We start from the raw sequence: 57,671 nt of genomic DNA on the forward strand, positions 1-57,671 counted from the left end.
TCGATTCTGTCTCGAGCCACTCTAAAAAACATCCTTTATAAGGGTGTTTTTATTTTGAATAAATAATGGCTTGGTTGGAAAAAATTATGTTGTTATGTAAAATTTTGAGGTTTTAAATTTGAAAAAGTGTGGAATAAGTGTTAATGTAAGAGCGAAAGATACTTTTGAAACAAAAAAGTATAAAAATCCAAAAATTAACATCTACATAATTAACTAGGAGGAGATTTTATTATGGCTAAATTTGAATTACCACAATTACCTTATGCATATGATGCATTAGAACCACATGTTGATGCTAGAACTATGGAAATCCATCATACGAAACACCACAATACTTATGTAACAAACTTAAATAACGCACTTGAAGGAAATGACGAGCTTTTAAGCAAATCTGTTGAAGAAGTTATTTCAAACCTTGATGCTGTTCCTGAAGCAGCACGTACTGCAGTTCGCAATAACGGTGGTGGTCATGCTAACCATTCATTATTCTGGACTGTTATGAGTCCAAATGGTGGTGGCGCACCAACTGGTGAACTTGCTGACGCAATCGCTCAAAAATTTGGTAGCTTTGATGCTTTTAAAGAAGAGTTCGCTAAAGCAGCTACAACTCGTTTTGGTTCAGGTTGGGCTTGGTTAGCAGTTAACAATGGACAGCTTGAAGTGACTAGCACACCAAACCAGGATTCTCCATTAATGGAAGGCAAAACGCCAATTCTTGGTCTAGATGTTTGGGAGCATGCTTATTACTTAAACTACCAAAACCGTCGTCCCGACTACGTAAGTGCATTCTGGAACGTAATAAATTGGGAAGAAGTTACAAAACGCTATAACGCTGCAAAATAATAATAAAAATACACAAAACAAAAGGTATGCAAATTCGAATATGAATTCGCATACCTTCTTTTTTTGGCAAGACCAGATTTTATATTTTTTTTATCGACATTATTGAATATGATTGGAGAATACTGAAAATACTTTTAATGCCATAAATAATAAGTAGTTTATTGGGAGGGATTTCTGAAACATGCTGATGGAGTGTTTGATCCTTGTAGCAATGTGGCTGTTCGGTTTTCTTGGCTTTATTTTGTTTATTCCACACAAAGAATGGCGCAAGGGATTCTTAGCATTCTTAATGTTTCAAGCAATCGTCTGGCTTTGCGATATGCCCTCTTTTCAATTTGGCTTATTAAGTGCACCTGTGCGGGTGTTGCCGAAAGCGACAGATCTCCCCCTAACAATTAATTATTTTTTCTATCCAGTATTGTTTTCAATATTTTACGTCAATAAGAGAGCAAAGGGCAGTCTATGGTCTAGAATTACATACTTTTTTGTTTGGGTCTCTATTATCACGTTGTTTGATGTTGTTATCGAGAGATTTACAGATTTATTAGAATATGGATTACTGTCATGGTGGGGGATGTGGATTTACATTTGGCTTCTCTTTTTCGTGAGTCAAGTCTGCTGTAATTGGTTCTTTAAGGACAAAGCCCTGTTTCGAGCAGAGATATGGAGTACAAAATGAGAATTGAATGGTGGATCTTGCTATCGGTGTACGCAGTGGCAACAGGAATTGTTTTCTTCATACCCAAAAATAAACTTCGACTTGCGGTAGTGGCGTTTTTGTTCACACAGATTATTACCTTTCTTATAGGTTTGGTGGTTGTAGAGTTGGGTCTTCTTAAATATCCTATTCGTTTGTTTACTACTATCAATCGGACGAGTTTCACGTTTGAATATTATGCTTTTCCAGTCGTATGTTCCGCCTTTAATGTATGGTATCCCAATGATCGAAGTGCTCTTATTCAATTGGGTTATTATGTTGGAGTAGGCTCTTTGTTGACTTTGGTTGAAGTCATTATCGAAAAATATACCGATCTCATTGAATACATACACTGGGAATGGTATATTACTTTGCTAACAATATGTCTTTCGTTTTTCGTAACTCGTTTATTTTGCGTCTGGTTTTTCGAAAAGGGACGTTCAAATACATAATATGTAATCTTAATTAATTCGAAGCGGGAAAAACTCCATAAACTATGGTATAGTGAAATCTAATTAATGGTAGAAAGGGGATGTTTTTTTATGCGTAGCAAGCAAGAGCTTGAGATTGTAGCAATTGGGGAGGTATGTGCACAATAATTCAGGCATACACCTCCCAAAGGTTATAATCAAAACTTTAGGAGGCAATCAAGTTGAATAAAATTGATATGAAAAATATAGGGCTAACTGAAAGGTTTATACTGGAAGCCAATCAATATAAAGGTTTTTATATTGGCCGAATTTCATCCCAATCTAAACATCTGTATAAGGTTTTAACGGAAAAAGGTGAGATTAAAGCTAATATTTCTGGAAAGCTTCACCACAGTGTAATTGAACTGTCTGAATATCCTGCTGTTGGAGATTTTGTAATGGTTGACCGAGTGGACAACTCAGATGGCAACGGTATTATTCACCATGTACTAACACGTAAAAGTGTTTTTGCACGTAAAGTAGCAGGTTCTACAAATGATACCCAAGTTGTTGCTGCTAACATTGATACAGTTTTTATTTGTATGTCACTGAACAATGATTTTAATCTTCGAAGGTTAGAGCGCTACCTTTCTATCGCTTGGGATAGCGGTGCAACACCAGTTATTGTGCTTACAAAATCCGATCTATGTCAGGAAGTAGAGGTAAGACTTAACGAAATATCATCTATCGCATTTGGTATAGATGTGCTTGTTACAACAAGTATTTCTGATGATGGATATCAACCATTAAAAAGCTATCTTTTTAGTGGTCGAACAATAGCCCTTATTGGCTCATCTGGAGTTGGGAAATCATCCTTAATTAATCGTCTTCTCGGTCAAACTATATTAGAAACAAAAGAGATAAGAAATGATGATAAGGGCAGACATACTACTACAAGACGTGAACTGATTATGTTGCCGAATTTAGGTGTTGTTATAGACACTCCGGGAATGAGGGAGCTTGGAATTATTAGCGCTGATTTAACGAAATCGTTTGCTGATATTACCGAGCTTGCTTCTAATTGCCGTTTTAACGATTGTACCCATCAAAGTGAGCCCAACTGTGCTGTGCAAAAAGCGATTAAAGATGGTATTTTGTCGGCAGAAAGGCTAGAGAGTTACAGAAAACTTGGCAGGGAAACTAAGTATGATGGCTTGAATTCTAAAATGATTGAAAAAGAAAAGATAAATGAAATGTTTAGTGGCATGGGTGGCATGAAAAATGCTAGAAAATTCCTAAAAGAACAAAATAGGAAAAAAAGAAGATAAAACTTTAGAACAAAAAAGCCTAATTTCTCAATTTTAACTGAGAAATTAGGCTTTTTTACAAAAACTCAAATCCGAATGATTGCATGATATGACTTGCAGAAAGAATCTAATTTTCAATCAGTGTATCGAGGGAAAATGTCCTAAAAAATATAGAAATGATTTTGCCCTTCACTACCAATGGATTGATAAGGAAAGCTTAGATATTCTTATGAAAAGTACTTATCACAGACAATAATAAGTATTAAGAAGTGCCATTAAGATTTTATATATAAGTGCTTGCTTTTATTTACTCTTTAGTTTCCATTTGTTCAACTTCATTGATATAGCGATAAATAGTTGCTTCACTACTATCTAATAGCTTTGCGACTTCAGTTACAGCACCTTTTAGTAATCGGTATACACCTGCTTTTTTGCCTACACAAAGAATTATTTTTGTCAATCGAATGACGTATGTCAACTCTTTTTGGAATTGGTTTGTTTTGAAGTATCATTGACAATTGTTTGCTATCATTATAGAATTGTTTTTTTGGAAGAAAAAGAGGTGAGTAATTTTGAATGTAGAACAGCGGAAAAAGATAATAGTATTGATGATTAATATGTTCATCGCCATTGGAAGCTTCGGGATTATTATCCCTATTTTGCCAGCGTATTTAGAGTCCATCAACCAAGGTGGTACTGCCGCGGGATTAATGATTGCTCTATTTGCAGGAGCGCAATTAATCTTTTCTCCGATTGCGGGAAAATGGGCTGATCAATATGGGCGTAGGAAGATGATTATTTATGGATTGATAGGTTTGACGATTTCCATGTTTGTGTTTTACGGCTTTAATTCAATTTGGTGGCTTTATGTATCACGTGTCATTGGCGGTATTGGAGCTGCATTGCTCATACCTGCTATTTTTGCCTATATAGCAGATATTACTACGGTGGATCAACGAGCAAAAGGTAATAGCTTAATATCAGCAGCTATGTCTCTAGGAATTGTCATTGGACCAGGGATAGGTGGCTTTTTAGCGGATTTTGGATTGAAGATGCCGTTATTAATATCTGCACTTGTATCACTAGTTGCTGTATTATTTTCTATCTTTATCCTTAAGGAAAGTAGCACAACTGAATCAAAGGATTTATCTACAGATGATGAATCAATGGGTAGAAAGATGGTTCGCTCCGTGAAAATGCCTTATTTTATCCCTCTTATTATTACGCTTGTAATGAGTTTCGGTTTAATGGCATACGAATCCGTTCTTGGTCTTTTTGTCGATAATCAATTTGGTGCAACTCCACAAGAAATTGCGATAATGGTTACATCTACGGGAATTGTAAGCGTCATAGCTCAGCTTTTTGTCGTTGATCGTATCGTTAGCCGCTTTGGAGAAGTAGTTGTCTTAAATATCTTTATAGGAGTAACAACAATTGGGTTTCTTCTTTCACTCTTTGCATCTAGCTATATACTTTTCTTTGGAATTACACTTTTAATTTTTCTTGCTACTTCCATTCTTCGTCCTGTTCTAAATACACTTATCTCTAAAATGGCTGGTAATGAACAAGGCTTTGCTATGGGCATGAATAATGCTTACATGAGTATCGGGAATATTTTAGGACCCACCCTTGCTGGGCTGTTATATGATGTCAATATTATTTATCCATTTATTATGGGCCTTATTTTTCTAGTCCTGACAATGTTAGTGACGATAATGTGGCAGAAACGCTTAGATAATAAAAGTAAGCAGATAAAACTTGGTGAACTATAAAAATAATGAGAAAGCTGTCCCTAAAAAATGGGGCAGCTTTTTCAATTGAATTAATACAAACTTTCAATTGGAACATTATCTGGTAGTTTAAATGGATTTTCTTTATTTATCCTGTCATAAAACATGATGCCATCTAAATGATCGATTTCATGTTGGATAACGATGGAATAATATCCTTTAAATTTCAAAATCACTTCTTGCCCAGTTATGTCATATGCTTTTACTTTAATTCTCTCATATCTCGGAACTAATCCCTCCACTTCCCTATCAACCGAAAGGCAACCTTCTCCTTCAGGTAGATAAATCATATTAAGAGAATGACTAATAATTTTTGGATTAATTAACATATATTCTTTATCTTTATCATCAAAAAGTGCTGCAAACATACGTTTATCAAGCCCAATTTGATTTGCAGATAACCCTACTCCAGGGCGAAGTTTATATTTTTTTGAGATATTTGGATCTTGGCTGTTTTTTAAATATTGAAGCATGCATAGCAAAGCATCTTTATCTTCACTTGAAACAGGAAGGTCAACTTCTTGGGTTTTTTTACGTAATATTGCAGCACCTTCTCTAACTATATCATTCATTGTAATTATGTATTCCACGCCAAACTTACTCATATATAAACACCTCGTCCACTTTTCTATTTAGAACTTTTGCAATTTTAAATGCTACTTCAAGAGTAGGATCATACTTATCATTTTCAATACAATTAATCGTTTGCCTCACGACTCCACATTCTTTAGCAAGAGTTTCTTGGGTAATTCCTAATTTTTTTCTCAACACTTTAATAATATTTTTCAAATTCATTACCTCGTTTGTCAAAAACTTTAGACATTTATCATACCGTACCATGGCAGGAATGTCCAATATTACTGGCCAAATAAATTATTTGCATATCTCTATCCTAACTAAGGAACAATAATTGCTAGTACATAAAGGGGAGTCAGCAATGAACCGATTTTTACAAAAGATTACAGGACATGAAGAAGTAAATAAGGAAATAGTTTTCTTGCTATTAATTGGTGGGTTGTATTCATTAAGTATTGCTTTGTCAAACACATTTGTGAATATTTACATATGGAAGCAATCGGGTGAATTTACGGATATTGCTCTATACAATTTGGCTGTAGTTGTAATGCAGCCGCTTACATTTATTCTTGCTGGAAAATGGGCAAAAAAAATTGACCGGATTATCGTATTGAGATTAGGTGTTATATTTTTATCATTTTTTTATTTAACTGTTCTTGTAAGTGGAGATAATGCAGCTGGCTTTTTACTTTTACTGGGTGGTCTCTTAGGAATTGGCTATGGTTTTTATTGGCTGGCATTTAATGTTTTAACATTTGAGATTACAGAACCAGAAACGCGGGATTTTTTTAATGGCTTTTTTGGAGTGTTAACTTCTTTAACAGGTATGATTGGTCCTATTTTAGCAGGTTGGATTATCTCTAGCTTACAAGCATTCACAGGTTATACGACTATTTTTAGTATTTCATTAGGTTTATTTGTTGGTGCCGTTCTTCTAAGCTTGCTCATTAAAAGACGGCCCGCGCATGGAACCTATTCATTCAAGCGCATATTACAAGAACGAAAAAATAATCCTAACTGGCAACGAATTTTACATGCAAGTTTTTTTCAAGGTTTGCGTGAAGGTTCCTTTTTGTTTGTCATCTCTCTTTGGGTTTATATTACGACTAACAGTGAGCTTGCCATTGGAACATTTGGGCTTGTAAACTCCGGGATTGCGTTCGTCTTTTATTTTCTTGCTACTAAATTCATAAAACCTGCCCATCGCTTAAAAACAATTCTTATAGGAGGTTTGATGTTGTATGGCAGTGTATTTCTCATTATTTTTGATCTTTCCTTCCAGCGCTTGATTATGTACGCTGTTGTAATTGCCATAGCTTATCCGATATTGTTAGTGCCCTATATGTCAATCACTTATGATGTTATCGGTAAGGCCTGGAAAGCAGCTGATATGAGGATTGAGTATATCGTTGTTCGTGAATTATATTTAAATAGCGGTCGAGTAGTATCAATATTACTATTTTTAGTTTTCGTTACATTTATTAATGAAGAAAGTGGAATTCCGATAGTACTGGCTATTACTGGGGCAGGACATTTAATTATTTACTTTTTCTTCAAAGGGATTGATGTGAAAAGTGAAAATCCTAATGAAATGAAAGAAAAGGTATACTCCCGCATGCCGTCTAGAAGGTTGACGGATGGAGAGGGGGGATCACCTATTTAAGAACACAGATATTGTGTTCTATTTTTTTTTGCCTGTCTAGCTTCAGTTTATACGTTGATGAACGGGCGCTTTTGCTTTCCTTGACTTTACATTGTTTAACATTGTTTTACAATACCTTTACATTCTGTTTAAACAAGATTAATACAAAAACATTAAAGTAAATATTGTATGAGAGATCCACAGGTATTATGTAAGAGAGGAGCAGTTTTCATGCAAAAAACTGTTAATGTTAAAGAACTGATAGAAAATAGCAAAAGTAGGGGGAAGAACAGGCTAATTGAAAAGTCTGTACCTATTATATTGTTTTTAATTGCATCTATTTCTATACTTACGACAATTGGGATTGTGTTTACATTAATTGTTGAAGCCGTTCTTTTCTTTAAAGAAGTATCTTTGATCGAGTTTTTTACAAGTACGAAATTAGCACCACTGGCTAAAGATCCATCGTTTGGTATTCTTCCATTAATTAATGGAACGCTGATTACAACCTTGATCGCGATGTTAGTTGCAATCCCGATCGGATTAACAGCTGCCATTTATTTAAGTGAGTATGCTTCCGAAAAAGTAAGAAGGCAGCTTAAACCATTGATTGAAATATTGGCAGGCATCCCAACTATTGTTTATGGTTTTTTTGCCTTTACATTTGTTACTCCTCTTCTAAGGCAAGTAATTCCTACATTAGAGCCTGTTAACGCATTGAGTCCAGGCATTGTCATGGGAATCATGATTATACCATTAGTTGCTTCTCTTTCCGAAGATGCGATGAGTGCCGTTCCGAATGCAATGAGAGAGGGGGCGCTTGCATTAGGTGCTACGAAATTTGAAGTAACAATGAAAGTTGTTATTCCAGCGGCTATTTCCGGGATCATTGCATCATTTGTTTTAGCCATTTCACGAGCAATTGGCGAAACGATGATTGTCGCGATTGCGAGTGGATCAAATAAGGTTTTCACATTTGATATTACACAACCTATGCAAACCATGACTGCTTATATTGTGGAATTTACAAGCGGTGACGCGGGTAGTGGAACAGTCGGCTATCATAGCTTATATGCGGTTGGGATCACTTTGTTTGCCTTTACGTTGTTAATGAATTTATTAGCACAGTTTATTTCCCGTAAGTTCAGGGAGGAATATTAAGATGAAATATCGGATTTTAAAAAATAAATTGATTAAAAATATCTTTTTACTTTCTACATTATTTTCTCTGTTTGTTTTAGGAATATTAATCTACCGGGTTGCAGTCGATAGTATCGGCTGGTTAGACTGGCAGTTTCTTACGAGTAAATTATCAATGTCTGCAGACAGAGCTGGGATTAAGGGGGTCATTGCCGGAACGTTATGGTTAATGGCTGTCGTTGCGCCAATTACGATGTTTTTAGGTATTGGTACGGCGATCTATTTAGAGGAGTATGCAAAGCGTGGTAAATTTCAAGCTTTTATTCAAATGAATATATCTAACTTAGCTGGTGTTCCGTCTGTTATCTTTGGTCTTTTAGGGTTAACGGTATTTGGCAGAATGTTTAATTTAGGATCTAGTATTTTAGCAGGAGGACTTACAATGTCCCTTCTAGTGCTCCCCATTGTCGTTGTTGCCAGCCAGGAGGCCATCCGCGCAGTGCCCGGGTTTTTACGGGAAGCGTCTTACGGGATGGGTGCGACAAAATGGCAAACAACAAAAAATATTGTTTTGCCTGCCGCACTTCCTGGGATATTGACAGGCGTGATTCTAGCCCTTTCAAGAGCGATTGGCGAAACGGCTCCATTAGTAGTTTTAGGGATTCCGGCTTTAATTATGCCGGTACCAGATCATATTATGGACGACTTTACAGCACTTCCGATGCAAATCTATTATTGGACAGTTGATTCAGTTTTAACAGCCGAATATGCTAATCTAGCTGCAGCAACAATTGTTGTTCTGTTGCTCGTACTGTTTGTAATGAATTCAATTGCGATCATTATCCGAAATAAATTCCAAAAAAGATATTAGGAGGAGCAACAAAATGAGTTCCGTTAAAAATCTTGTTTTTGAAACAAAGGACTTAAATCTTTGGTATGGTGATGACCATGCGTTAAAAGAAATAAATTTGCCGATCTATGAAAATGAAGTAACTGCGATTATCGGTCCATCAGGGTGTGGTAAATCAACTTATATAAAAACCTTAAACCGCATGGTTGAAATGATTCCTATCGTGAGAACCTCTGGAGAAATTTTATATCGAGGCAAAAATATTTTCGATAAATCATATGAAGTTGAAGAACTAAGGACAAGGGTTGGAATGGTATTTCAAAAGCCAAACCCATTTCCAAAATCCATATACGACAACATTGCATACGGCCCAAGAATCCATGGAATTCGTGACCGACGAATAATCGATGAAATAGTTGAAAAAAGCTTACGCGGTGCAGCAATATGGGATGAAGTAAAGGACAGACTTCATGAAAATGCTTACGGACTATCAGGAGGACAGCAGCAGCGGATTTGTATTGCAAGATGCCTAGCAATTGAACCGGATGTTATTTTAATGGATGAACCAACATCAGCTTTGGACCCGATTTCTACATTAAAAGTGGAAGAGTTATGTCAGGAATTAAAACAAAACTACAGCATAGTTATTGTAACACACAACATGCAACAAGCTGCTCGTATTTCCGATCGGACTGCATTTTTCCTTAGCGGGGAAGTCATCGAATATGAACCAACAGACCAGATTTTCTCAAAACCAAAGGATAAACGAACAGAAGACTACATTACGGGTCGTTTTGGCTAAGGCAAAAAAATAAAGAGAAAAGAGGGGAAATATATGTCCTTAAGAGAAAATTTTGATTTGAAATTAAAACAGCTAAATGAAAAAGTGCTTGAACTTGGAGGTCTTGCTGAGAATGCATTTGTAAAGTCAATAACTGCCATGGAAAATAAGGATATAGAAAGTGCCATTCAAGTTATCGATGAAGATTCTTACATTGACCATATAGAAGAGGAAATTAATGATTTAGCTATTATTTTAATTGCAAGGGAAGCCCCAGTCGCTGTTGATTTACGACGAATTATCGTTGCCATTAAGATTGCATCTGATTTGGAAAGAGTCGCTGATTATGCTGTAAACATTGCCAAATCAGTCATTAGAATCGGCGAGACTGATCATAAAGTACCCGTTGACTCCTTGCTTAAAATGTCTAGAATAGCAAAAGAAATGTTGTCCCTTTCATTTAAAGCCTTTATCGAAGAGGACGTTGTACTCGCTAAAAAGATAGCTGATATGGATGACGAAATCGATAAATTATACGGTGAAACGATCAAAACATATTTACAATTATCAGACGAAACGAAACAGGATTTCATGCAAATTACCCAATTATCATTTATTGCTAGATATATCGAGCGCATTGGCGACTATGCAACCAATATATCTGAAGGTGTGTTTTATATCGTAAAAGGGATTCGATATGAATTAAATAATTAATGGTGGGGCTGTCCAAAAAGTCACTTTTTAATGACTTTTTGGACAGCCCTTTTACTATTTATTGAAACCGCAGCATCTGGCCGACCATTCGGTCTCGAACAAATGGTATTTTCATAAAAGATCTTACGGCAAATTTTCTAAGCCCTGGCTGGCCCATAAGTATATTCATTAAATTAAAGCGGTAACGATAAACAAAAAGCGAGGCTATTCCCAAAATAAGTATTCGCAACAAGGAATTTTGCATGTATTATCCCTCCTGCTAATTAGAATTCCAAGAATTAAAGGCCGATATACCTTGAATATAATGTTTTTGCTCTGACCTGGTCTTCTGTACCTTGAACGAGCGTACGTCCATCCGGAAATAAGACAAGACGTTCTCCTTCCGGCAGCTCTACTTTTAATAAAAATGGGGTTTTCTGAACTTTTCCGATAGGTTTAAGACGGTCTGCCCAAACATCTAAATTAAATCCCTGCTTCGCCTGGATTTGTACAGTCTCTCTACCGCACAACACTGTTATTATATCCTTCTCGGCTAAATTTAAGGCAGGATATTCTTTCTTCTGACATGTCGGACAGTCTGTTTTAGGTGTTGAAAATTTCATATCGTAATGATAGTTGTTCCAAATATCGAGCGTTAAAAGACTTTTCCTGCGATTTTTTACATCGCCGACTAGGAACTTTATCACTTCAACTACTTGCAGGGAGGCGACAATATCAACGATTGGTGAAATAACTCCAATCGTATCACAAGTTTGGCCACCTTGATCAGTGGATGTGATAAAGCAGCGCAAGCATGGTGTTTCATTTGGTACAAAGATCGCCGACATTCCTCTTGAACTTACTGCTCCACCATAAACAAAAGGAATCCCATACTTAAAACAGGCGTCATTTAATAAAAATCTTGTTTGAAAATTGTCTGTACCATCTAGAACTATATCCATTCCGTTGATTAATTCATCAATATTTTTAGGGGAAGCATCACCCACGATGGCTTCGATTTTTATGTCTGAATTTATCTTTGTTAGCTTATTTTTAGCTGCGATTGCTTTTGGAAGAGCACCAGTAACATCATCTTCATCAAACAGCATTTGCCGTTGAAGATTGCTTCTTTCCACATAGTCGCGGTCAATAAAGCGTATATGACCAATACCAGCCCTAACTAGATGATTGGCTAGCGCTGTACCTAGTGCCCCCATTCCGACTATTAAAACTGAACTGTTAGTAAGTTTTTTTTGTCCATCTTCACCAATTGGCGAAAATAACATTTGCCTTGAATATCTTGTAAAATCGGTCATTATCAACACTCCATTACATGGTAAAAAGTAGTATGAGTAGCGAACCTAACGCAATAGATAAAAAGTTTACCGTATCATTATTTAAAAAACGATATCCACTTTTATACATCGTACTTTGCCCACAATGGTTCGTTTTTTCTGTGTTTAATCCGCAATTCGGACAGGTATATGTAACTTGGACGGTTGCTCCTAATAAAGTATCGATTAAGTTGCCAATAAATCCAACAATACCGATAGCTAATCCTAATTGAAATGTTACCTCATTCCATAAATAATGGCTAATGATTCCTATTAAAAATGCACCACATAACGCTGATATGGTACCTAAGAAAGACATGGCACCGGATGTACCGGCATCAACCTTGCTAAACGATAAAATATGGACAGGTTTACTTTTGCTGATTGAACCAATTTCAGATGCCCATGTATCTGAATTTGCTGTTGCCAATGAACTAATAAACATATACAATAAGAAATTTTCTTGAAAAAGAAGAAAAAGCAAACTTATTATACCCGGAACACCACCGTTAGCAATAACTTGAACAGCATCACGGGCACCGCTTTTTTTTATTTTATCCTCTACGGATTTTTTCTTATCTGCTTTAAACTTGCTCCAAAAATTCGAGGTTACGAAAAAAGTACCCATTAACAATAAACCTTGGGCACCGAATGCTAGCAAGGTTGCCAGACCAACGATGATTGTTGCAATGGCCCCTGATAATGTCAGCGCTCTTAACTTGTAACCCGATATTGCTGCAATCACAACAAGTATAAATAAGACAATACCATTGGAAATTATCGACATAAGATAACCTGCTTATTTGTAACTATGAGATTAACTGGAACATCATGTTCCTCTATCGGAAGTTCATCAACTAATTGGACTTCTTGAAAGGCAAGAGCTGCTTTTCTTCCGTTATATTCGCTTAAAAAACGGTCATAATACCCTCCGCCAAAACCTACCCGATATCCATTTTGATTAAAGCCAAGGCCTGGTACTACTATTAATTTAATTTTACTAGGTGAAACGGCTTTCGTTTCGTTTTCCTTCGGTTCCAATAGACCATAGTATACAACCTCTAATTGATCAAAGCTTTCCAATACACGAAATGTCATTCCTTTCGTGGCTGGTTCACATTTGGGGACGACCATCTGTTTTCTTTCTTCCCAACCCTTTTCAATGATTGCTTTTGTATCTACCTCTGTACCCCGTGAAATTGTAATGGCGATGGTATCAGCCTGTTTCCAATCATCTGTATTGAATAGGTTAGCTGCTATATTAGAAGACCATTTTTTTAAAACATCCGGTGGAACGGCTTGTAACTTTTCTTTAATGTCTTTTCTTATTTGTCTTTTATCCATAACATATCACCTCTTAACACTGGATAGTATAAAAAAAACAGTAGGAATAATATCCCTACTGTTTTATTTTGTTTCACGGTGAACTGTGTGAGTTTTGCAAGATGGACAATATTTTTTTAGCTCAATACGTTCAGTATTGTTACGCTTGTTTTTTGTTGTAATATAGTTACGATGTCCGCTTTCTGTGCAAGCTAAAGTTACGTTAACGCGCATGTATATCCCTCCAAACTTTCATTACATAAGTTCATATACTATTATTATCTTTCGTCGATTACTCAGACTCAAATATAATAACAAATATAAACAAAATGTTCAACCCTTATTTGCTTAGAGGGATAATTCTTTCATCGCTAAAGCCATTTTCAATAAATTCCCTTATGAGCCATTCAGGATTGCTTTTAACGAGATTATTTAAATAATTGATTTCATTTAAATTGTCTCCAAAGACCATCCAATAATACCCTTGCTTTATTTCATATGGCAACACTGTTGTTTCTAGAGCAAAGGCACTGTTAACTCTGCCTGAAGAAATCGGATTGTAAAAAAGGCTACCGTTTACGAAATTAACGATGTCTTTATTTTGGAAATCATTTTTTTGCCATGTTGTATATTGTGAAATGCCTTTATTATCAACAAGACCATTAAACAACATATAGCTTCCATCATATTCATGATAAAGAGTACGGTTACTTAAGCTAAAAAAAGCTGTTCCATTCTGATGTTCAAAATCCTGATGGAAAAATAAAGTTAAATCCTGTTTTTCTTTCGATTCATTGGATAAAGTTACTTTTTTTAATAAAATACTACGGCTTGGATGAATAAAATCCTCGAATTCCAATTGTAATGAATGCTTATTGCTTAAAGCATGTGCATAACTCGGGATTTGGTATTGATTTGTTTTGGAGTTAACGTTCCAAAATAACTCTGTTCCCCACTCAATCCCATTCGCTTTACTCCATATCCCAACATTGTTCCTATTCATAAATTTTGATTTTATCATATATAACATCCTTAAGTTTATTTTTGTCTAAAAAAAATCATTGCTAAATCTTTGAAATCGCTTACTCATGCAGTCCACAATCTATCTTTTTTATTATTACTGTAATGATATCACCGTTGTGATAACGACTACAACGAGGTGATTTTGTCGAAAACTTCGAACGGTTGATATAACAATATAAAAAAATAAAGAAAAATTTTAATTTTTTGAGTTTCGACAATAGCGTTTAATTTTTTTATCGTATATTTAGCAAATTACTACAAAAAAAGCTATAATGTATTAGGTATATAAAAGCAATCTTGAATTGGGGTGACCAGTTAATGATATCTGTAGAGTCGGCCATCATAGGGCTTTTCTCTTTTTCAATTGTTTTATTGGCCCTATCTTTTTTCAAAAAGGACAAATATAAAGAACTCGAAAATCAGGTTGAGAATTTAACAATGATCGTTATGCAGGAAAACTATCAATTGAAGAAAAAAATGAAAGTGCTAGAGGAAGAATTATTAGGAAATGAAAGCTATACGGTCCCTTTAAACGAAAGGTATGAAACGAATGGCAAATAATTCTTTAAAAAGCTTTGCTTCGGGAATGATTATCGCTACTTCGATTTTTACAGCTGTCTATTATTTTCAACCATTTAATAAACGGGAACAAAAAATAGTAGAGAACGATACGCTAACAAGCGAAGAGGTACAGGCATACTTGAATAATAATGGGTATATTTCAATTTCAGAGCAAACCTATGACGAATTGGTAGCTAAAAGTAAAGAATTCGAAGCGATAAAAAATCAAACTCAAAAAGCATCGGAACCAAAACTGCCTGAGCAAAAGGAAACAGTGCCTATCCCGCCATCGCCAGAAGTAGAAAAGAAAATCTTTACTTTGACAGTGAAAAGCGGCATGGACAGTATTCAGATTGCGAATTTGCTGGAGAATGCCGGAATCGTTGATAGCGGTAGGGAATTCGAACAATTTTTAACAAAGAAAGATTGGACAAGGTCAATACAAGTTGGAACGTACAAACTTAACAGTTCGATGTCATATGAGGAAATCGGTAAGATCATTACGAAGAAGAAGTAAATATTTAATTGAATTAATCGAAAGAAGGTGGGGGATTGCATAATATTAATAGTCAGGATTATTTATATTGGCGTTTGGTTTACGAACTTGTCACCAAGCATCGTTTTCGTATTATAAACCTCTATGATCATGGAGAAGTTTGGCTGCAACGCATGGAGTGGCGAGAAAAGAATATTCTCCGACTGGTACGGGATGACATCAACTGGGGAAATTATTTAGTACGGGATATGGCAAATGTAACAAGAGTGATCGATCTGTATAAACAACAATCCTATAGTAAAAAGGCAGATTTTTATAATATTTTTGTTTCAACCTATCCACCTGTTGATGACTGGGAGTATCGAGTCGACAACCGAAATAATGTTCGTATTGTTTTAATAGAGCAGACCAATTGGGAACAAGAAATAGAAAGGCTTTTTAAACTTCTGAATCTGCCTTCTCCAGAAGTTAAAAGCTGGTTTTCAGATATGGTAGACCCGACAGAATTAATTAACAGATTACGACAAACAGAAAAGAATAGAAAGAAGGCAGAGAACGATCTTTTATTCGCTAAAAAACCTTTTTTAACCTATGTTTTAGTAGTGATTAATTTAATCATGTTTTTGCTTCTTGAATTAGTTGGTTCAGGCAGTACGGATCTTTCTACTTTAATTAAGTTTGGTGCAAAATACAATCCTGCTATTTTAGAAGGAGATTGGTGGCGTTTTATCACACCAATGTTTTTACATATAGGTTTCTTGCACTTATTAATGAATACGCTTGCTTTATATTATTTAGGGATTTCTGTTGAAAGAATTTATGGGACATGGCGCTTTCTAATCCTTTATTTTGCCGCAGGCATCACTGGCGGTGTAGCAAGCTTTGCCTTTACAACACAAGTATCTGCGGGTGCATCTGGTGCCATTTTCGGTTGTTTCGGTGCATTATTATATTTTGGGGTTGTCCATCCCTCTCTATTTCTACGCTCGATGGGATGGAATATTATTGTAGTGTTAGGCATAAACCTTGCGTTTGGTTTCCTTGTTCCAATGGTCGATAACAGTGCTCATATTGGCGGTCTTATCGGTGGATTTTTAGCCTCAGCCATTGTCCATTTACCGAATCATAAAAAGTCGCTTCATCAAGTAGCGGCATTCTTGCTTTTTTCGGTAATCTTGGGGGCTTCATTGGCTTATGGATTTTATTATAGCGATCAAAAAGAGGATCCGTTGGTCGTTGGCCAATTATCGCAACAGCTTATAGAAGATGGCAACTATGAAAAAGCAAATCAATTATTATCTGAAGTCGTACAAGCTAATGGGGAAGTTCCACCGGAAATTCTATTTTTGCTGTCCTACACTGAGATCAAGCTGGGACAGAACGAAAAAGCCATCCCTTTACTTGAGACCGTCGTGGAAGAAAAAAATGATTTTCATGAAGCTTATTATAATCTAGCTTTACTCTATTTAGACAAGGGAGATTACGAAAAAGCCAAAGACTCAATCAACAAAGCATTGGAAATCAAGCCATATGAAGGGGATTATAAGTCTTTGGCAACGGAAATTGAAAAAATAAAATAATGTATGTTTCCTCATTATTTGGTTAATGATGGAATCTAGAAGATTGCCAGTTTGAGGAGGACATACATTGTCTAAGGAGAAAGAAGTAAAGCACCCCGTCCAGTCAAAAATTGAACCCAATATTGAATATTTAAGGGAGCAATTGGGCGCTGGTAAAAGCTTTGATGTGATTCATATTGATCTCGAATATGCTGGCCGAAAGATGGCAATGTTTCTTATTGATGGTTTTGCAAAGGATGATCTTTTGCATTTATTGCAAAAATTCCTTGCAAAACTAAAGCCGGAAGACCTTGAGCCAGAGCCGTTACATAAATTGTTGAAAACCTATATTCCCTATGTAGAAGTTGATAAAAACAAAGATTTGGATGTTGTTGTCGACACTGTATTGGCGGGTCCTACAGCGCTCGTCGTAGATGGTATTGCTGAAGTAATCATCATCGATGCTAGAACGTATCCAGTTCGAGGACCTGAAGAGCCTGATACAGAACGGGTTGTTCGCGGTTCACGGGATGGTTTTGTTGAAACGATTGTCTTTAACATGTCCTTAACTAGGAGAAGAGTTCGTGATCGGTCATTAAGGATGGAATATATGCAGGTTGGTAGACGATCAAAAACCGATGTTTGTATATGCTATCTGGAAGACATTGCGGATCCTGACTTAGTGAAGGAGATTAAAGAATCTATATCAAACATAGATACAGATGGAGTGCCGATGGCAGAAAAAACAATCGAAGAATTCATCGGTGGCAGACATTGGAACCCATATCCAATTGTTCGCTATACAGAGCGCCCTGACACGGCAGCTTCCCATATTTTTGAGGGTCATGTCATCATTATTATTGATGGATCTCCAAGCGTTATGATTGCACCGACTACTTTTTGGCATCATCTCCAGCATGCCGAGGAATATAGACAAAAGCCGATTGTTGGCGCCTATTTACGGTTAATTCGTTTCTTGGCAATATGGTCTTCATTATTTTTACTGCCTTTATGGTATTTATTCGCTGTTCATCCTGAATACCTCCCAGATCAATTGAGTTTTATTGGAGTGAAGGAACCGGGAGAGATCCCTTTACTTATCCAAATTTTTCTGGCTGAGCTCGGAATTGATATTTTGCGGATGGCGGCTGTTCATACACCAACATCACTTGCAACAGCACTCGGTTTAGTAGCGGCTTTAATGATCGGCCAAGTTGCTGTTGAAGTTGGTTTGTTTACAAATGAAACGGTGCTCTATATTTCTGTTGCAGCGATTGGGACATTTGCAACACCAAGTTACGAGATGAGTTTAGCTAATCGTTTAGTGCGGATTGTATTTTTGCTAATGGCCGGCTGGTTTGGACTTATTGGTTTTGTCATAGCTGTTGCTGTTTGGCTCATCATGATGGTTAGGATGAAATCATTTCAAACCCCATATTTTTGGCCGTTTATCCCATTTTCACTGCATGCCTTTAGAGACGTATTAATTCGATCACCAATTCCATTAAAAAAACGCAGACCAACAATCCTGCACCCGCAAGACCCAGATCGCTAAGGGGCTGTCTCATTTTGAGGTGGCTCCTTTCATGTTTTCAGGTGGCTAAACATATCTTTTTTTAATATACTTAATGCAGTACATAGAATTAGGAGATGCATTTATTGTGAGGACGATTTATGATATTCAACAGTTATTGAAGCGTTTCGGTGTCTTTATTTATGTTGGCGATCGGATTGCAGACTTAGAATTAATGGAAGATGAAGTACGGGAATTATACAAATCGCAATTTATTGATACAAAAGAGTTTCAAATGGCTTTGCTTTTACTTCGTCAGGAAATAGAAAGGGAGAAATCGAAAAGACTAAAACAAGCATCAGTAAAGGATGAGTAAAATGGAGAAATGGCTTGTTGGGGTAGATGTAGGAGGAACCAACATCAAATTTGCATTTCTTTCCGATGATGGGGATATTGTTTACCGTTGGTCCATTCCAACCGATGTTACTAATGACGGTCAAAATATCATCCCTGATATCGCAAGTTCAATTTTACATAAGCTCCATGAAAACAATCAAACAACTAACAATGTAAAAGGAATCGGCATTGGTGCCCCGGCTTTTATGAATATGGAAACCGGCTTTATTTTTGAAGCTATTAATTTAGGATGGAAAGATATAGATATCAAATCAGAACTTGAACGAAGATTAATGCTTCCTGTCGTAATAGATAATGATGCCAATGTTGCTGCTATTGGAGAAATGTGGAAGGGGGCTGGAATTGGTTCAAAAGATCTGCTCTGTATTACAATCGGAACAGGTATCGGTGGGGGCATTATTATTAACGGAGAGATTGTTCATGGAACAAACGGGATGGCTGGCGAAATAGGGCATATTACAGTGAACCTAGAAAATGGGATATTATGTAACTGTGGTAAATACGGATGTTTGGAGACGAAATCATCAGCAACAGGAATGGTACAACAGGCTATTGCAGAAATCGATAATCACCCGGAAAGTCTTTTGTTTATTTCGTATAAACAGACCGGTCAACTAACAGCCAAAATGATTGTACAGGCAGCTCTTGAAAAAGATGAATATGCCTTAAAAATTGTTGACACATCCTGTTATTACTTGGGGCTTGCTATTGCCAATATTGCCAATACGATAAATCCAAGCAGGATTGTTATTGGTGGTGGAGTATCAAAGGCGGGTTCCCTCCTATTGAATTCAATACAAAAGTATTTTAATCAATTTGCACTACCGAGAGTTAAGATGGGAGCAGATTTGGCTATTGCAACTCTTGGAAACGATGCCGGTGTCATTGGTGCCGCATGGCTTGTGAAAAACAAACTGTAACTTCATTTGGCGATGTACATTTTTCCTACCTTCTCATACTCTAATGATAAAGGAGGAGGTAGTGATGAAAGTTAAAGGTCGTGCGGAACATTCACTTTGGTACTATAGCCAGCTTTTTAATGTGCCGCTTTCGTTAATTATTGATTCCAACACCAATTTACATGTTAAGGATACTTTACATGATAAAATAATAAATATCCCGGGATATATTGTTAAAGAATATGGTATTACCAAAGAGGATTCCTTTGATAGTGTAGCAAACAAATTAAACATGAATATAGAAGCTCTTCTCTTGCTTAATCATGGTGACCTATCAAATCTTAACCAAAATAGTAAAATTAATATTCCAATTCGTGTCACAGAGCCCATTGTTATTGGTGAGCAAAACTACACCTACCAAACAATGATTGCCGATTTAAAGCGGCTAGAGGAAATTTATCCCTTTATGAAAAGAAATACGATTGGATATTCCGTTCAAAATAAAGAAATCCCTGAAGTGATTGTTGGGAATGGCGAGATGCGGGTCCATATGAATGGGTCCTTTCACGCAAATGAATGGATCACAACTGCGGTGTTAATGGCATTATTGAATAATTATTTATTATCGATTACCAATCAAACAAGCCTAGCCGGCATAAAAACTGAACCTTTATACCATTATGCAACCTTATCGCTTGTACCGATGGTCAATCCCGACGGTGTGGAATTAGTATTGAACGGTCTACCAGAGGATGATCAATCCCGTGAGTATGTAATTGCTTTAAACGAGGGAAGTACAGATTTTTCTAATTGGAAGGCCAACATTAATGGTGTTGATTTAAATAAACAGTTTCCGGCGAAATGGGAACTCGAACGGCCACGAAAACCACAGCAACCTAGGCCTAGAGATTTCCCTGGTTTTCGGCCGTTATCAGAGCCTGAAACGATTGCAATGGCGACATTGACAATGAACAGTAATTTTGATAGAGTTATCGCTTTTCATACCCAGTGCAAGGAAATATATTGGGGCTTTGACGACCGGGAGCCGCCATATTCAAAAACAATTGTTAATGAATTTGCGAAGAAAAGTGGTTATAAGCCGATTCAAACCTTGGATAGTTATTCAGGCTTTAAAGATTGGTTTATCTATGAATGGAAAAGGCCAGGCTTCACAGTTGAGCTTGGTGAGGGAGTAAATCCATTACCTATTACGCAATTTAAAGATATATATAATGAAAGTATTGGGATTTTTTTAGCAGGATTATATATGTAGTAAAATAGCAATTAAAGTCATCAGATGGACGATGTTCTATCTGATGCAAACCATTCTTGGGGTGAAGAAATGAGGAAATTATTCGTAGTCATCATATGTTTTTTCTTATATGGGTGTAGTACTCCGAATAGAGTGGTAAATGATGCATCATACATCAAAAGAACTACCGAAGAAAAAAGTATAATTACAAAACAGTTTTTTTCAAAGAGTTCATTTAAGCCCATAGCTATGGCTGAAAATGAAGACTTTTATTCTATAAATGAATGGTATGACGAAGATACGGTCATCTATTCTGTTGGTGAAAAAGAGATGTCTTCTCTTTTTTTACATAATTTATTATCGGGTAAACGGAACTTATTTTATCAAACAAATGAATTTATTACTAAAATTCAAGCGAATTCTGCCCATTCCCTATTTGCTGTTCAAACATTAGAACAAAGTGGAGACAGTCATATTCGGATTCTTGATAAAATGGGAAAAGAAGTTTTTTCTTGGGATAATAAGATTGAGGACCTACAATTTATGTGGAATCCATATGAACCTGATGAATTAGTGATTACTGAATTTTTATCCTATATGGAATTTCAACTTTTGAAGGTTAATATTAGTACGAAGGACGTAACCGAAATTCCTGTCAATAATCCGTTTGTTCAGTGGACAAGCAGGGATGAACTCGGGTTTTTAAATTGGGACCAAAATGAACCTAGTCTTGATGCGCCACTTATTCTATTTAATTTAAAGACATTGAAGGAAGAGGAGTGGCTTAAAAACTGTATTATGCTTTTTACTCTAAAAGATGTAGTGATTACCGTCTCTATGGATAATAACGATTTAAATAAATCATTATATACTTTTTATGAATCAAAAACACGAAAGAAGTTAACGGAGGTGTATATTCCTATATTAAATACTTTTTCAGAAGCGTGGTGGATCCCAAGCTTTGATTTTGATGAAGATAAGAAAATATTTTATTATATGAAACCGAAACGGGCAGGGGATATTTCAGAATATAACGAGGGATACGAGCTTACAGCGTTATCGATCGACGATCAAAAAGAGGAAGTGTTAATGAAAATTCCAAACAACTATCCGATTAAGCTATCACCGGATGGGCAGCGGTGTTTAATCGGTCAACAGCTGGAACAGGTTATTACTATTTCTAATCAGCAAATGACGAACTTAATTTCAAATTAAAAATAAAAAAACATCAACAATTGCAAAATAGCAGTTGTTGATGTTTTTTGCTTAAAAGATTTGTTTAGCTCTCAAAAAATTAATGAGCAGTTGGGACGCCATGTCCTCCAAGAATACCGATGAAAGTCATTACAGCAAACCACCCAAAAACTAGCGTTGAAGCTCCTGCAAAGAAAACCGCAAGCATTGCTTTTTGTTTTAAAGAGCGGAATGTACCTGCCAGACATAATAATGCTACTAATGCGAAGATAATAACTAAGCCCACTGTTCTACCCCCTTACAATAAAGTTCTGTCATTAATATACCCATTTTTTTGAATAAAAACTACAAACTATGTATACTAAAAGTGCATCTCTTTATATATTTTAATCTTTTTTTGTAGTTTTGTCGAGGACAAAAATCTATCTGTATGTGTCAATATTATGATTGATCATAGCATTTTATAGGTATTAAAACTAGTCTTCGTGTAAAATTAAGAAAATGTGAAAAATGGGGGTTCGTATATGGAATTAAAATGGAGGCAGTTTCCTCTTGGTCCACTTCAAACAAATGCGTACATAATTGAGAACGAAAATAAGGAATGTATCATCATTGATCCTGGCAGTGAAGGGAAAAGATTGGTTAGAAATTTGGAGCAAAAAGAACTTAGCCCATTAGCCATTCTTTTAACACATGCTCATTTTGACCATATTGGTGCTGTTGATGACTTGAGGGAAAAATGGCATTGCCCGGTTTATTTGCATGTGAATGAACAAGATTGGTTGATGAATCCATCCTTAAATGGCTCGAAGTATTTTGGACTTGACGAAGAGATTATCGTAAAGAAAGCGGACCAACTAGTAAAGGAAGAAGGAAAGCTGACAATTGGTCCATTTAGTTTTGAGGTCTATGAAACACCAGGTCATTCTCCTGGTAGCGTATCCTATTATTTAAGAGAACAATCGATTGTGTTTTCAGGTGATGCACTTTTCAGAGGAAGTATAGGAAGAACGGATTTACAGGGTGGTTCACATCGCCAATTAATTCAAAGCATTCATGAGAAGCTGTTGGTGCTTCCTGAAGAAACTACAGTTGCACCAGGGCATGGACCAATAACTACGATCATGAATGAAATGAATGACAATCCTTTCTTAAATGGTTTTTAACTTTATCCAGCATTTGATAAGGTGGCGGAGTGTTTGATTAATAAAATTAAAAAGAGCATCAAGGATTCGGAAAAAGGCAGTATTTCATATTCAGACTTTATCAGTCTAGCCTTATATGACCAAGATGGCGGCTATTATATGAAGGACAGAAAAAAGATTGGAAAAGAAGGGGACTTCTACACAAACAGCAATGTTCATAGCGTATTTGGAAAGGTACTAGCTCGAATTTTTGTTCAACTTGTGCAAAAGGATGTTTTACCGCCAACGATATGTGAAATTGGCGCTGGAACAGGCCGTCTTGCGAGTTTTATCCTAGATGAATGGGAGAAAATTGACCCTGTTACTTTTGCCCAGTTGAACTATCATATCATTGAAATGAGCCCGTACCATCGAAGGGAACAATTATCAACAATTCAAAAAATCGAGAAAGTATGTCAATATGAATCGATGGATGAGATGTTCGGCAAGATTGGCAAATACACAGGCTTCGTTCTTTCTAATGAACTTTTTGATGCTTTTCCAGTCGATGTGTTACAAAGAAAAGGAAATGAGATCTATGAGGCTAGAGTGACTGTTGAAGATGATGTATTAAAGGAGGTATTAATTCCTTGTGAACGGGTAGAACTTCTGAATTGGCTTAGGAAAAACGGGATTGCCCTTAGGGACGGACAGAGAATGGAAATTCCGATAGCGATGAATAAATGGCTTGATGAATCGAGTGTTTGGCTTGAAAAAGGGATTATGTTCACGATTGACTACGGTTATACGAAAGAGGAATGGATGGAACCGATTCATCGGGAAGGAAGCCTAAGAGGGTTCTACAAGCATCAAATGATTCGCGACCCGCTGCTCCACCCTGGGGATATGGATGTAACGACTCATATTCATTTGGATACTTTAATTGAAAAAGGAGAACAAGTTGACTTAACATTTTTAGCGATGTTAAAGCAATACCAATTCCTGCTTAGAGGAGGAATACTAGAGTATCTGCAAGAACACTACGATCCAAATCCTTTTTCAGAAGTAAGCAAACAAAATCGCGCTATTCGCAATCTTTTATTAGATGATGGGATCAGTGCGAGCTTTACTGTGGTGGTTCAGAAAAAGGAATTACCTAATATAACAATTGATGATGTGTTGCTATATAATCTTTAGATAAATAAAAAAACGATGCAATATGCATCGTTTTTTTATTTTTTAATGACCGCCACCAAGTGGCATCATAAATGTTGTCCAGTATGTGAAGCCAATAAAGAAAACTGTTAAAAATGCTGCAAATATGTAGACACCCATACGCTCAGATAATTGTAAAAATCCTATTGCTAAGAACAATACAGTAATCCCTAAAAATAAAAGGGAAGTTGTATGCATGTGTCCTAGGTAGAACATGATACTGAAAATTGCAGTCCAAAATGCCATAACTTTATACATATTACCCATTATGTACTACTCCTCCTTTACAAAAAACTTCACCATAGCTAAACATAGATAATAATTACTCTACTTATTATAATGGACAAATTGTGTGGTGTAAATGACTGAAATCTCAAATTTTGTATAAACGTGGCGTATTAGTCCTGAATGAGTGCTAAATAATTGCAGGATTCACAACCTTTGAACATATTATCTTCTTGAACAAGTTTGGCATTATTAAATAAGCTTTTAAACATTCCTTCAAGAAAAGCAAAGTGCATTTTGCAAATGTTCCCAATATCTTGGGCGGCAACCTCTTTAAATGGACAATTGAAAATTTTAAAATAAACCTTTGTTTGTTCCGGATTTGTATCAAACTCTGGATAAAATCCTAGCAACGAAGCTGCATCTTTAAGTAAATGAAGCTTGTCATTAAAGTTTAATTCCAATCCTGTTCGTTTAAATTCCTTTTGAATTATTTCTTTTCCGTAACGCTCTCCTGTTTCAAGCAGTGCTTGTTTACCAATATCACCTAGAGATAGTAAAGTCCCAATTGCGATTTCAGATAGGAGCTGATAATCTCTAAATGGAAAATTAAGTTGAACTACATCATCAGATAACCGATATAGGCGGCTAGGTCTTCCACCTTTGCCCGTTTTTTTCGTTTCGGAAATTAACATATTAACATCTTCGAGCTTGGAAAGATGCAGTCTTGCTACGTTTGGATGAATATTAAAGGAATCAGCAATTTCCTGAACTGTTACCTCATTATGATGTTTAGTTATATATTGATAAATTGAGAAACGTGTTGGATCTGAGAGTACATTCGTAATTTTTAATGTCTGTTCCAACTTTTTCACCCCTATGCATAATTACTATTAATATTACTGTCATTATAGTATAGTTCGATGGACATTGGAATTGTTTCTAGCAAGTAAAAGGTATTTGTTTGAAAATATTCACAATTGAATTATACGTTATTTAAACGAAACATATACAAATATTAAACGCTAGTAGTGAAATTAAAGATAACAAAAAAATGAAAGAAATAAGAAGGATTTTGTCTTCTTATGGCGAATAGAAATAAATATGAAAAATAGAAAGAGGGTGTATAGGTTTGGGCTTTATAGAAGAAAGAGGTGAAGCTTTGCTCAAGGAAGCGCTGCTCTTACATGCTTCAGATATCCATGCTATGCCGCGCCAACACGATGCGATCATTCAATTTCGGATTCAACACAGACTGGTCCTAAAAGAAAAAATACCAATTCCGATATTTGAAAAGCTAGTATCCCATTTTAAATTTCTTGCAGGTATGGATATTGGAGAAAAAAGGCGGCCGCAAAATGGTTCGATACAAATGATTGTTGATGAAAGAATGATCAGTCTCCGATTGTCTACGCTCCCAACACTTCAACAAGAAAGCTTGGTAATACGAATATTACCCCAAAATATTGACTCTCACTTAACGGAGCTCTCACTTTTTCCACAAGCAACAAAAATACTATTCTCATTAGCATTGCGTACAACAGGATTAATAATCCTAACAGGGCCGACCGGCTCAGGCAAAACTACGACTTTATATTCTCTCATTCATGCTGTCCAACAAACATTAGACTGCAACATAATCACTCTGGAAGACCCTATCGAAAAAAGAATAGACACCGGCTGCCTTCAGGTTCAGGTGAATGAAAAGGCGGGAATTACGTATGCAACTGGTTTGAAGGCGATATTAAGACATGACCCGGATATAATTATGGTTGGTGAAATCCGCGATGAAGAAACTGCAAAAGCTGCAGTACGAGCAAGTCTGACTGGACATCTAGTACTTACAACACTCCATACAAAAAACACCAAAAGTGCCATTAACCGTTTGGTTGATTTAGGTATTTCAATCCAAGATATTGAGCAGACCTTAATTTGTGTCACCTCTCAAAGACTTGTTAACTTAAAGTGTCCTTACTGTAATGGACCTTGTTCAATCCACTGTCTAAAACAGCGGAAGGTTAATCGTTTATGTGTTTATGAAATTTTACATGGTGAAAATTTAAAGGAGGTTATTAAAGAAGCTAAGGGATTGACGGGCAATTACCACTATAAAACGCTAACTGATTTAATCGAAAAAGGAATTGCGTTAGGATATCTTCCTTTTGATTGTCATGGTGTTAAGATATGAAAGTAAAAAAAAGATGGAAAGTTAAAGATCAAGCAAAATTATTTTATCGCCTTGGTCATTTGCTTAGTAGGGGATATACCCTTGCAACAGCTATTGAATTTCTAATGCTGTATGTGAATGATGAAAAACAGAAGGACCTCGAGTTTATCTTAATAAAACTAAAACAAGGTAGCCCTTTTTTCAATTCTTTTCATACGCTTCAATTTTCCAATGATGGCTTAAGTATTATTTATTTTGCTGAAAAGTATGGAGACCTTGCCAAGGGACTACTCAATGCCGGTAAAATACTTGAAATGAAAGAAGCTTATAAGAAAAATACGTTAAAGGTAATCCGCTATCCATTATTCTTATTATTGCTACTCGTTGTGCTCATAGCCGCTATGCAAAAGGTTTTGATTCCGCAATTCATTCAACTATATCAATCGATGAGTCTGCCGCAATCTAAGATTATTTCATTTATCATCTACATAAAATCTTTCCTTCCAGTCATCGGATTGATACTTCTCACAATATGCTTAGCAGTAATCCTTACCCATTTTTTTATCTACCGAAAAAGAACTATTATTGACCAATATATTTTTCTCTGTAAAGTTCCATTTGTTAGATATGTTGTTAAGAAATATAATACTTACTTTTTTTCGTTTCACCTAGGGAATTTGTTGGATAATGGAATGTCCATTAATGAAGCATTAACAGTGTTTGAACAGCAAAAGCCATTTAAATTTTTTCATGAGGAGGCGAAAAGGTTAAGGGCTTGTCTACTTGAAGGTGACCAATTGGCCGCCATTCTAAAAAATACAACCTACTACGACAAAGAATTAGCTACCGTTATTCTTCATGGTCAGGCAAATGGAATCTTGTCAAGTGAACTTATAGAGTATAGCAATTTGATTATTGATGAATTCGAAGAAACATTTACATTTTGGCTTCGAACACTACAGCCCGCAATCATGCTATTGATCGGCCTGTTTGTTATTTTATTGTACATGGCAGTCATGCTGCCGATTTACGGAATGATTCAAACAATCTAACATTCTGTCGGGGAGGAATTTTAATTGAAAAATCAAAATGGATTTACGCTAGTAGAAATGATGATTGTACTGATGATTATTTCTATATTGCTGCTTATCACGATTCCTAATGTAACGAAAAATAATTCATCCGTTAAAAAGAAAGGTTGTGATGCCCTTGTTCAGTTAGTTGGGGCGCAGGTTCAAGCTTATGAAATAGAGAAAGGGTCAACTCCGCCTGATTTAGAAACTCTAATTACTGAAAAATATATAAAAACCTATACATGCCCAGGTGGTGGTCAAGTTCAATTGGCTGCAGACGGTTCCGTTACCGCACCAGCGGCGCCTGCAGGAACGTAATGGTAAGCGGTACTATGTAATGAAGCGAAATAGGGCAAATAAACAAGCTGGGTATACTTTGGTTGAAATGTTGATCGTACTAACGATTTTTTTAATGGTAATTACGATTACATCTGTGTCCGTTAAGCCTTTCTTACAGCAGCTGGAAATTAAATACTTTTTTAAACAGCTCCAACTAGATATTGCCTATTCTCAAATGTATGCAATGGGAAATTATAAAGACGCCTTTATAAGGTTTTACCCGGAAAACAATCGATATGTAATTTCTCCAAATGGTTATAACCAAAAAATCATTGTAGATAGGACGTATTCTGAAAATATAAAAATCAAACTGGAAACGTTACCAACAAAGGTTATCTTTCGGCGGGATGGTAATATTGAAAAAGCCGGAATGATGCATGTTTTTCATCATGATGATGCTTATAGATTTGTGTTTTTATTTGGAAAGGGACAAACGTATGTTGAGAAATTGTAACGGATTTTCCATTTTGGAGGTGATTGGGGCCCTCTCTATTTTTCTTGTCGCAATTATGCTGATGTTACCGATTTTGATAAAAACGTATGAGGAGCGAAGTATTCTTGATTATAAAAAAGAGGCATTGGTTTTATTGCACAATGAGAAGGAGTCCTATTTATATGATCATGGATATGAAGCTATTACAAAAGAGATTGTAAATGGAAGAAGGACTTATTTATTAACCTTTGATGGAGAAGCTCCTTTAATTAAGCTTTGTGTCCATTGGGAAGTACCTTGGAATAAGAAAGGAAAAGTATGTGGCTATGCAAAAAAATAATATTGCAACCAAGCAAGATGGGTTTACAATGCTAAATATGCTTTTTGCTTTTGCTGTATTTTTAGTATTAATGTCCTTCTTTCCGTTCGTAATGAAAGTTATGAAAACTGAGATTTCGACTACATCGTACAAAGTCGATTTGTTTTTTGAACATATACGGAATGATATTGTACAAGCGAAGGAATTATCTATTTCAGATGGGTCTCTTTATCTAAGCATGGAAAATGGCAATCGTATTCGTTATCAAAAATATAATACGAATATTCGTAGACAAGTAAATGAAGTAGGTAATGAAATATTATTACAGAATGTTGATAACGTTCAATATAAAATCGTTTCGAATGGTGTTGTCGTATCAGTTGAGGTTGCAAAGAAGGTTGCGAAAAAAAGATTATCAATGGCGCCGATTATATTTTTCATACTATACTATAGGGGTGGCTAAATGTATGTTATTTTTAATCAAAGAGGCTTTATCCTGCCGCTAACGATGATGTTTTGTTTTCTTTTTTCTCTTTTTTTACTGTCTGAAGTAGAAATATACAAAATCGAACAGCGTTTATACATCGAGGAAGAGGAATTGGAAAATCTGAAAAGCCTTTTGCAAATCGGAATTCAGGATATAAATGATATAGTCCAAAGTAAAACGCTGGATGATAAATTAGTTGGAAGGCTGGAATATCCAATTGGCTCTATTCAGTATACGATAGAACTATTAGAAACTAAAGTTATACTGATTCAGGGTACCTGTATAACAAATAAACAAAGGAAGCAGCTCTTTAACGCGATTGTTAATATAGAGACACAGAAAATAGTGAGATGGGTGGAAGGGTAGATGAAATCGATATTTTTAACAGGATTTATGGGATCTGGAAAGACGACAATTGGGAAGTTGCTGTCAGAAAAATTGTCGCTTCCGGTTATTGATACAGACCATGTGATCGAAGAAAAGCTAAATAAAACAATTCGGGACATTTTTGAAACAGAAGGGGAAAATAAGTTCCGGGAATATGAGCATCAGTTTCTGGAAATGATGCCGACTGAAAATATGATTATAACAACTGGTGGCGGTATTATATTAAGAAAAGAAAATCGGGACTGGATGAAAAAAAATGGCGTGGTCGTTTATTTGCACTGTGAACCGGAAGAAATCCTGAATAGATTAGCAGGTGACCAAACTAGGCCACTTTTAGATGGCGATAAGAAGAAAAATGTCCTTTCGATATTTACAGAACGATCTCCTTTTTATCATGAAGCAGATTTCAAGGTAGATACAACGAATAAAACTCCTGAAGAAGTCGTGTTAGAAATTGAACAATTGATTAAATAACAAAAATCTGGAGATACTAGTCATTAATATAGGGATGGTGATTAGGGATGTCTTCAAATGATTATGTAAAATTCGTAACGGAACAATTTGTAAAATTTGTAGATACATCTAAGGAAGAAAGATTAGATAAAAAAAGAAAAAGGAAATCTGAACAAGATCCGGTACTTACAAGAATGTTTGGCGTTCTTCCTTTGGCGCTTATGTTAATTGTTAATAATAAACGAAAAGAAAATAAATTCCCACGAAAATAGCCCGAATTTAAACTTGGGCTTTTTTTCTTTTTACACATTGTTACTATTATGATAGAGTTTTGATAATGAGAGGTAAGGGGTGAAAACATGAAGAAAAATTCTAATAAAATAGTTGATACATTAAAACGCCCATTAAGAGATTTAAGAATCTCAGTTATAGATCAATGCAATTTTAGATGTGCATACTGCATGCCAAAGGAATTATTCGGAGATAATTATCCTTTTCTTCCACTGAGTGAACTCCTGTCATTTGATGAAATTGAACGGATATCAAAGCTATTTGCATCACTTGGTGTGGAGAAAATAAGATTAACCGGTGGAGAACCGCTAGTTAGAAAGGACATGCACCTTTTAGTGGAGCGCCTTAATAAAATTGACGGAATAAAAGATATTGCTCTCACAACTAATGGTGTTTATTTACCAAAATATGCGCAAGCATTGAAAGAAGCGGGTTTAAGCCGAGTTAATGTAAGTCTCGATGCGCTTGCCGACGAGCTTTTTGGTCAGATAAACGGTAGGAATGTCAAGGTCAATGCAGTTTTAAAAGGGATAGATGCAGCTGTTGAAGCTGGATTGCTTGTTAAGGTTAATATGGTTGTCAAAAAAGGCCTGAATGACAATCAAATTTTACCGATGGCTAAATATTTTAAAGAAAAAAATATTAATTTAAGATTTATAGAATTTATGGATGTCGGCAACTCGAATGGTTGGGACTTATCACAGGTTGTTTCTAAAAAGGAAATTGTCGAGATGATTTCAAAGGAAATCCCGGTAGAACCATTGGATCCTAATTATTATGGTGAAGTCGCCAGCCGTTATCGCTATGTAGACTCTACTGCAGAATTTGGGGTAATTTCTTCAGTAACAGATTCATTTTGTTCCTCATGTACGCGGGTACGACTATCGGCAGACGGAAAAATATACACATGTCTTTTTGCTGAAAAAGGGTTTGATTTAAGAGCATTGGTTAGGCAGGAATTTAGTGATGAAAGTCTTCTTCAATCCTTGATCGATGTTTGGGAGAATCGAAAAGATCGTTACTCAGATGAAAGATTGGAAAATACAAGAAAAGGAAAGAAACGCAAGAATAAAATAGAGATGTCATATATTGGTGGATAAAATTTATATCCTATTCTAATAAAAGGTTGGCCTTTAAAGAGGCCAACCTTTTATTTTTCTACAAAAATATATTTTATCGGGATATACATCTTTTTTACTATGAAAATGGTAGTAAAAATAATATTCAGTTCTTTCACAAAATGGTCAATAACTTGGGGGTAGTCCCGTGAAATTGGTCACGACTGCAATTTCTCTATCTTTATATACTTTCTGATATAGGGAATTACCAATTGGGAGTGGGGTGTGTATGAGAGGTATAAGCCTACTCAGGGTGTTAGTTGGCGGTTTCGCTGCTTTTGAATTACTAAATTTGATGAAATCTGGCAGCAAGGCAGCAATTAGACCTCCAGGGGCAGCTGATGAAGATGAGTTTCTGGCATTATGTACAAGATGTGGTAAATGTAACTTAGCTTGTCCATATGACAGTATCAAAATGGGCAAGGAGGATTTTGGCCTAGGGATGGGGACACCCTACCTTGATGTCCGTGAAAATCCATGCATGTTATGTGAAGATTTTCCGTGTGTGGCGGCATGTCCAACGGAAGCGCTTTCGGGTATTGAAAAAAGACAGGATGTTGACATGGGTGTAGCAGTAATAGATGAAAAAACATGTATTGCTTATCAAGGGATGAGATGTGAAGTTTGTTACCGAGTTTGTCCTTTTATTGATGAAGCGATAAAAATTGATTATCGTTTGAGACCTGGAGACGATATTCATGCGATTTTCGCTCCTGTTATCGACCCAGAAAAATGTGTTGGCTGTGGAATTTGTGTGGAGCGTTGTGTAGTCAATGACCCAGTACCCATTAAGGTTGAACCAAGGGCTCCAAAGGGTTTATTTTAAAACTTTTTTATTTGAATCATTAAATACAATATAGAGCAAATGATTCAAGAAGAGCGAAAAGGGAGGATTTATGTAATGAATCTAACTAGAAGAACTTTACTAAAAGCAACAGCAATTACAGCAGCGCTTGCCGCAGCTGGATGTTCTTCCAAAAAGTCGAATGCACCAAAAGAAGAATCCGTTGTACAACAAGCTGAAAGTGTAGAGCCGGAAGAGTGGAAAAGCACAATATGCCGTTTCTGCGGAACAGGCTGCGGTGTTTTAGTCGGCATTAAAGATGGTAAAGTAGTTGCAGCAAAAGGGGATCCAGATAACCGTTCAAGCCGTGGACTAAACTGTGTTAAAGGATTTTATGTTGCAAAAATTCTTTTTGGTAAAGACCGCTTAACTAAACCGTTAATTCGTGAAGATAATAGTAAAAAAGGTACAATGGATGGCTTCCGTGAAGCATCATGGGAGGAAGCATTAGAACTAGTATCTAAAAAATTGAAAGAAAACTGGGAAAAGGATCCTAAATCAATCGCATTTTGGGGTTCTGGACAACAGACGATCATGGAAGGCTATGTTGCCTCTAAGTTCTGGAAAGCAGGACTATTAAGTAATAACATTGACCCCAATGCCCGTCTTTGTATGGCAAGTGCGGTTACAGGCTTTATGACAACATTCCAATCTGACGAGCCGATGGGTTCTTACCGTGACTTGGATGAAGCAGATGTGTTTGTAACATGGGGCGCCAATATGGCGGAAATGCATCCAGTACTATACTCTCGTCTAACTGCCCGCAAACTAAGCGGAACTAATGTTAAACATTATGATTTGACAACACGCGAGTCACGTACATCAGAAACAGCTGATAAACTTTTAGTATTTAGACCACAAACGGATTTAGCAATTGCTAATGCTATTATTAATTATTTAATACAAAATGAAGCATACGATAAAAAATTCGTTGAAGAGCATTGTCAATTTAAAGCGGGTACTGAAAATCTAGGACATTCTTTAAAAGATGACTATGATGTTACAGAACCAGGGGCATCTGCTACAAAAGCATGGTCGATTACATTTGAAGAATTAAAAGAAAAAGTGAGCTATTATACCCTTGAAAAGGCTGAAGAAATTTCAGGAGTACCAGCTGCCGACATCGAAGCATTGGCTAAGGAGTTTGCTGATCCAAATAAAAAGATCATGTCTTTGTGGACAATGGGGATGAATCAGCATACACGTGGCACATGGATTAATAACCTAGTTTATGATATCCACTTATTAACCGGAAAAATCAGTGAACCTGGTAATGGACCATTTTCCTTAACAGGTCAGCCAAGTGCCTGTGGTACAGCTCGTGAAGTTGGCGTATTCAGTCATCGTTTACCTGCTGATATGAACGTAGATGTTCCAGAACATCGTCGTTATACTGAATTAATTTGGAATTTACCTGAGGGCTACTTAGATGCAATCGAAAAGCCTGGATTTCACACTGTTAAAATGTTCCGTGAGATGGGTAAGGGTAATATTAAATTCTTTTGGAGTATGTCTAATAACTGGGGACAAACTATGCCGAAGCTAAACCGTTTCCGTGGTAATGACCCAGATGGCAAAGGTGTTCTTGATGCCTTTATCGTAGTATCTGAAGTATATCCTACTCGTTCTACTGAATTAGCGAACGTTGTTTTCCCTGCAGCTATGTGGGTTGAACGTGAAGGACAATTCGGTAATGCAGAGCGTCGTACGAACGTGTTTGAAAAATGTACAGAACCGCCGGGAGAAGCTAAATGGGATGTATGGGCAATGATTCAAGTTGCAAAACGTGTCTTAGAAGGCAAAAAGATCGGCGATAAAGATGCGTTTGATACGTTATTTGGATTCATTTGGGATAAAGATAAGAATGACATGCTTGAAGACGAACATGAAGTGAATGGTCGCTTATGGGCTGAATATCGTTCCTTCTCTAATCCTGATGAAAATCAAAATCCAAAAGCTAAAGAAGCTGGTCATAAGCTCCATATGTCAGCAAAACAACTTGCACCATATGATGAATACTTTAAGCAGCATGGTATTTGCTGGCCAGTTCGTAATATTAATGGTAAATGGATTGAAACAAACTGGCGCTATAAAGATGGTAAACAAGAAGATGGCTTTGACCAATATGGGGTGGAACAAAAAGGTAAATATAAAGATATCGATTTCTATAAATCTGCTGATCACCGTCCATCTGTCTTCTTCCGTCCGTTCGAAGATGCAGCGGAAATTCCTGATGCAGAATATCCATTATGGTTATGTACAGGTCGTGTATTAGAGCATTGGCACAGTGGTTCTATGACCCGCCGTGTACCTGAATTACACCGTGCAGTACCGGAGGCATTCTGTGAAATTCACCCTGAAACTGCAGCAGAGTTAGGCATTAAAGAAGGCGACTGGGTGAAGGTAGTATCTAGACGCGGTGAATGTAAAGTGAAAGCAACAATGCAAGGGCGTGGAAAACCACCTAAAAACTTAGTCTTTGTACCGTTCTTTGCTGAAGAAACATTAATCAATCTAGTAACACTTGATGCATATTGTCCAATTTCTAAGCAGCCGGACTATAAAAAGTGCGCTGTGAAGATTGTGAAAGCATAGGAGGGGTTCATCATGAGAGCAAAAGAATTAGGATTTGTTTTAGTATTTTTGCTAGTCGTAATAGTTGCTGTTGCTTGTTCGCCTTCAGGTACATCCCAAAAAGCAACAGAAAAAACAGATGCTGCTCCGCCTGCTGATACGGTCGCAGCTGCAACAGTACCGCAGCTTGAATCTAATGGTCGTGAAGATGCAGCTACAATGGTATTGCTTAATGCACCTCCAGTGCTACCGGCTGACCACAAAAACTTCTGGCAGGAAAAGTTACGTCAAGAAAGCTGTATGGTTTGTCATGCAACACCTGAAACTGGTGCACCGTTACCAACTCCTGAACATTACTATGATAACCAACAAGGGGGAAAGATTTTCCGTGATACATGTATTCAATGCCATGCAACACAAAATGATACAAAATCGGCATTTAACGAAAAATAATAACTAACATAGATATTTCCGATAAAAAGGGAGGAACCAGTTTTATGATGATTTCAGGTATTCTTATTTTAACTAAAGAAGGCATGGCTTTCGAAGTTGCGAAGAAGATTGAAAATATACAAGGTGTGGAAGTACATCATATCGTAGAAGGTTCGAAGATTGTCATTACCTTAGAGGAAAAATCAATCGATCAAAGCTATCAAACAGGTAAACAATTGGAAAAGGTACCTGGGGTCTTGGGCGTAAACGTTGTGTATTATAACTTTGAAGAGGCTGAAGAAGCATTAGCGGAGGCTAATTAACAACAATGAAAGAGTTGTTAAATCGAAGAGAATTTCTTACAGGAAATTTAAAATCAGCTCTTGGTCTCTTCGGACAAATGATTATACCAACTATTGACCAGGAAAGGACGTTTATACGTCCTCCTGGTGCCCAAGATGAGATTGTGTTCTTAACTTCCTGTACAAGATGTGGAATTTGTAGGGATGTGTGCCCTGTAACAACTATCCAATTATTTAATATTGAAAGTGGAGCAAAACTTGCTGGGACACCATTTCTAAACCCAAATGAAATTGCTTGTACCTATTGCAATGAATGTAGTAAGCATTGTCCAACTGATGCATTAGAAGTTCCTGAAAATGGAATGGTTCCACCTATTGGAATAGCTAAAGTAATGAAGAAGAACTGTATTGCCTATCAGGATGTAATGTGTGATTATTGCATTCGAGCTTGTCCAATTTCCGGGGCATTAACACTTGAAAATGGTAAGCCAAAAGTTGATTCAGATTTTTGTAATGGATGTGGTCAATGTGTCACATCCTGTATTCAACATGATACGAAGGGCTTATATGTTAAGGCTCTCTCGAGTTTAAGTTGATCTCCCTTTAAAATATATTTTTATCAGGCTGTTTAAAAACTATTTAGACAGCTTTTTTTTGTTTCCTTAAATGGCCTGTTGGGTTAGATAAAACAAGCCGCTATTTACAATCTCAACTTTTATTCTTGGTCTGTATTGTTCCTCTAAGGCTGCTTTCTCAACGTGATAGCTTTCCGGCTTTTCTTCAAGCTCCTCATAAAAATGATCTAATAGTTCCAGGTCTTGTTCCCAACGTATTTCTGCCTCTCTTGCCCATGTATGGTCATCACTATTAATCATTTGTGTAATTATGTTTTCGATTCTTTTTACACCGCTCATTGGTTTGATGAGCGGGGAAAGTGTAAAACAATAATCAGGAATTTTGGGTGTTAGTTGTTTTTTAAATAATTTTTTTTGGATTTGATCGACCACCACACCGTTTATTAAGTTTAGCCCAAGGGATAGAAACAAATCCTTTTTCCGGTCACACATATAGGATATCTTCGTATTTAAAACTAACCAAGGTTGGAGGGCTACTTTTTGGGTGCTGTTAATTTGTTCATACATGCGGATATTGGCTGCCATTTTTTTAGTCACTTGAAAAATTTGGTGTAATCTAGGTGAGCCAAAATGGATCGTCTCCCCGCGGATGCCTTCCGGTGTTTTACTATGGTCAGTAATAAATGTTAATCTCATAGGATTAGGGGCGCCCCCTGTTTTCTCCACATAATGCCAATAAAAAGGGCGATTCATCAATAGTTTGTCCATTTCAATCGTCAGTTGCACAACGATGTGTCCACTAGAATTTTCTATAATATTGCATTCATTGGAAATAAAGAAACGATGTAAAAAATTATGAATATCTTGCTGCTGCATCGGCATACGCCTCACTTTCATGACCGGAATTATAATTAATAATAGAAGCAAGATTGTCCATTTTGATTCTTACTTCTCCTTCACTGTCTGAATGGAAAAGGATATCCTCAATATGGCTTTCAATATTCGTGATTTCAAGTCTTGTTAGGATCTCATCCAGTTCGCCGATCACTTTTTCAAAGAGATTAATTTTTTCATAAAGTAGGTGTAAAATATGCTCTTCCACAGTCCCTTTTGTTGCAAAGTTATAGATAAGTACGTCCCGTTCTTGCCCTAAACGATGAATCCTACCGATTCGTTGTTCAATTCTCATTGGATTCCATGGCAGGTCGTAATTAATGATTCGGTTGCAAAATTGAAGGTTGATTCCTTCTCCTCCTGCTTCTGTAGCGATCAATACCTGTACATTATTCTTAAATAAATCTCTCATCCAATCCTTTTTACTTCTTTTAAATCCACCCCGATATGGAACTGAAGTGATCCCGTGCTGTTGTAAAAACCACTGTAAATAAACTTGCGTAGCCCTGTATTCAGTGAATATAATAAATTTTTCCGAGGTTCCCTTTATTAATGCTAAAACATTTTCAGCCTTGGAATTCGTCTGAACAAGACTTGCTTTTTGCATTAAGTCACGGATGATTGTGAGCATTTGCATGCTGGTTTGCTCTTTTTGGAGCATATTTTTAAGTGTTAAAAAAGCCGCTTCCCGGCTTGAGCATACTTCCTTTTGCAGCGTGATTAACGAAAATTGACTCTTATTAAGCGTTTGATCAGATTTTAATGCGCATACAGCATCATAAAGCTCCTTCTCTTCCTTTGACAATATAATTGGAACAGTTTTAATATGACGTTTCGTCCACTCCATTCCGGTATCGCCGCGTCGATTTCTAATCATGACTTTATTGATTAATTCCTTAAGGTAATCATTATTTTCAACGGAACGTTCCTTTGCCGAGAAAGATTGCGTAAAATTGGATTGACTGCCGAGATGACCCGGCTTAAGCAATGATACAAGATTAAAGATTTCCTCCACTTTATTTTGAACAGGTGTCGCTGTTAGGAGGAGGCAAAACTTTTTCTTAAGGTTTTGAACAAATTCATAGTTTTTAGTTTTATTGTTTTTTAATTTATGTGCCTCATCGATAATAACCATGTCATAATCCTGACGATAGATAATCTCTCGATGAGGGTCCCGCTTTGCGGTGTCAATCGATGAAATGACAACATCGCATTGTTCCCAAACATAGCTTTTTTTCTGAGCAACAGCGGGTATATAAAACTTTTGATTTAATTCGCTTTCCCACTGGGTAACAAGTGAAGCAGGCACAAGGATGAGTACTTTTTTGACCAACCCTCTAATCATATATTCTTTTAAAATAAGCCCCGCTTCAATCGTCTTTCCGAGTCCAACCTCATCAGCGAGAATGGCTTTTCCATTCATTTGTTCCAATACTGTTTGGGCTGCTTCAATTTGGTGAGGATGCGGCGTAAGATTTGGTAAAAAGTTCGGTGCAATCAACCCTTCGAATTCAGGGATGATCATATGTTCTTCGATCTCATAAGCTAGCTTAAACAAGTCCCAGTTTGCCCAAGGACCATCATGATCTATTTTTCTTAAAAAATCGTTCTGCCATGTTTGATCAAATTCAATGTCGATATGCATAGAATCGATCCTTTCTTTTAGAAAGTACAGATAATTCCGTGTTTGATAATTCAAAAAGTATTTGCCGAACTCACCTATTTATTGTAGGATAATAGTAGAATTGACTTATTCGATAGTATATCCAAATTTTTGATAAAAATTATATATTTGCGAATGATAACATGGGGAGAGACCACAGCTTTCAAGTTTAACTACGTTTACATGTGGCGCCGAAGGAGCAAGCAACAAGAAGTTGTGAATCTCTCAGGCAAAAAGACTCTTGTTGGACGCAACTCTGGAGAGAGCTTGTATAAGCCACCCACGAGGAAGTAAACCGTTTCGAGTATGGGATTGGTTGAAAACTTTCTGGTAACAGGACAGAGAAATGTACGCTTATTTGTGTGTGCATTTCTCTGTCTTTTTTAGTATTACAAAATAAGGCAAGGAGGGGTCTTATGGCTGACCTTAAGCGTACACCATTATTTCCTTTATATGAGGATCACGGTGCAAAAACAATTGATTTTGGAGGATGGGATTTACCTGTTCAGTTTTCTTCCATAAAGGAAGAGCATGAGGCTGTTCGTTCAAAAGCAGGACTGTTTGACGTTTCCCACATGGGTGAAATTGAAGTGAAGGGCACAGATAGTCTGCCTTTTCTACAAAAAGTTATGACAAATGACATCGCCTTATTACAGGATGGCGATATATTGTACACGGCCATGTGTTATGAAAACGGGGGAACAGTTGATGACCTATTAGTATATAAAAGAAAAGATCATGATTATTTATTAGTTGTTAATGCAGCGAATACAGATAAGGATTTTGAGTGGTTAATGAAGCATATTTTTGGTGATGTTGAAGTTACTAATATTTCTTCGGAAGTTGCCCAATTAGCGCTTCAAGGTCCGTTAGCAGAGGAGACACTTCAAAAATTAACAACTACAGATTTAAATGAAATAAAAAATTTTAAATTTAAAGAGGATATTGACCTGAACGGGGTTAAAGCACTTGTTTCCCGTACAGGCTATACCGGTGAAGATGGATTTGAAATCTATTGCAAGGAATCCGAAGCACAAAAGCTATGGAAAATGGTTTTGGAAGCAGGCGCGGAGTTTGGAGTTCAACCAATCGGTTTAGGTGCCCGTGATACATTGCGGTTTGAAGCAAGACTTGCGTTGTATGGACAGGAATTAGATGCAGATATTTCACCATTAGAGGCTGGAATTGGCTTTGCTGTTAAAGTAAATAAAGAAGCTGATTTTATCGGTAAAGAGGCATTGAAAAAACAAAAAGCGGTAGGCGGGATGTCCCGTAAAATAGTTGGAATTGAAATGGTTGAGCGCGGGATTCCCCGCCATGGCTACAAGGTATACAGCGGAAGCGAGGAAATCGGCCATATTACATCTGGAACTCAATCTCCAACATTAAATAAATCAGTCGGTCTGGTTCTGTTAAAGAGTGAATTTTCAAATCTTGGAACAGAAGTAAGCATTGAGGTACGACCTGGTAAATTTGCAAAAGCAAAGGTTGTAGCCACTCCATTCTATAAACGCCAAAAGTAAGGGGGAGCAGAATGAACTATCGTTATTTGCCAATGACGGAGCAAGATAAAAAAGGAATGTTAGAAACAATTGGGGTCCATTCCATTGATGAATTATTTTCCAACATTCCGGAAGAGGTCCGTTTTAAAGGATCATTAAAACTAAAAGCGCCTCTAGCAGAGCATGAATTAATGAAGGAATTTACAAGATTAGCTGGGTTAAATAAGGATCTTAAAGCGAATGTTTCTTTTTTGGGAGCTGGTATTTATGACCATTACATCCCGGTTATCGTTGACCATGTTATTTCTAGGTCTGAGTTTTACACAGCCTATACACCATATCAGCCGGAAATTTCTCAAGGTGAGCTGCAAGCCATTTTTGAATTTCAAACGATGATTTGTGAATTAACAGGAATGGATGTAGCTAACTCATCTATGTATGATGGCGGTACTGCACTTGCTGAGGCGGCTGCCTTAAGTGCTGGTCAAACCAATCGTAATAAAGTTTTAATTTCAAAAGCAGTTCATCCTGAATATCGCACAGTTCTAGAAACCTATGCTCGTGGACAGCATCTAGAAGTTATTGAAATTGATATTGAAAATGGAAAAACAGATTTGGCTGATCTAAAAAATAAGATGTCTGAGGATGTTGCTTGTTTTATTGTTCAATATCCAAATTTCTTCGGTCAGATTGAGGCTCTAAAAGAGATTGAGGAAATTATCCATGCAAATAAAGCAATGTTTGTTGTATCAAGTAATCCGTTAGCACTTGGCTTATTAACACCTCCCGGGGAGTTTGGGGCAGATATCGTCATTGGTGATGTGCAAGTTTTTGGTATTCCTGCTCAGTTTGGAGGCCCGCATTGCGGTTATTTTGCCGTAACGAAAAAGCTAATGAGAAAAGTGCCAGGCCGTTTAATAGGGCAAACCGTAGATGAGGACGGAAAACGGGGCTTTGTATTAACCCTTCAAGCACGTGAGCAGCATATCCGCCGGGAAAAAGCGACTTCAAATATTTGTTCCAATCAGGCATTAAATGCATTAGCTGCAGCAGTGGCGATGACGGCCTTAGGTAAAAAAGGTTTGAAGGAAATGGCATTACAAAATGTTGCTAAAGCACAATATGCTAAAAAGAAACTCGAAGAAGCTGGCTTCAACTCTCCGTATACCGGTTCATTCTTTAATGAATTTGTTATCGATTGTGGAAAATCAGTAAAGGAAATTAATGAGAACTTACTTCAAAAAGGAATTATCGGTGGATATGATTTAGGCAATGATTATGCTGAGCTTAGCGGCCATATGCTTGTTGCTGTAACTGAGTTAAGAACAAAAGAAGAAATAGATTTGTTCGCTAGGGAAATGGAGGGGTACCATGCTTAAGCAAGATCAGCCATTAATTTTTGAAATGACGAAAGAAGGAAGAGTCGGTTATAGTCTACCAGAATTAGATGTTCCTGAAATCAATGTGGAGGATCTGTTTGGTGGGGACTATATCCGTAAGAACGAGCCAGAATTACCACAAGTGTCTGAATTAGATATTATGCGTCATTATACAGCCTTATCTAGAAGAAATCATGGTGTTGATTCTGGCTTTTATCCACTTGGCTCTTGTACAATGAAATATAATCCGAAAGTCAATGAGGCGGTTGTTCGTTTACCCGGATTTAGCCATATCCATCCATATCAAAGTGAAAGCTCTGTTCAAGGGGCATTAGAACTAATGTATGAGTTACAAAATGACCTTGCAGAGATAACTGGAATGGATCAAGTAACATTACAGCCAGCAGCAGGTGCCCACGGTGAATGGACGGGGCTGATGCTCATTAGAGCTTATCACGAAGCAAATGGTGATTTTGACCGAACAAAAGTCATTGTACCTGACTCTGCCCATGGAACAAATCCAGCTTCTGCATCAGTAGCCGGATTTGAATCAATTACTGTTAAATCGGATGAAAATGGATTAGTTGATTTAGAGGACTTAAAGCAGGTTGTTGGGAAAGATACAGCAGCTTTAATGCTTACCAATCCAAATACATTAGGCCTGTTCGAAAAGCATATTGTTGAAATTGCCAAAATTGTTCATGAAGCGGGTGGAAAGGTTTACTATGATGGTGCTAATCTAAATGCTATTTTAGGGAAAGCACGACCAGGGGATATGGGATTTGACGTTGTCCATTTAAATCTTCATAAAACATTTACGGGACCGCATGGCGGCGGTGGTCCGGGTTCTGGTCCTGTTGGAGTTAAAGCGGATCTGATACCATATTTACCAGTTCCATTAGCAGCCAAAAATGAAGAAGGGTATTATTTGGACTATAATAAGCCGCAGTCGATTGGCCGTGTAAAACCATTTCATGGTAATTTCGGCATTTATGTCCGTGCCTATGCTTATATTCGCACAATGGGTCCTGAAGGGTTAAGACTTGTTTCTGAATATGCTGTTTTAAATGCGAACTATATGATGAGAAGACTTGCTCCCTATTTTGATTTACCACATGATACTCATTGTATGCATGAGTTCGTATTATCAGGTCGCCGTCAGAAAAAGCTTGGTGTAAGAACATTAGATATAGCCAAGCGATTATTAGATTTTAGTTACCATCCACCAACAATATACTTCCCGCTTATTGTTGAGGAATGTATGATGATTGAACCAACAGAAACGGAATCGAAGGAAACGATTGATGAGTTTATTGATGTTATGATTCAAATTGCCAAGGAAGTTGAGGAGACACCAGAGGTTGTTCAGGAAGCACCTCATCATACAGTTGTGAAACGCCTTGACGAAACATTGGCAGCGAGAAAACCGGTACTGCGATATGAAAAATAGTATAGAAAAGCGGAAGCGCCCGTTCAGCGAAGTTTACGAGTCGCTGGGCGCTGAGCTAGACAAGTAAAAGGAGCTGAATCTCAGCTCCTTTTATTATGATTTCTTTTTAATTTTGCCTGTCCAAGTTTTGAATCCACCTTTTAGGTGATTAATGTCTTTATATCCTAATTTCTTTAAAATTCCTGCAGCTTGTGCACTGCGCATTCCACTTTGGCAATATAAGTAAACAGGCATATCATGGCGTATTTCCCCTTTTCTCATCCGAAGTTGGCTTAGTGGAATATTTCGAGCGCCTAAAATATGACCATTTTGAAATTCATTCGGTTCACGTACATCGATGATCTGTGCTTTTCGATAACCAGCTATGAATTCTTCCTCTGTTAACGTTTTTAAGTAGCGTTTTTGGTAAAGCTTTGTACCAACAAAATAAACGATGATTGCCACGATCGTTATAATTAATAAAGTTAATGAATCCATTGCAAAAACTCCTCTCTCATTCTTCGCGAAAACGTCCACTTATAATTATATAAAGGTTTGTTTCAATAGGCAAAGAAAATAAGAAAATAATTGTACAGAAGATGAAGATAGGCATAAGTGTTTTGGAAATTAGCCACTATTTGGTAGACTAAATAATGGCTTCCTAATTAAATATAATCATCGTGCACTTGAGTAAAAGGAGTTAAAATTACCATGAAAAAAGAAGTGTGGAACTTTATAGATTCAGAGAACAGCTCTCCAAGCTTTAATATGGCTTGTGATGAAGCGCTATTAACTTGGCATAGTGAAGGGAAAATCGGACCAACTATTCGATTCTATGGCTGGAATCCCCCGACACTTTCTATCGGCTATTTTCAAACGGTAGAAAAAGAAATAAATATGGATGCGGTGAGAGAGCAGAAATTAGGATTTGTTCGACGACCTACAGGTGGTAGGGCGGTTTTGCATGATAAAGAATTAACATACAGTGTCATTGTTTCAGAGGAACATCCGAAAATGCCCCAAACCGTAACAGAAGCGTATCGGGTTATTTCAGAAGGGATTTTAGAAGGCTTTAAGGAGCTGGGGCTTGATGCTTATTTTGCCATACCATCAACATCTAGGGAACAGGAGGAATTGAAGAATCCTAGATCCTCTGTTTGTTTCGATGCACCATCATGGTATGAATTAGTTGTCGAAGGACGGAAAGTTGCTGGTAGTGCCCAAACAAGGCAAAAGGGTGTAATTTTACAGCATGGCTCGATATTACTAGATATAGATGAAGAGCAGCTTTTTAGTTTATTTAAATTTAATAATGAGCGGATCAGGGAGCGGATGAAATCTGCATTTAGCAAAAAGGCTGTTTCTATTAATAGTCTAGCTAAGAAATCAGTATCATTAGAACAAGCAAAACAGGCGTTCAAAAACGGTTTCGAAAAAGGTCTTGAAATTGATCTTGAACCATATATACTAAGTGAGGGAGAATTAAAAATTATAAAGAATATTGAAGTCGAAAAATATTTAAATGATGCTTGGAATTTTCGAAAATAGATAATGAAGTCGAAATTTCTATGAAAATGTGGTACAAAAGCCACATTTTTTTGTTTGTTTTTTCAAGAATGTTGATAAATCGTCGATTAAGTTTTGCAAACAAGAAATTTTTCCATATTTCGTTATTTTAATCGAAAATAGCAATGTAATCTTGATTTTTCTCTTATTTTTAATGAATTACTAGTTTGACAAAATACTGTTTTTTTATTTGATGGTACAACATGTAGTAGGTATTGAAATATCGTCGATACTATATATTGATTTCGAGAGGATGTTATGGTACGGTATGTATATTGAATTAAGCAACAAGAATACCTACTAGAATTTAAAACTAACTTAAACTTTATTAATAGTTTTAAGGGGAGATGAAGTAATGGTGACGGCTGCTGCCGAAAAAATGACGGTTGATGTTAAAAGATTAAATAAGGACATTGCATTATTCCCACAGGTCCACGAAATTACAGAAGATATGAAGCTTACTCATAAAGGTGTATCACGTCTCGTAATGCTAGACCGATATGCGTTTAAGGATACTGAAAAGATCACGCTAACAACTGGGGATTTTGTTGTTCTCACTATTAAAGAGGACCCTAAGTTTCCTGCCCGTGGTACTGGTTTTATACAAGAGATTGATTGGGAAAATAATAAAGCCGTTGTATTAGTCGAAGAAGAGTTTCGCGGAGCTCTTGAAACTGAAAAAGAAGTGAAGACAGGTCTTATTACTCGCTCAATTGATGTAATCGAAAAACCACTTGAGATTTACTATGAGCAAATTGCAAAGCGTGTTGCGACAGGTCTTGCTGAAGTAGAAGAAACAGAAGAAAAACGCCAAGAATGGTTCAAAAAGTTCTATGAAGAGCTTTCTGACTTGAACTTTATCCCAGCTGGTCGTGTACTATACGGTGCAGGCTCAGGCACAGCCGTGACCTTCTTCAATTGCTATGTAATGCCATTTGTCCAGGACTCAAGAGGTGGCATTTCTGAACACCGCACACAAGTAATGGAAATTATGAGCCGTGGCGGCGGTGTTGGTACGAACGGTTCAACATTGCGACCTCGTAATACATTAGCACGCGGTGTAAACGGAAAGTCTTCCGGTTCTGTTTCTTGGTTAGATGACATTGCGAAACTGACACATTTGGTTGAGCAGGGTGGGTCGCGCCGTGGAGCTCAGATGATAATGTTGGCGGACTGGCATCCGGATATTGTTGAATTCATTATTTCAAAAATGCAAAACCCAAGAATACTACGTTTCTTAATTGAAAATACAAAAGATGAGCATATCAAAAAGCTTGCAAAAGATAAGTTGAAATTCACACCGTTGTCTGAGACAGAAAAAGCAATGTACCAAGGAATTGTAAACTATAAAACAATCCCTGGAACAGGCGGTTTCCCTGACAAAGTTATCCATGAAGCTGAGGATAAGCTTGAAACAGGCGGACATTATAGCGTTCATAATCCTGAGTTTCTAACTGGTGCTAATATCTCAGTTTGTTTAACAAAGGAATTCATGGATGCTGTTGAAAAAGATGAATATTACGAATTAAAGTTCCCGGACGTTGAAAATTACAACCAAGAGGAAATGAAATATTATAATGAAGAATGGCACAAAATAGGCGATGTCCGTGAATGGGCAAAACTTGGACACAGAGTGCGTGTTTACAGAAAAATCCGTGCGAAAGAGCTTTGGAATCTAATCAATATTTGTGCAACATACTCAGCAGAACCAGGCATTTTCTTCATCGATAATGCAAATGACATGACAAATGCACGTGCATATGGTCATCAAGTTGTTGCTACGAATCCGTGTGGTAGAGAGTAGTTTGCCTCACGTTAAAAATTGCGGAATTAAGCGGGAACCCTGAGATGGGAATCCGAACCGAAGGCTAAAGTTAAAACTATAGTCAGGGGCAACGCATAGATGGTGAACCTCTAATAGGAGAATATAATCCATCCACGAGGCCGCAACACTAATGTCTACATTATTAGTGAAAAGATATGCTGAACTTACACGAACAAAGAAGTGTAAGAATCAAGGAATAAAAAGTCCTTGAGATAACAACTGGAACAACCTCTCGCACCATACAGTGTATGTAACTTGGCTGCAGTTAACCTTGGTCAAATGGCAGACAAGGAAAATAAAGTAGTCGATTTTGACAAGCTTAGAAAAACAGTCCGCACTGGCGTCAGAATGCAGGACAATGTTATTAACGCAACACCATATTTCCTAGAGCAAAATAAAAAACAAGCTTTGGGAGAACGCCGTGTTGGTCTAGGTGTTATGGGCTTGCATGACCTCTTAATTTATTGTGAAACAGAATATGGCTCTCCAGAAGGAAACGAGCTAGTTGATAAAATATTTGAGGCGATTGCAACCGAAGCTTATCAGGCATCAGTGGAACTAGCAAAAGAAAAAGGAAGCTTCCCATTCCTAGTTGGCGAAACTGAAGCAGATACAAATCGTCTAAGAAAAGCATTTACGGAAACAGGCTATATGCAGAAAATGCCCGAAGCAATCCGTCAACAAATCTTAGAATATGGTATTAGAAATTCTCATTTACTAACTGTTGCTCCTACAGGCAGCACTGGGACAATGGTTGGCGTTTCAACAGGACTTGAGCCTTACTTCTCATTTTCATACTACAGAAGCGGTCGCTTAGGTAAGTTTATTGAAGTAAAAGCTGATATCCTTCAAGAATATTTAAATAATAACCCAGATGCAGATCCAGAGAACCTTCCAAAATGGTTTATCTCTGCAATGGATTTAAAAGCTGAAGCACATGCCGATGTACAATGTGTAATTCAGCGTTGGGTAGATAGTTCAATAAGTAAAACAGTGAATGCCCCTAAAGGCTACTCTGTCGAGCAAGTTGAAAAAGTTTATGAAAGATTATATAAAGGCGGAGCTAAAGGCGGAACAGTGTATGTTGACGGCAGCCGCGACGCTCAAGTATTAACCCTTAAAGCTGAAGAAAACAGTTTGGATGATGTTGAATTCGATAAAGTACCACATGAGCAACCACGTGTCGTACTAGTTGATACAATCAGTGACCTTCGTTCCACAGACGTAACAATCGGAAATGAAGTAGGAAATACTTGTCCAGTTTGCCGTAAAGGTAAAGTAAAAGAAATCGGCGGATGTAACACATGTACAAACTGTGGCGCACAGCTTAAGTGTGGTTTATAAAAAACTCGAGAAATTTGATGTTGCTTTGAAATAAAGTCTGATAAAAAATAACCTCTTTGGTATTCTTTACTAAAGAGGTTATTTTTCGTCTTTTCAAAAAAAGGAGGGAGAAATGCTAAGAGGTACTTGGGTGAAAGATTTAGATTAGAATGAAAAAAATATTATAAAAATTGCTAAAGAAAAAATATTAAGAACTTCAGAGTGTCATTCTTATATAAATGCTATAAGAAATACCAATATGAAAAGGGAAAGGTGAGGAAATGAATGTCCAAGCGCAAATGGGATTTAAATTTGTACGCTGTATGACATCATTTATTCTCATAAGTTTATATTTTGCAACCTGTCTTTCTTCTGCAAAATCTATAAAACTTCGACAAGTGACAGGTACAAAAAAAAACGATTGACATTAATCTCCAACTTTGATAACTTTAAATAAATAAAAATTAACTAAGTATATTAAATTATAAAAAATAAATATATTTCTATTTTCTTATCTAGAGAAGCGGAGGGACTGGCCCTATGAAGCTTCGGCAACAGACTTTTTTAAAAGTACTGTGCTAATTCCTGCAAGCATGTTTAATGCTTGGAAGATAAGAGGAGAATGGGACTATTGAGTTCTTAACCTCTTCTTATTTACAGGAAGAGGTTTTTTGATTTTTTATAATTAAATTTTGTTGCAAGCCGATTAGACATCTAAAGGCAGCTTTTCACCAGTATTGGGGAACGCTGTCTTTTTTTTTGTAAAAGAGGAGGGGGAGAGGCAGACTTGAAAGCTTTTATAACCTAATAAAAATAGACAAAGGAGAATGAGAAAATGACTAAAAATGTTCACACGAAAGATTTTAGATTTAATACAGTGGCTCTTCATGGGGGACAAAAACCTGATCCGAATACACGATCAAGAGCAGTTCCGATCTTTCAAACTACATCATATGTGTTTGATGATACAGACCATGCAGCATCCCTTTTTAAGATGCAAGGGGAAGGGTACATCTATTCAAGAAATGCTAATCCAACAAACACCGTTCTTGAAGAAAGGTTAGCACAGCTTGAGGGGGGAGTAGGGGCTTTTGCCGTGGCATCAGGTCAGGCAGCAGTGACCATCGGTTTGCTTACGTTAGCTAAAGTAGGTGATGAAATTGTTGCGACAAGCGCTTTGTATGGAGGTACATATGCCCTATTCTCTGAAACATTTCGTAATTTTGGCGTTACGGTTCATTTTGTTGATGGGAGAAATTTTAAGGAAATCGAACAAAGCATAAATAAAAAGACAAAAGCAATCTTTACTGAATCAATCGGCAATCCAAATTTAGAAATTGCCGATTTGGAGAAGTTGAGTGAAATTGCACATAGGCATGGTCTCCCGTTGGTAGTCGATAATACGTTTGCTACTCCAGTTCTATTAAGACCAATTGACTATGGAGCAGATATTGTTATTCATTCTACTACAAAGTTTATTGGCGGCCATGGAACTTCAATTGGTGGAGCTATTATAGATGCTGGAAAATTCTCATGGGACAATGATAGATTCCCAGACTTTACAAAATCAAAACCTACTTTAAATCATCGTTCTTTCGTTGAAGTGGCAAATGAAAAGGCCTTTATTGCAAAAGCTAGGTTTGAGCTTGGGCATGATTTGGGGGCGACTCTTTCACCTTTTAACAGCTGGCTGTTTATTCAAGGGCTGGAGTCATTGTCTGTACGAATGAATCAGCATGTTAAGAATGCCCAAGTAGTTGCCCAATATTTATCCAAACACGAGTTAGTGGAGTGGGTAAACTATCCAAGTCTTTTAAACAATTCTCAATATGAGTTGGCAATGAAATATTTTCCAAATGGGGTTGGATCGATCTTTACTTTTGGCATAAAAGGTGGTTTGGAAGTGGCGAAAATCTTTATTAATTCTTTAAAGCTACTTTCCCATCTTGCAAATGTAGGGGATTCAAAAACGCTGATTATTCACCCTGCAAGTACTACGCATTCAAGATTATCCCCTGAGCAACTGTTACAAGCGGGAGTTACTCAAGAGCTGATTCGAATATCGATTGGATTAGAGGATGTAAGGGATATCCTTGCGGATATTGAACAAGCGTTGCAAATTAGTAGTCGAGTCACTGGCACCCACAAGTAAATAGGGGGTGTAAGAAATGGACTTAAAAAGTACAAAGACATTTAAGACGATCATGAAGTATGGAAACTTTCAGCGTGCGGCGGAAGAACTCAATTATGCCCAATCTACCGTGACAACTCATATCAAAAATTTAGGTCCTATTTAGGTGTGACTCTAATTAAAAACCACTGAGTGAGGAGGATAAAAAATGGCAATACAAACAGTTTCGGGGAAATCGAGCAAAGAGATTGCGGAGAACCTTGCCATAATATTTTATGAAAATGCAGCTGATAGGGATTTAAAAGGTGGAAATCCGAAACTAGAGCGAGATTTGATTCGTGAAAGTGGGTTACTTAAAGTGCTTATTCCAAAACAATTTGGTGGATGGGGGGAGAGTTGGACGGACGTTGTGCAGATCGTTAGGTTATTTGCAAAGTATGATAGTTCATTAGCACATGTTTATGGTTATCATTTTGTGAACTTAATCACTGCACATCTATGGGGAAACAAGGAACAGCAAGAATTCTACTTTAGTGAAACAGCCGAGAAAAATTTGTTCTGGGGGAATGCTTTTAATCCTATTGATATGAAGCTCTATGCACGTAAGGAGAAAGGAAACTTTGTCTTGAACGGGGTGAAAACCTTTTGTACAGGAAGTGTCGATTCAGATTATTTAATCGTCTCAGCACTTTATGAAAATCAAGATCACCAACAGTTTATAGCGATTATTCCTACAAACCGTCAAGGAATCACTGTTAATGAAGATTGGGATAATTTTGGTCAAAGGCAAACTGACAGTGGAACGATTACATTTACAAATGTGATGGTTAAGAAAGAAGAAGTGCTTCAAAATGGATTGGATTCTAGTGAGTTTGCAAAATTGAGGCTTAATATCTCTCATTTTATCTTGAATCATGTTTTTCTTGGAATTATGGAAGGAGCCTTGGAAGCTGCGAAAAAGTACACAAAAACAAAAAAAAGAATACGTACTCCAAATAATGATTCGGTAACTGGTGATCCCATTATCCAAAGACATTATGGTGAATTCTATGTACAATTAGAGGCTTCCAAACTACTTGTTGAAAAGACAGATACTCTATTCGAGCGATTATGGAATAAGGGTGAAGCCATTACAGAAGAGGAAAGATTGGAATTAAATCAAGCGGTCTACACAGCGAAAGCTTTTACAACAAATGCAGGTCTGGAACTAACATCTCGTATGTTTGAAGTAATGGGGAGCCGTGCTACAGCCAATCAATATCGTTTTGATCGGTATTGGCGTAATATGCGAACGATGACGCTACATTATTCTATTGACAATGTTATTCAACAATTGGGAGAGTGGGTTTTGCACAAATAGAACAGAAGGAGGAAAATGAATGGCTCAGGCTATCGAGTTGCAAAAGCAAAGACTTCAATTTGAAATGGTAAAGAACAAAATTGAAGCGAAGTCAATCCATTTTAGTTATCAAGGTGTCGAAATTTTAAAAAATATTGAGCTTGATGTGAAAGAAGAGGAATTCTTAGTATTAATGGGTCCGAGTGGCTGTGGAAAAAGTACATTGTTAAGATTGATAGCTGGCCTAGAACAACCCCAAAAAGGCGATATCATCGTAAATGGTGTTTCGTCAACACAAAAGGCTCCTGATTGCGGGGTTGTTTTTCAAGATTACTCATTATTTCCTTGGTTATCGGCAAAGGAAAACATCGTTCTCGCACTAAAACAAAAATTTAAAGGAAAGAAAACGAAAAAAGAACTGCAGCATTTGGCCGGGGAGTACTTAGAACTTGTTCAATTAGGTCTTTCGATTAAGAAGTATCCTGGTCAAATGTCTGGAGGAATGAAACAAAGGGCGGCCATTGCTCGAGCATTAGCATTTGGTTCTGACTTAATGCTGATGGATGAACCTTTTGGAGCATTGGATCCACTTACTCGCATTTATTTACAAGATTTATTATTAGAGATTAACCGTGATCAAAAGAAAACGATTGTGTTTGTCACTCACGATGCAGATGAAGCCATTTATTTAGCAGATCGAATTGTAATGTTTTCAGTTGGCTCAGCCGGTACGTACACAACGAGTGTTGATGTTCCATTTAAGAAGCCAAGAAATCGAAAAAAAATGTTGGCAAGCAGAGAGTTTACTAGATTTCGAGAACATATTCTAAACATCATGAACCAAGGCTTAATTGATAACTTAGAAGAACAGCATGAGGTGGGACTAGATGGAGAAGGAATCTAAATAAATATCTTTTGGGAGGAAATGAAATTGAAAAATTTATTCAAGGTAAAAACTAAAAAGGCCCTGGCTGCTTTAACTGCCGCAGTGGTACTAGCAGGTTGTGGAGTAGGGAACAAGGCTGAAAAAGCTAGTTCCACAGAGGGAAATGAAGAGAAAACTTATGAATTAACAGTAGGATATGGACAGTCACAAGGTGCACCTTTATTCGATATTGCAAAACATGAAGGATTCTTTGAAGATGAAAATCTAAAGGTAGAAGGGGTTGGGTTTGCTTCATCAGCAGATGGATTAAATGGACTACAGGCAGGCAAAATTGATATCGGCTTAACATTTGGTACGGCAGCTCCGTTAACTTTTATTGCTAATGGATCAGACTTTTCCGTTATTGGAGGTCATTTAGAGGGTGGACATCCAATCTTAGTTCAGGAAAAAGATAAAAATAAATATAAAACGTTAGAAGATTACAAAGGAAAAAAAATAGGAACGATTCGCATGTTTACGTCTGATATTGTATTTCGTACAGCGCTAACAGATGCGGGAATTGATTGGGAGAAGGATGTTGATATTGTAGAGTTTAAAACAGGGGGGGATTTGCTTCAAGCCCTTACTAGCGGAAAAGTTGATGTGGCTGTATCAGCTGGTTCACAATATTTACAAGCACAAAAGGCAGGCTTAGCTGTAGTTGGTTGGAGTAATGATTTAAATCCAACGCATGTTTGCTGTCGAGTGGTAACACGTACCGATTTATTAACAGAAGATAAAGGCGAAGCATACAAACGTTTCTTAAAAGCACTAATCCGTGCAGAACAAGTTAAAAATGAAGATCCAAAAGTAGCCGTTGAGGCTGCAAAGACACATTTAAAATTGGATGATGAAACAGTAAATTCGATTGTAAATGAACCACATGCCCACTATTCATCTGATCCAAACAGCCACGAAGTAAAGAAAATGTGGGAGCAAATGAAATCAATTGGCTATATTGAAAATGCGGATGAAATTAACATTAACGAATATATAAATATAGACCTTTATGAACGGGCATTAAATGAATTGATTGAAGAGTATCCAGAAGATCAGTATTTTAAAGATCAATTAGATAAATTTAATAAGCAAAATGAAAACGAAGGTGCGTAAGTAGGATCTTTGTTTAAATTCTCGAACATGCTTATCTTTAACCAAAGGGGGGGAATTTGTTTATGTTCAAATTTGCAAAGCAATATTGGATTACGATATTAATCGGAGCAGCTGCTATCATTGGATGGCAGCTAATGACGACAAAAGCTAATTTTTTGAATCCTGTGATATTCCCAGACTTTGGGGAGATTTTCGGAGTCTTTACGAGATCGGGAGAAGAATTATTGCAAGGATTTGTTAGTTCGATGAAGCTATTGGTTCCGGCTTACGTCGCATCCGTAGTTTTAGGAATAAGTGGGGGAATATTCTTTGGGTTAAATAATACGGTTCGCAAGATATTAATGCCTTATGTACACATGCTAAGTCCGCTACCACCAACATTATTTATTCCTTATGCGATTGCGTTATTGCCATCGTTTCAAAGTGCATCTATCTTTTTGATTTTTCTTGGCTCTTTTTGGCCCATCTTTTTAGGGGCAATTCAAGGAGTATTAATTATCGAAAAGCAGTACCTGGATAATGCTAAGACTTTAGGCCTTAAAGGATATGACTTTTTATTTAAAGTAATCGTCCCTGCAGCTTCACCTTATATTTTAAGTGGGGCAGGTACTTCATTGACCTTGTCTTTCTTCATTTTAACAATGGCTGAAATGTTTGGTGCTGAATCAGGAATGGGTTATTTCATTCAATATTATTCAGATTTTGCTCAATATGATTATGTGATTGCAGGAATGATTTATAATAGTGCGGTGATTTTGATTGCACTATTGTTATTCGAGCAATTGAAAAAACGGATTCTATTTTGGACAAATTTAAAGACCGATTCGGATTGAGGAATGGCGGAAGATACTAGGAGGAAAAGCATGTATATAGTAGAAATCGGTCATCTCTCACCCGATTTTACCTTGAGACAAAAGGAAGGCATCGAATTAATAAAACCATAAAAATATAAAGAAAAGAGGGAATTTAATATGATCATAGCTATTGTAATAGATAAGGACGAAAAAATCGTACCAATTGTAGAGGGAGAAAAAATTCGGATTTACGATACAGAAACAAATGAATATCAAGAATTCCCAAACCCTGCTCTTGCATTGGAAGAGGGGCGTAGGGGGTCTACTCTAAAATTTGTAGAACAAAAAGGTGCCACTGCGTTTGCAGCCCCACCCCAAACCTTTTGCGAATTGTCATATGAAAAGGCAATTGAAGATCAAATCAAGTTTTTTCATTTACCATTAGGTCTTTTTTTTAGTCAGTTTAAAGAACAAGTAGATCAAAAGAGGATAGATTCTAAAGGAGTACTTCCACGTAATGAGATTGCACCTAGTTTTATCCTATAAAAGAGGATTGATTTGGATATTTAGAAGGAGTGTAAACACATGGGTCAAGGAAAAATGAAATTAGGTCTCTTCTTAATGGGAACAGGTCATCATATCGCTTCATGGAGACATGCGAATATCCCAGCAAAATCTGCTGAAAGCTTTGCCTTTTTTCAAGAGATTGCTAGGATAGCTGAAAAGGGAAAGTTAGATATGCTTTTCTTAAGTGACGGATTATCTTTTGACAAACATTCGCATCCAGCAGAGCTTGTCAGATTTGAACCACTCACCTTATTAGGAGCTTTGTCAGTTGTAACCAGCCATATTGGTTTGGCTGCAACCGCGACCACAACTTATAATGAGCCATTTCACATTGCTAGAAAATTTTTATCGCTAGATCATTTAAGTGGAGGAAGATCAGCGTGGAATGTGGTTACGTCCTATTACCAAACGGAGGCAAGAAATTTTAATGCAAAACAGCATCTCGATCACAGTATCCGATACAAGAGGGCTGAGGAATTTGTAGAAGTGGTAAAAGGTTTGTGGGATAGCTGGGAAGAGGGGGCAGTCCTGTGTGATAAGGATTCAGGGCAATACTTTGATGAAAGCAAGCTGCACTCATTACATCATCAAGGTGAATTTTTCTCAGTGGAAGGTCCATTAAATTCATCCCGTTCACCACAAGGAAGACCTGTTATCGTTCAAGCTGGATCATCTGAAGAGGGAATAAGCTTAGCTGCAAAAACAGCAGATGTGATTTTTACAGCACAGCAAACGCTTGAAGGTGCACAGGCCTTTTACAAAAAGGTAAAGGAAAAAGCTAGTCAATTTGGCCGATCTCCAGAAGAAATAAAAATTATGCCAGGACTAGCGATTTACACAGGGCGAACAGAAGAAGAGGCTGAAAATAAATATAGTGATCTTCAAAAATTAATTACTCCGGAAGTGGGATTGCAAATACTTTCTGAGTACTTAGGGGACTTTGACTTATCACCTTATCCATTGGACGGTCCATTGCCATCAGATATTCCTGAGACAAACATGAATCAGAGTAGACGAAAGCTATTAATCGAGCTTGCTGATAGAGAAAATATGACGATTAGAGAATTATCAATACATGTAGCTGGATCTAGAGGACATCGAATTATTTTTGGAAATCCACAGCAAATCGCGGACCAATTAGAAGAATGGTTTGTAAATAAAGCTTGTGACGGATTCAACCTCATGCTTCCATACTTCCCTGATAGCCTTAGAGATTTTGTAGAATTAGTTGTTCCTGAGCTTCAGAAAAGAGGATTATTTAGAGAAGAATATGAAGGTGCCACTTTAAGGGAGAATCTCGGGTTGCGGGAGCCAGAATATCGATATGCTCGAAAAGGTGTAGAGGTTTAGGTTTATCTGAAATGCTAATAGTATGATCTTAATAACCAAGTATTCAAATGCGAATAATTAATTATTGTCGATTATGAAATAATTTAAAAAATTAAGGAGGAGTTAAAATGGCAAATGAAAGAAAACTAAAACTGGGAGCTTGGATACACGGTGTTGGAGGAGGCTGGGGAGACTGGAGGCATCCAGACTCCTTGCCAAATGCAAGTACCAATTTTGAATTCTATAGGAAGCAGGCTCAAAAAGCAGAAGAAGGAAAATTAGATTTTGTTTTTATTGCGGACAGTGTTTCAATCAATGAAAATTCTAGTCCACATTATTTGAATAGATTTGAACCGGTCACGATTTTGTCTGCTCTGGCTGCAGTAACTAACAATATAGGGTTAGTGGCAACCATTACCACAAGTTACAGTGAGCCTTACACTGTTGCTAGACAACTTGCCTCTCTTGACCATATTAGTCATGGCAGAGCCGGTTGGAATGTGGTAACATCATGGCTTTCGGGAACTTCTGACAATTACAATCAGAAACCTCACCCAACGCACAATGTACGTTATAAAATGGCACAGGAGTACTTGGAAGTAGCTAAAGGGCTATGGGATTCATGGGAAGATGATGCTTTTGTTTATGAAAAAGAGTCAGGGGTCTTTTTTGATAAAGGGAAGTTGCATACTTTAAACCATGAAGGTGAATTTTTCCATGTTAAAGGTCCATTAAATATTGCCCGTTCCAAACAAGGTCAACCTGTTATTTTTCAAGCAGGAAAATCAGAAGAAGGAAGAAATTTTTCTGCAAAAAATGCAGATGTGATTTTTGCGGGCGATGGAAATTTTGAAGATTTGAAAGAATACTTTGCTGATTTGAAAAGAAGAGCACGCGTGTTTGGAAGAAATCCTAACAATATTTCCCTATTGCCTGGAATTATTCCGATTATTGGCGATACGCAAGAAGAAGCTGACCGGAAGTATCAAGAAATTGCAAACCTTGTCACCATTGATAAAGCTCTACATGCATTAGGTAGACCATTTGATGATCATGATTTCACTCAATATCCACTGGATGAACCATTCCCAGATACAGGTGATTTAGGAAGCAATAGTCATCAAGGTATGTCAGACATCATTAAAAGAAAAGCTAAAGAACAAAATTTAACATTACGTCAAGTTGCTCTTGACTTTGCAACACCGAAAGGAGAATTTGTTGGTACTCCCGAAAA

Annotated in this window: 62 protein-coding genes, 3 pseudogenes and 3 riboswitches (1 of these 68 running past the window's edge); of the genes and pseudogenes, 50 read left to right on the plus strand and 15 right to left on the minus strand. The window is 37.0% G+C overall.

From position 1 onward, the window contains the following. Positions 1-231: 231 nt before the first annotated feature. The 4 genes from BAZO_RS14605 (at position 232) to rsgA (ending at position 3,278) form a co-directional block, all read left to right on the plus strand. Positions 232-843: a superoxide dismutase gene (locus BAZO_RS14605; protein WP_003332388.1), complete on the plus strand. Its 612-nt coding sequence runs from the start codon at positions 232-234 to the stop codon at positions 841-843. A 181-nt stretch (positions 844-1,024) separates the two neighbouring features. Then, the gene (locus tag BAZO_RS14610; RefSeq protein ID WP_003332389.1) at positions 1,025-1,522 is read left to right on the plus strand and encodes a CBO0543 family protein; all 498 of its coding nucleotides are present in this window, start codon (positions 1,025-1,027) and stop codon (positions 1,520-1,522) included. Then, on the plus strand, positions 1,519-1,992 hold the full coding sequence (locus tag BAZO_RS14615; RefSeq protein WP_003332390.1) for a CBO0543 family protein: 474 nt from the start codon (positions 1,519-1,521) through the stop codon (positions 1,990-1,992). The genes BAZO_RS14610 and BAZO_RS14615 overlap by 4 nt, the downstream gene beginning before the upstream one ends. Before the next feature lie 200 nt (positions 1,993-2,192). Next, on the plus strand, positions 2,193-3,278 hold the full coding sequence (gene rsgA / locus BAZO_RS14620; RefSeq protein ID WP_003332391.1) for a ribosome small subunit-dependent GTPase A: 1,086 nt from the start codon (positions 2,193-2,195) through the stop codon (positions 3,276-3,278). A gap of 286 nt (positions 3,279-3,564) precedes the next feature. Here rsgA and BAZO_RS22475 read toward each other — a convergent pair whose 3' ends face one another. Continuing rightward, on the minus strand, positions 3,565-3,717 hold the full coding sequence (locus tag BAZO_RS22475) for a helix-turn-helix domain-containing protein (RefSeq protein ID WP_003332392.1): 153 nt from the start codon (positions 3,715-3,717) through the stop codon (positions 3,565-3,567). 112 nt (positions 3,718-3,829) lie between these two features. Between BAZO_RS22475 and BAZO_RS14625 the strand changes: the two genes are divergently transcribed. Then, positions 3,830-5,029, plus strand: a complete 1,200-nt coding sequence (locus tag BAZO_RS14625) for an MFS transporter (protein ID WP_003332393.1) — start codon at positions 3,830-3,832, stop codon at positions 5,027-5,029. Positions 5,030-5,079: 50 nt separating this feature from the next. Here the strand turns inward: BAZO_RS14625 and def are convergent, their stop codons facing one another. Next, on the minus strand, positions 5,080-5,652 hold the full coding sequence (gene def, locus BAZO_RS14630; protein WP_003332394.1) for a peptide deformylase: 573 nt from the start codon (positions 5,650-5,652) through the stop codon (positions 5,080-5,082). Then, positions 5,645-5,836, minus strand: coding sequence for a helix-turn-helix transcriptional regulator (locus tag BAZO_RS14635; protein ID WP_003332395.1), 192 nt, complete (start codon positions 5,834-5,836; stop codon positions 5,645-5,647). The genes def and BAZO_RS14635 overlap by 8 nt, the downstream gene beginning before the upstream one ends. Before the next feature lie 148 nt (positions 5,837-5,984). Between BAZO_RS14635 and BAZO_RS14640 the strand changes: the two genes are divergently transcribed. From BAZO_RS14640 to phoU, 5 genes are all read left to right on the plus strand, one after another. Further along, positions 5,985-7,286 carry an MFS transporter gene (locus BAZO_RS14640; protein ID WP_003332396.1) on the plus strand — a complete coding sequence of 434 codons (1,302 nt, stop codon included), beginning with the start codon at positions 5,985-5,987 and terminating at the stop codon, positions 7,284-7,286. A gap of 210 nt (positions 7,287-7,496) precedes the next feature. Continuing rightward, the gene (gene pstC / locus BAZO_RS14645) at positions 7,497-8,426 is read left to right on the plus strand and encodes a phosphate ABC transporter permease subunit PstC (RefSeq protein ID WP_003332397.1); all 930 of its coding nucleotides are present in this window, start codon (positions 7,497-7,499) and stop codon (positions 8,424-8,426) included. Position 8,427: 1 nt separating this feature from the next. Further along, the gene (gene pstA / locus BAZO_RS14650) at positions 8,428-9,276 is read left to right on the plus strand and encodes a phosphate ABC transporter permease PstA (RefSeq protein WP_003332398.1); all 849 of its coding nucleotides are present in this window, start codon (positions 8,428-8,430) and stop codon (positions 9,274-9,276) included. A gap of 13 nt (positions 9,277-9,289) precedes the next feature. Continuing rightward, the gene (gene pstB, locus BAZO_RS14655) at positions 9,290-10,057 is read left to right on the plus strand and encodes a phosphate ABC transporter ATP-binding protein PstB (protein ID WP_003332399.1); all 768 of its coding nucleotides are present in this window, start codon (positions 9,290-9,292) and stop codon (positions 10,055-10,057) included. A gap of 33 nt (positions 10,058-10,090) precedes the next feature. Then, positions 10,091-10,750 carry a phosphate signaling complex protein PhoU gene (phoU, locus tag BAZO_RS14660; RefSeq protein WP_003332401.1) on the plus strand — a complete coding sequence of 220 codons (660 nt, stop codon included), beginning with the start codon at positions 10,091-10,093 and terminating at the stop codon, positions 10,748-10,750. A gap of 58 nt (positions 10,751-10,808) precedes the next feature. Here phoU and BAZO_RS14665 read toward each other — a convergent pair whose 3' ends face one another. The 6 genes from BAZO_RS14665 to BAZO_RS14690 form a co-directional block, all read right to left on the minus strand. Beyond that, positions 10,809-10,994 (minus strand): hypothetical protein, encoded by a 186-nt coding sequence (locus BAZO_RS14665; protein WP_003332402.1) that lies wholly within the window; start codon positions 10,992-10,994, stop codon positions 10,809-10,811. A 34-nt stretch (positions 10,995-11,028) separates the two neighbouring features. Continuing rightward, positions 11,029-12,045, minus strand: a complete 1,017-nt coding sequence (locus BAZO_RS14670) for a ThiF family adenylyltransferase (RefSeq protein WP_003332403.1) — start codon at positions 12,043-12,045, stop codon at positions 11,029-11,031. A 13-nt stretch (positions 12,046-12,058) separates the two neighbouring features. Beyond that, on the minus strand, positions 12,059-12,850 hold the full coding sequence (locus BAZO_RS14675) for a DUF92 domain-containing protein (protein WP_003332404.1): 792 nt from the start codon (positions 12,848-12,850) through the stop codon (positions 12,059-12,061). Next, positions 12,841-13,407, minus strand: a complete 567-nt coding sequence (locus tag BAZO_RS14680) for a 5-formyltetrahydrofolate cyclo-ligase (protein WP_003332405.1) — start codon at positions 13,405-13,407, stop codon at positions 12,841-12,843. Before BAZO_RS14680 ends, BAZO_RS14675 begins: the two co-directional genes overlap by 10 nt. 63 nt (positions 13,408-13,470) lie before the next feature. Beyond that, complete coding sequence (rpmG, locus tag BAZO_RS14685) at positions 13,471-13,620, minus strand: 50S ribosomal protein L33 (protein WP_003332406.1); 150 nt, start codon at positions 13,618-13,620, stop codon at positions 13,471-13,473. 106 nt (positions 13,621-13,726) lie between these two features. Further along, positions 13,727-14,407, minus strand: a complete 681-nt coding sequence (locus BAZO_RS14690; RefSeq protein ID WP_003332407.1) for a hypothetical protein — start codon at positions 14,405-14,407, stop codon at positions 13,727-13,729. A 320-nt stretch (positions 14,408-14,727) separates the two neighbouring features. Between BAZO_RS14690 and BAZO_RS14695 the strand changes: the two genes are divergently transcribed. From BAZO_RS14695 to BAZO_RS14730, 8 genes are all read left to right on the plus strand, one after another. Further along, positions 14,728-14,970: a hypothetical protein gene (locus tag BAZO_RS14695; RefSeq protein ID WP_003332408.1), complete on the plus strand. Its 243-nt coding sequence runs from the start codon at positions 14,728-14,730 to the stop codon at positions 14,968-14,970. Then, positions 14,960-15,487, plus strand: coding sequence for an MltG/YceG/YrrL family protein (locus tag BAZO_RS14700; protein WP_003332410.1), 528 nt, complete (start codon positions 14,960-14,962; stop codon positions 15,485-15,487). The genes BAZO_RS14695 and BAZO_RS14700 overlap by 11 nt, the downstream gene beginning before the upstream one ends. 35 nt (positions 15,488-15,522) lie before the next feature. Further along, positions 15,523-17,046, plus strand: coding sequence for a rhomboid family intramembrane serine protease (locus BAZO_RS14705; RefSeq protein WP_003332411.1), 1,524 nt, complete (start codon positions 15,523-15,525; stop codon positions 17,044-17,046). A gap of 67 nt (positions 17,047-17,113) precedes the next feature. After that, on the plus strand, positions 17,114-18,580 hold the full coding sequence (locus BAZO_RS14710; protein ID WP_003332412.1) for a spore germination protein: 1,467 nt from the start codon (positions 17,114-17,116) through the stop codon (positions 18,578-18,580). Positions 18,581-18,686: 106 nt separating this feature from the next. Next, the gene (locus BAZO_RS14715) at positions 18,687-18,914 is read left to right on the plus strand and encodes a YqgQ family protein (protein ID WP_003332413.1); all 228 of its coding nucleotides are present in this window, start codon (positions 18,687-18,689) and stop codon (positions 18,912-18,914) included. Position 18,915: 1 nt separating this feature from the next. After that, positions 18,916-19,875: an ROK family glucokinase gene (locus tag BAZO_RS14720; RefSeq protein WP_003332414.1), complete on the plus strand. Its 960-nt coding sequence runs from the start codon at positions 18,916-18,918 to the stop codon at positions 19,873-19,875. Between the two features lie 64 nt (positions 19,876-19,939). Then, a complete protein-coding gene (locus BAZO_RS14725) occupies positions 19,940-21,127 on the plus strand; it encodes a M14 family metallopeptidase (RefSeq protein ID WP_003332415.1) in 1,188 nt (395 codons plus the stop codon). A 69-nt stretch (positions 21,128-21,196) separates the two neighbouring features. Beyond that, positions 21,197-22,321 (plus strand): YqgU-like beta propeller domain-containing protein, encoded by a 1,125-nt coding sequence (locus BAZO_RS14730; RefSeq protein WP_235786744.1) that lies wholly within the window; start codon positions 21,197-21,199, stop codon positions 22,319-22,321. Positions 22,322-22,400: 79 nt separating this feature from the next. Here the strand turns inward: BAZO_RS14730 and BAZO_RS14735 are convergent, their stop codons facing one another. Beyond that, complete coding sequence (locus BAZO_RS14735) at positions 22,401-22,586, minus strand: DUF2759 domain-containing protein (RefSeq protein ID WP_003332417.1); 186 nt, start codon at positions 22,584-22,586, stop codon at positions 22,401-22,403. Positions 22,587-22,824: 238 nt separating this feature from the next. Between BAZO_RS14735 and BAZO_RS14740 the strand changes: the two genes are divergently transcribed. Both BAZO_RS14740 and BAZO_RS14745 read left to right on the plus strand, forming a co-directional pair. Further along, entirely contained in the window at positions 22,825-23,466 is a 642-nt protein-coding gene (locus tag BAZO_RS14740) for an MBL fold metallo-hydrolase (protein WP_003332418.1), read from the plus strand. 33 nt (positions 23,467-23,499) lie between these two features. Further along, a complete protein-coding gene (locus tag BAZO_RS14745) occupies positions 23,500-24,621 on the plus strand; it encodes a class I SAM-dependent methyltransferase (RefSeq protein ID WP_003332419.1) in 1,122 nt (373 codons plus the stop codon). 42 nt (positions 24,622-24,663) lie between these two features. Here BAZO_RS14745 and BAZO_RS14750 read toward each other — a convergent pair whose 3' ends face one another. Both BAZO_RS14750 and BAZO_RS14755 read right to left on the minus strand, forming a co-directional pair. Further along, a complete protein-coding gene (locus tag BAZO_RS14750) occupies positions 24,664-24,906 on the minus strand; it encodes a DUF2626 family protein (RefSeq protein WP_003332420.1) in 243 nt (80 codons plus the stop codon). Positions 24,907-25,037: 131 nt separating this feature from the next. Next, positions 25,038-25,730, minus strand: a complete 693-nt coding sequence (locus BAZO_RS14755; RefSeq protein ID WP_003332421.1) for a helix-turn-helix transcriptional regulator — start codon at positions 25,728-25,730, stop codon at positions 25,038-25,040. Positions 25,731-25,996: 266 nt separating this feature from the next. Here BAZO_RS14755 and comGA point away from each other — a divergent pair, with 266 nt between their 5' ends. From comGA to BAZO_RS14830, 15 genes are all read left to right on the plus strand, one after another. Further along, positions 25,997-27,052 (plus strand): competence type IV pilus ATPase ComGA, encoded by a 1,056-nt coding sequence (gene comGA / locus BAZO_RS14760; protein WP_003332422.1) that lies wholly within the window; start codon positions 25,997-25,999, stop codon positions 27,050-27,052. Next, positions 27,049-28,083 carry a competence type IV pilus assembly protein ComGB gene (gene comGB / locus BAZO_RS14765; RefSeq protein WP_003332423.1) on the plus strand — a complete coding sequence of 345 codons (1,035 nt, stop codon included), beginning with the start codon at positions 27,049-27,051 and terminating at the stop codon, positions 28,081-28,083. The genes comGA and comGB overlap by 4 nt, the downstream gene beginning before the upstream one ends. 24 nt (positions 28,084-28,107) lie before the next feature. After that, positions 28,108-28,422 carry a competence type IV pilus major pilin ComGC gene (gene comGC, locus BAZO_RS14770; RefSeq protein WP_003332424.1) on the plus strand — a complete coding sequence of 105 codons (315 nt, stop codon included), beginning with the start codon at positions 28,108-28,110 and terminating at the stop codon, positions 28,420-28,422. A 19-nt stretch (positions 28,423-28,441) separates the two neighbouring features. After that, positions 28,442-28,897, plus strand: a complete 456-nt coding sequence (gene comGD, locus BAZO_RS14775) for a competence type IV pilus minor pilin ComGD (protein WP_003332425.1) — start codon at positions 28,442-28,444, stop codon at positions 28,895-28,897. Beyond that, complete coding sequence (locus BAZO_RS14780; protein ID WP_003332426.1) at positions 28,881-29,216, plus strand: type II secretion system protein; 336 nt, start codon at positions 28,881-28,883, stop codon at positions 29,214-29,216. The genes comGD and BAZO_RS14780 overlap by 17 nt, the downstream gene beginning before the upstream one ends. Next, entirely contained in the window at positions 29,203-29,658 is a 456-nt protein-coding gene (gene comGF, locus BAZO_RS14785) for a competence type IV pilus minor pilin ComGF (protein WP_003332427.1), read from the plus strand. The genes BAZO_RS14780 and comGF overlap by 14 nt, the downstream gene beginning before the upstream one ends. Next, positions 29,659-30,048 carry a competence type IV pilus minor pilin ComGG gene (gene comGG / locus BAZO_RS14790; protein ID WP_003332428.1) on the plus strand — a complete coding sequence of 130 codons (390 nt, stop codon included), beginning with the start codon at positions 29,659-29,661 and terminating at the stop codon, positions 30,046-30,048. Further along, positions 30,049-30,543: a shikimate kinase gene (locus BAZO_RS14795; protein WP_003332429.1), complete on the plus strand. Its 495-nt coding sequence runs from the start codon at positions 30,049-30,051 to the stop codon at positions 30,541-30,543. A gap of 47 nt (positions 30,544-30,590) precedes the next feature. Next, positions 30,591-30,794, plus strand: a complete 204-nt coding sequence (locus BAZO_RS14800) for a YqzE family protein (protein WP_003332431.1) — start codon at positions 30,591-30,593, stop codon at positions 30,792-30,794. 87 nt (positions 30,795-30,881) lie between these two features. Continuing rightward, positions 30,882-31,913 (plus strand): GTP 3',8-cyclase MoaA, encoded by a 1,032-nt coding sequence (gene moaA, locus BAZO_RS14805; RefSeq protein ID WP_003332432.1) that lies wholly within the window; start codon positions 30,882-30,884, stop codon positions 31,911-31,913. 247 nt (positions 31,914-32,160) lie between these two features. Beyond that, the gene (locus BAZO_RS14810; RefSeq protein ID WP_003332433.1) at positions 32,161-32,757 is read left to right on the plus strand and encodes a 4Fe-4S dicluster domain-containing protein; all 597 of its coding nucleotides are present in this window, start codon (positions 32,161-32,163) and stop codon (positions 32,755-32,757) included. Positions 32,758-32,832: 75 nt separating this feature from the next. Further along, the gene (gene napA / locus BAZO_RS14815) at positions 32,833-35,370 is read left to right on the plus strand and encodes a nitrate reductase catalytic subunit NapA (RefSeq protein WP_003332434.1); all 2,538 of its coding nucleotides are present in this window, start codon (positions 32,833-32,835) and stop codon (positions 35,368-35,370) included. 12 nt (positions 35,371-35,382) lie between these two features. After that, positions 35,383-35,802: a nitrate reductase cytochrome c-type subunit gene (locus tag BAZO_RS14820; RefSeq protein WP_003332435.1), complete on the plus strand. Its 420-nt coding sequence runs from the start codon at positions 35,383-35,385 to the stop codon at positions 35,800-35,802. Between the two features lie 44 nt (positions 35,803-35,846). Further along, a complete protein-coding gene (locus BAZO_RS14825) occupies positions 35,847-36,104 on the plus strand; it encodes a chaperone NapD (RefSeq protein WP_003332436.1) in 258 nt (85 codons plus the stop codon). Positions 36,105-36,109: 5 nt separating this feature from the next. Continuing rightward, entirely contained in the window at positions 36,110-36,679 is a 570-nt protein-coding gene (locus tag BAZO_RS14830; protein ID WP_003332437.1) for a 4Fe-4S dicluster domain-containing protein, read from the plus strand. Between the two features lie 66 nt (positions 36,680-36,745). Here BAZO_RS14830 and BAZO_RS14835 read toward each other — a convergent pair whose 3' ends face one another. Further along, entirely contained in the window at positions 36,746-37,534 is a 789-nt protein-coding gene (locus BAZO_RS14835; protein WP_003332438.1) for a YqhG family protein, read from the minus strand. Then, on the minus strand, positions 37,512-39,197 hold the full coding sequence (locus BAZO_RS14840) for a DEAD/DEAH box helicase (RefSeq protein ID WP_003332439.1): 1,686 nt from the start codon (positions 39,195-39,197) through the stop codon (positions 37,512-37,514). The genes BAZO_RS14835 and BAZO_RS14840 overlap by 23 nt, the downstream gene beginning before the upstream one ends. Before the next feature lie 153 nt (positions 39,198-39,350). Beyond that, a riboswitch (glycine riboswitch) is annotated at positions 39,351-39,466 on the plus strand. A gap of 3 nt (positions 39,467-39,469) precedes the next feature. Continuing rightward, a riboswitch (glycine riboswitch) is annotated at positions 39,470-39,559 on the plus strand. 72 nt (positions 39,560-39,631) lie between these two features. Between BAZO_RS14840 and gcvT the strand changes: the two genes are divergently transcribed. Genes gcvT through gcvPB form a run of 3 tightly spaced genes read left to right on the plus strand, consistent with a single transcriptional unit; the run spans position 39,632 to position 43,546 of the window. After that, a complete protein-coding gene (gene gcvT / locus BAZO_RS14845) occupies positions 39,632-40,738 on the plus strand; it encodes a glycine cleavage system aminomethyltransferase GcvT (RefSeq protein ID WP_003332440.1) in 1,107 nt (368 codons plus the stop codon). Positions 40,739-40,749: 11 nt separating this feature from the next. Then, positions 40,750-42,096, plus strand: a complete 1,347-nt coding sequence (gene gcvPA, locus BAZO_RS14850) for an aminomethyl-transferring glycine dehydrogenase subunit GcvPA (RefSeq protein WP_003332441.1) — start codon at positions 40,750-40,752, stop codon at positions 42,094-42,096. Further along, positions 42,089-43,546, plus strand: coding sequence for an aminomethyl-transferring glycine dehydrogenase subunit GcvPB (gcvPB, locus tag BAZO_RS14855; RefSeq protein WP_003332443.1), 1,458 nt, complete (start codon positions 42,089-42,091; stop codon positions 43,544-43,546). The genes gcvPA and gcvPB overlap by 8 nt, the downstream gene beginning before the upstream one ends. Positions 43,547-43,639: 93 nt before the next feature. Here the strand turns inward: gcvPB and BAZO_RS14860 are convergent, their stop codons facing one another. Beyond that, the gene (locus BAZO_RS14860; RefSeq protein WP_003332444.1) at positions 43,640-44,023 is read right to left on the minus strand and encodes a rhodanese-like domain-containing protein; all 384 of its coding nucleotides are present in this window, start codon (positions 44,021-44,023) and stop codon (positions 43,640-43,642) included. Between the two features lie 213 nt (positions 44,024-44,236). Here BAZO_RS14860 and BAZO_RS14865 point away from each other — a divergent pair, with 213 nt between their 5' ends. The 12 genes and pseudogenes from BAZO_RS14865 to BAZO_RS14915 all read left to right on the plus strand — a co-directional run. After that, on the plus strand, positions 44,237-45,073 hold the full coding sequence (locus BAZO_RS14865; RefSeq protein ID WP_003332445.1) for a lipoate--protein ligase family protein: 837 nt from the start codon (positions 44,237-44,239) through the stop codon (positions 45,071-45,073). Between the two features lie 373 nt (positions 45,074-45,446). Beyond that, positions 45,447-46,886: pseudogene (locus BAZO_RS14870) on the plus strand (vitamin B12-dependent ribonucleotide reductase); the annotation flags it as partial. 252 nt (positions 46,887-47,138) lie between these two features. Continuing rightward, a pseudogene (locus BAZO_RS14875) lies at positions 47,139-48,260 on the plus strand (vitamin B12-dependent ribonucleotide reductase); the annotation flags it as partial. Positions 48,261-48,747: 487 nt separating this feature from the next. After that, positions 48,748-48,857, plus strand: a riboswitch (SAM riboswitch). A gap of 217 nt (positions 48,858-49,074) precedes the next feature. Continuing rightward, complete coding sequence (locus tag BAZO_RS14880; protein WP_003332446.1) at positions 49,075-50,391, plus strand: O-acetylhomoserine aminocarboxypropyltransferase/cysteine synthase family protein; 1,317 nt, start codon at positions 49,075-49,077, stop codon at positions 50,389-50,391. A 16-nt stretch (positions 50,392-50,407) separates the two neighbouring features. Then, positions 50,408-50,553 (plus strand): annotated as a pseudogene (locus BAZO_RS21855) (helix-turn-helix domain-containing protein); the annotation flags it as partial. 25 nt (positions 50,554-50,578) lie between these two features. Then, positions 50,579-51,730, plus strand: coding sequence for an acyl-CoA dehydrogenase family protein (locus BAZO_RS14885; protein ID WP_003332448.1), 1,152 nt, complete (start codon positions 50,579-50,581; stop codon positions 51,728-51,730). 19 nt (positions 51,731-51,749) lie between these two features. Then, entirely contained in the window at positions 51,750-52,613 is an 864-nt protein-coding gene (locus tag BAZO_RS14890) for an ABC transporter ATP-binding protein (RefSeq protein ID WP_003332449.1), read from the plus strand. A 21-nt stretch (positions 52,614-52,634) separates the two neighbouring features. Further along, positions 52,635-53,747 (plus strand): ABC transporter substrate-binding protein, encoded by a 1,113-nt coding sequence (locus BAZO_RS14895; RefSeq protein WP_039957630.1) that lies wholly within the window; start codon positions 52,635-52,637, stop codon positions 53,745-53,747. Positions 53,748-53,809: 62 nt separating this feature from the next. Continuing rightward, positions 53,810-54,580: an ABC transporter permease gene (locus BAZO_RS14900; RefSeq protein ID WP_003332452.1), complete on the plus strand. Its 771-nt coding sequence runs from the start codon at positions 53,810-53,812 to the stop codon at positions 54,578-54,580. 138 nt (positions 54,581-54,718) lie between these two features. Next, positions 54,719-55,087: a NifB/NifX family molybdenum-iron cluster-binding protein gene (locus BAZO_RS14905; RefSeq protein ID WP_003332453.1), complete on the plus strand. Its 369-nt coding sequence runs from the start codon at positions 54,719-54,721 to the stop codon at positions 55,085-55,087. Positions 55,088-55,126: 39 nt separating this feature from the next. After that, entirely contained in the window at positions 55,127-56,458 is a 1,332-nt protein-coding gene (locus BAZO_RS14910) for an LLM class flavin-dependent oxidoreductase (protein ID WP_003332454.1), read from the plus strand. A 107-nt stretch (positions 56,459-56,565) separates the two neighbouring features. Continuing rightward, positions 56,566-57,671, plus strand: the 5' portion of a protein-coding gene (locus BAZO_RS14915) for an LLM class flavin-dependent oxidoreductase (protein ID WP_003332455.1). It continues 226 nt past the right edge of the window; 1,106 of the gene's 1,332 nt are visible here — the first part of the coding sequence; its start codon is at positions 56,566-56,568; its stop codon lies beyond the right edge, outside the window.

The sequence above is a fragment of the Schinkia azotoformans LMG 9581 genome (assembly GCF_000307855.1).
Lineage (GTDB): Bacteria > Bacillota > Bacilli > Bacillales > Bacillaceae_J > Schinkia > Schinkia azotoformans.

Coding starts and splice junctions, on each gene's coding strand:
- BAZO_RS14605 (WP_003332388.1), top strand. CDS start 232: ATGGCTAAATTTGAATTACCACAATTACCTTATGCATATGATGCATTA.
- BAZO_RS14610 (WP_003332389.1), top strand. CDS start 1,025: ATGCTGATGGAGTGTTTGATCCTTGTAGCAATGTGGCTGTTCGGTTTT.
- BAZO_RS14615 (WP_003332390.1), top strand. CDS start 1,519: ATGAGAATTGAATGGTGGATCTTGCTATCGGTGTACGCAGTGGCAACA.
- def (WP_003332394.1), bottom strand. CDS start 5,652: ATGAGTAAGTTTGGCGTGGAATACATAATTACAATGAATGATATAGTT.
- BAZO_RS14640 (WP_003332396.1), top strand. CDS start 5,985: ATGAACCGATTTTTACAAAAGATTACAGGACATGAAGAAGTAAATAAG.
- pstC (WP_003332397.1), top strand. CDS start 7,497: ATGCAAAAAACTGTTAATGTTAAAGAACTGATAGAAAATAGCAAAAGT.
- pstA (WP_003332398.1), top strand. CDS start 8,428: ATGAAATATCGGATTTTAAAAAATAAATTGATTAAAAATATCTTTTTA.
- pstB (WP_003332399.1), top strand. CDS start 9,290: ATGAGTTCCGTTAAAAATCTTGTTTTTGAAACAAAGGACTTAAATCTT.
- phoU (WP_003332401.1), top strand. CDS start 10,091: ATGTCCTTAAGAGAAAATTTTGATTTGAAATTAAAACAGCTAAATGAA.
- BAZO_RS14665 (WP_003332402.1), bottom strand. CDS start 10,994: ATGCAAAATTCCTTGTTGCGAATACTTATTTTGGGAATAGCCTCGCTT.
- BAZO_RS14670 (WP_003332403.1), bottom strand. CDS start 12,045: ATGACCGATTTTACAAGATATTCAAGGCAAATGTTATTTTCGCCAATT.
- BAZO_RS14675 (WP_003332404.1), bottom strand. CDS start 12,850: ATGTCGATAATTTCCAATGGTATTGTCTTATTTATACTTGTTGTGATT.
- BAZO_RS14680 (WP_003332405.1), bottom strand. CDS start 13,407: ATGGATAAAAGACAAATAAGAAAAGACATTAAAGAAAAGTTACAAGCC.
- rpmG (WP_003332406.1), bottom strand. CDS start 13,620: ATGCGCGTTAACGTAACTTTAGCTTGCACAGAAAGCGGACATCGTAAC.
- BAZO_RS14690 (WP_003332407.1), bottom strand. CDS start 14,407: ATGATAAAATCAAAATTTATGAATAGGAACAATGTTGGGATATGGAGT.
- BAZO_RS14695 (WP_003332408.1), top strand. CDS start 14,728: ATGATATCTGTAGAGTCGGCCATCATAGGGCTTTTCTCTTTTTCAATT.
- BAZO_RS14700 (WP_003332410.1), top strand. CDS start 14,960: ATGGCAAATAATTCTTTAAAAAGCTTTGCTTCGGGAATGATTATCGCT.
- BAZO_RS14720 (WP_003332414.1), top strand. CDS start 18,916: ATGGAGAAATGGCTTGTTGGGGTAGATGTAGGAGGAACCAACATCAAA.
- BAZO_RS14725 (WP_003332415.1), top strand. CDS start 19,940: ATGAAAGTTAAAGGTCGTGCGGAACATTCACTTTGGTACTATAGCCAG.
- BAZO_RS14730 (WP_235786744.1), top strand. CDS start 21,197: ATGAGGAAATTATTCGTAGTCATCATATGTTTTTTCTTATATGGGTGT.
- BAZO_RS14740 (WP_003332418.1), top strand. CDS start 22,825: ATGGAATTAAAATGGAGGCAGTTTCCTCTTGGTCCACTTCAAACAAAT.
- BAZO_RS14750 (WP_003332420.1), bottom strand. CDS start 24,906: ATGGGTAATATGTATAAAGTTATGGCATTTTGGACTGCAATTTTCAGT.
- comGB (WP_003332423.1), top strand. CDS start 27,049: ATGAAAGTAAAAAAAAGATGGAAAGTTAAAGATCAAGCAAAATTATTT.
- comGD (WP_003332425.1), top strand. CDS start 28,442: ATGAAGCGAAATAGGGCAAATAAACAAGCTGGGTATACTTTGGTTGAA.
- BAZO_RS14780 (WP_003332426.1), top strand. CDS start 28,881: ATGTTGAGAAATTGTAACGGATTTTCCATTTTGGAGGTGATTGGGGCC.
- comGF (WP_003332427.1), top strand. CDS start 29,203: ATGCAAAAAAATAATATTGCAACCAAGCAAGATGGGTTTACAATGCTA.
- comGG (WP_003332428.1), top strand. CDS start 29,659: ATGTATGTTATTTTTAATCAAAGAGGCTTTATCCTGCCGCTAACGATG.
- BAZO_RS14795 (WP_003332429.1), top strand. CDS start 30,049: ATGAAATCGATATTTTTAACAGGATTTATGGGATCTGGAAAGACGACA.
- BAZO_RS14800 (WP_003332431.1), top strand. CDS start 30,591: ATGTCTTCAAATGATTATGTAAAATTCGTAACGGAACAATTTGTAAAA.
- moaA (WP_003332432.1), top strand. CDS start 30,882: ATGAAGAAAAATTCTAATAAAATAGTTGATACATTAAAACGCCCATTA.
- BAZO_RS14810 (WP_003332433.1), top strand. CDS start 32,161: ATGAGAGGTATAAGCCTACTCAGGGTGTTAGTTGGCGGTTTCGCTGCT.
- napA (WP_003332434.1), top strand. CDS start 32,833: ATGAATCTAACTAGAAGAACTTTACTAAAAGCAACAGCAATTACAGCA.
- BAZO_RS14820 (WP_003332435.1), top strand. CDS start 35,383: ATGAGAGCAAAAGAATTAGGATTTGTTTTAGTATTTTTGCTAGTCGTA.
- BAZO_RS14825 (WP_003332436.1), top strand. CDS start 35,847: ATGATGATTTCAGGTATTCTTATTTTAACTAAAGAAGGCATGGCTTTC.
- BAZO_RS14830 (WP_003332437.1), top strand. CDS start 36,110: ATGAAAGAGTTGTTAAATCGAAGAGAATTTCTTACAGGAAATTTAAAA.
- BAZO_RS14835 (WP_003332438.1), bottom strand. CDS start 37,534: ATGCAGCAGCAAGATATTCATAATTTTTTACATCGTTTCTTTATTTCC.
- BAZO_RS14840 (WP_003332439.1), bottom strand. CDS start 39,197: ATGCATATCGACATTGAATTTGATCAAACATGGCAGAACGATTTTTTA.
- gcvT (WP_003332440.1), top strand. CDS start 39,632: ATGGCTGACCTTAAGCGTACACCATTATTTCCTTTATATGAGGATCAC.
- gcvPA (WP_003332441.1), top strand. CDS start 40,750: ATGAACTATCGTTATTTGCCAATGACGGAGCAAGATAAAAAAGGAATG.
- gcvPB (WP_003332443.1), top strand. CDS start 42,089: ATGCTTAAGCAAGATCAGCCATTAATTTTTGAAATGACGAAAGAAGGA.
- BAZO_RS14860 (WP_003332444.1), bottom strand. CDS start 44,023: ATGGATTCATTAACTTTATTAATTATAACGATCGTGGCAATCATCGTT.
- BAZO_RS14865 (WP_003332445.1), top strand. CDS start 44,237: ATGAAAAAAGAAGTGTGGAACTTTATAGATTCAGAGAACAGCTCTCCA.
- BAZO_RS14880 (WP_003332446.1), top strand. CDS start 49,075: ATGACTAAAAATGTTCACACGAAAGATTTTAGATTTAATACAGTGGCT.
- BAZO_RS14885 (WP_003332448.1), top strand. CDS start 50,579: ATGGCAATACAAACAGTTTCGGGGAAATCGAGCAAAGAGATTGCGGAG.
- BAZO_RS14890 (WP_003332449.1), top strand. CDS start 51,750: ATGGCTCAGGCTATCGAGTTGCAAAAGCAAAGACTTCAATTTGAAATG.
- BAZO_RS14895 (WP_039957630.1), top strand. CDS start 52,635: ATGAAATTGAAAAATTTATTCAAGGTAAAAACTAAAAAGGCCCTGGCT.
- BAZO_RS14900 (WP_003332452.1), top strand. CDS start 53,810: ATGTTCAAATTTGCAAAGCAATATTGGATTACGATATTAATCGGAGCA.
- BAZO_RS14905 (WP_003332453.1), top strand. CDS start 54,719: ATGATCATAGCTATTGTAATAGATAAGGACGAAAAAATCGTACCAATT.
- BAZO_RS14910 (WP_003332454.1), top strand. CDS start 55,127: ATGGGTCAAGGAAAAATGAAATTAGGTCTCTTCTTAATGGGAACAGGT.